The organism is Burkholderia sp. BCC1977 (assembly GCF_905339595.1).
Classification (GTDB): Bacteria; Pseudomonadota; Gammaproteobacteria; order Burkholderiales; family Burkholderiaceae; genus Burkholderia.
Window position 1 is genome coordinate 56,999 of the sequence record NZ_CAJPGQ010000021.1, and the last position, 55,795, is coordinate 112,793.

Sequence of the window (55,795 nt, forward strand, 5' to 3'; positions counted from 1 at the left end):
AACGCGCTGGACGGATCGAGGTAGCCGACCATGCCCTTGTATTCGGGCTTCAGCAGGTCGGCCCACGAGCGCGGCACCGGCTTGCCGTCGAGTGCGTCCTTGTTCACGAAGAAGCCGAGCGTGCCCGAGTGGATCGCGAACCAGTAGCCCTGCGGGTCCTTCAGGTTCGCGGGGATGTCGTTCCAGTGCGCGGGCTTGTACGGCGCGATCACGCCCTTGTCCTTCGCCTGGAACGCCGACGACACGCCGAGATAGACGACGTCGGCGACCGGGCTCTTCTGCTCGGCGATCAGCTGCGCGATCGCCTGGCCCGAGTTCTTGTTGTCGAACGGCACGCGGATGCCGGTCTTCTGCTTGATCGCCGCGATCTGCGCGGCCCAGTCGGCCCATTCGGGCGGGCAGTTGTAGCAGATCGCGGATTCGTCGGCGTGGGCAGCGGGTGCGAACGCGACGAGCGCGGCGCAGGCGACGGGCGCGGCGAGCACGCGCAGCAGCGAGGTCAGGCGAAAGGACACGGTGGGTCTCCGGGCGGGGTAGGGGTATCTCGCCGCGCCGCGCACGATGGCGCGGCGCGCGCGTTCAGGCTTGGTGCAGCTGCAGGTCGGCGGCCGGCGGGGCGACCGTCGCGCCGTCGCGAACCGTATGCGGCAGGATCAGCGACGTGCGCTCGATCGTCGCGCCGCCGATGCATTCGACGAGGCGTCGCCATGCGTGACGGCCGATGTCCTGGTTCGGTGTCGCGACGCTCGCGAGCGGCGGCGCGAGCAGTTCGCCGATTGCGATGCCGTCGAAGCCGAGCACCGACAGGTCGTCGGGAATCGAGAAGCCCGCGCGGCGCAGGCCGCGCATCACGACCATCGCGAGCAGGTCGTTGCTGCAGAACAGGGCGGTCGGGCGCGTGGCTTGCGCGGTGAGGTGCGCGAGCACCGCGTCGGGCAGCTCGGCTGCGTTGAAGTCGACTTCGACGGGCGGCAGCGTCGCGACGCCGGCCTCCTCGAGTGCCTGCGCATAGCCGAGATGGCGCTGGCGTGCGCGATCCGACGCGGCGAGCGAACCGGCCAGCATCAGCACGCGGCGATGGCCGCGTGCCGTGAGCAGACGGACGCCGTCATAGGCGGCGCTGCGGTTGTCGACCGACACCGACGGGCGGCGTTGCGTGTCGTTGTGCATCAGCACGTAGTGCGGGCCGTCGCGGTCGAGCATGTCGAGCAGCGGATGCGTGTCCGCGTCGGCGACGGTCAGGATCAGCCCTTCGACGCGCTGTTCGCGCAGCGTCTCGATCGCGTGGCGCTCGCGCGCCGCGTCGTATTCGGTCGTCATCAGGATCAGCTTGAAGCCGGCCGCGGTCGCGAGTTCGTCGATGCCCTGCAGGCAGTCGGCGAACACCGGGTTCGACAGCGTCGGCACGACGACGCCGACGAGGCGCGTGCGTTCGCCGCGCAATTGCCGGCCGAGCGGGCTCGGGCGGAACTGCAACGTGTCGATGGCGGTGCGGATCGTCGCCAGCGTGGCGGGGCTGACGGTATGCGGCGCGTTGATCGCGCGCGAGACGGTGGCGATCGAGAAGCCGGCGAGCGCGGCGACGTCCTTGATGGTCGGGGTCATGAAGTTACGCGATGTAAACGTTTTCGGCAGGAAAATTATCGAAAACGTTTGTGACTTCGCGATGACGCACGAGATGTCCGTTTCGTTGAAAGTACGAGACAAACATCAGACGTTTGGCGCCCGGCGAGCGGGGCGGACTCGATTGTATCGGCGGATGCCGAGGCGCGGGACGAATTCGATGACGGTGTCGCGTCGATGTCGATTCCCGCGGATGAATTCCGGCGCGGATGAGGTAGGCAAACACGCTGCGTCGCGATGTACCGTGCGCGAATCAGCTAACGCACGGGCAAGCAATGGTAGAATCGCGTCCGCCCTTTTGCCGGGGTGATGAAATTGGTAAACATAGCGGACTTAAACGATTGAGTGCCCGGCCGGAAACGGTCGGTGCAGAACCCTTCAAATTCGGTGAAACCCCTGACGCGCTCCGTGCGTCGAGGCAACGCCGAGCCAAGCCTCGCGGTACAACGCCAGCGAGGAAGGTGTAGAGACTAGACGGGGGGCGCCTAAGGCGCACGGGCGGCGATCACGCCCGCGCGCGATGGTGAAGGCATAGTCCAGCGCACGAACGGCATCGTTTCGACGACGCCGGCTTCGAAAGAAGCAGTGTGACGAAAATCCGCCGCCTTAATTGGCTTGCCGGTTCAAGTCCGGTCCCCGGCACCACCGATCGCTTCGACGCGATTCGACGAAGGTCTGAAAAACCCGCGAGAAATAGACGCTCGCGGGTTTTTTGTTTGGCGTGGCGCATGCGCCGGCGCTGCAACGCGCTTCACGGTACGCTTCACTGCGGCGAATATGACGCCATGTGATACTTGGCACACCCGTCGCTCAGGACGTCGTCACCCCCCTCGACGCACGTTGATTCCGCCGACGGACTTCAATGCAGTTCGCCTCCCGCAACACCACCCGCCATGACCGATTCGAACTACCACTATTACGAACCGACGCAAGGCCACGGCCTCCCGCACGATCCTTTGAACGCGATCGTGGGCCCGCGCCCGATCGGCTGGATTTCCTCCCGCGGCAGCGACGGCACGCTCAACCTCGCGCCGTACAGCTTCTTCAACGCGTTCAACTATCGTCCGCCGATCATCGGCTTTTCGAGCACGGCCGCGAAGGACAGCCTGCGCAACGTGCAGGAGACCGGCGAGTTCGTCTGGAACCTCGCGACGCGCGAGCTTGCCGACCGGATGAACCAGACTTGTGCCGCCGTGCCGTACGACGTCGACGAATTCGAACTCGGCGGCCTGACCGCGATTCCGTCGCGTCTCGTCAACGTGCCGCGCGTGGCGGAAAGCGGCGTCAACTTCGAATGCAAGGTGACCGACGTGATCCGGCTGCGCGATCACCGCGGCGTCGAGACGCCGGCCACGCTGGTACTGGGCGAGGTCGTCGCCGTGCATATCCGTCACGACCTGCTGAAGGACGGCATCTTCGACACGTTCGGCGCGGGCATCATTCTGCGCGCGGGCGGTCCGTCCGCCTACGTGCGCGTCACGCCCGACAGCCGCTTCGACATCGTGCGCCCCGACGCGTGACGCATCGCATCATCGACGCATCGCGCCATCGCGCGCCGGAACGATCCGGCGCGTGAGCACCGCAGCACGCGGACGCACACAGACCCCGCCGAAATCCAGGATTTCGCGGGGTCTTTCGCTTTGTACCCTCCGACAGGCGTGACTGGCGCGCATCGACTCCGCGCGCCCCGGCGCGTTGACGCATCGCAGCACGCGCAAGCGTCCTTCAAACCCGCAGGCAACACCGATCGCCTATCGTCGCCGCCATGGCAAATCTGCTCACCCCGAACGAGCGGGTTGGGCATCGACGTCCGGCGCGGCAAGGCATAAATTCCCAAGGTTGGCGTGCTTATCCGTGCGCCAGCCCGCGCGTGAGCCGGCAACCGGCCGCGCGTTTCTATCAGCGTGAGACACAATCGAGCGTGGAGACGACACGATGAGCCTGTCAGAGCCATTGCGTCTGCATGTGCCGGAGCCCACCGGGCGTCCGGGCTGCAAGACGGACTTTTCCTATCTGCATCTATCGCCGGCCGGCGCGGTTCGCCGCCCGCCGATCGACGTTGCGCCGGCGGACACCGCCCATCTCGCCCGCAGCCTGGTGCGCGTGCTCGACGACCACGGCGCAGCCGTCGGCCCGTGGGCACCGGACCTCGACGATGCGCGCCTGATCGCCGGGATGCGCGCGATGCTGAAGACCCGCATCTTCGACGCGCGCATGATGATCGCGCAGCGTCAGAAGAAAATCTCCTTCTACATGTTGAGCCTCGGCGAGGAGGCGATCGGCGCCGCGCATGCGATGGCGCTGCGCCACGGCGACATGTGCTTCCCGACCTACCGCCAGCAAAGCATCCTGATCGCGCGCGACGTGCCGCTCGAACGGATGATCTGCCAGCTGATGTCGAACGAGGGCGACCCGCTGAAGGGCCGCCAGCTCCCGGTCATGTACTCGGACCGCGAGGCCGGCTTCTTCTCGATTTCCGGCAACCTCGCGACGCAGTTCATCCAGGCGGTCGGCTGGGCGATGGCGTCGGCGATCAAGGGCGACACGAAGATCGCGTCCGCGTGGATCGGCGACGGCGCGACCGCGGAAGCCGACTTCCACACCGCACTGACGTTCGCGCACGTGTATCGCGCGCCGGTCGTGCTGAACGTCGTCAACAACCAGTGGGCGATCTCGACGTTCCAGGCGATCGCGGGCGGCGAGGGGACGACGTTCGCCGGGCGCGGCGTCGGCTGCGGCATTGCTTCGCTGCGCGTCGACGGCAACGACTTCCTCGCAATCTACGCAGCCTCGACCTGGGCGGCCGAACGCGCGCGCCGCAATCTCGGTCCGACGCTGATCGAGTGGGTCACCTATCGCGCGGGCGCGCACTCGACGTCGGACGATCCGACGAAATACCGGCCGGCCGACGACTGGGCCCATTTCCCGCTCGGCGATCCGATCGCCCGCTTCAAGCAGCACCTGATCGCGAAGGGCATCTGGTCGGACAGCGCGCACGACGCGCTCACGGCCGAACTGGAAGCCGAGGTGATCGCCGCGCAGAAGGAAGCGGAGAAGTTCGGGACGCTGGCCGACGACCGGATTCCGTCGCCGGCCTCGATGTTCGACGACGTGTACAAGGAGCTGCCCGCGCACCTGCGCCGTCAGCGCCAGGAACTGGGAGCGTGATCATGGCGCAACATGAAACGACGACGGCATCGGCACAGCCGATGACGATGATCCAGGCGCTGCGCTCCGCGATGGACGTGATGCTTGGCCGCGACGCCGACGTGGTCGTGTTCGGGCAGGACGTCGGCTACTTCGGCGGCGTGTTCCGCTGCACCGAGGGGCTGCAGGCCAAGTACGGCAAGTCGCGCGTGTTCGACGCGCCGATCTCGGAAGGCGGGATCGTGGGCGCCGCGGTCGGGATGGGCGCGTATGGATTGCGACCGGTCTGCGAGATCCAGTTCGCGGACTACTTCTACCCGGCGTCCGACCAGATCGTGTCGGAAGGCGCGCGGTTGCGCTATCGCTCCGCGGGCCAGTTCACCGCGCCGATGACGATCCGCATGCCGTGCGGCGGCGGCATCTACGGCGGCCAGACGCACAGCCAGAGCCCGGAGGCGATGTTCACGCAGGTCTGCGGATTGCGTACGGTGATGCCGTCGAATCCGTACGACGCGAAAGGGCTCCTGATCGCCTCGATCGAGAACGACGATCCGGTGATCTTCCTCGAGCCGAAACGCCTGTACAACGGGCCGTTCGACGGCCATCACGAGCGTCCGGTCACGTCGTGGCTCAAGCACCCGGGCAGCGAGGTGCCGGAAGGCTATTACACGGTGCCGCTCGATACGGCTGCCGTGGTGCGGCCCGGCAACGACCTGACGGTGCTGACGTACGGCACGACCGTGCATGTGTCGCTGGCTGCGGCCGAGGAGACCGGCATCGATGCGGAAGTGATCGACCTGCGCACGCTGTGGCCGGTCGATCTCGACACGATCGTCGCATCGGTGCGCAAGACCGGCCGCTGCGTGGTGGTGCACGAAGCGACGCGCACCTGCGGCTACGGCGCGGAACTGGTGTCGCTCGTCCAGGAGCATTGCTTCTACCATCTGGAAGCACCGGTCGAGCGGACGACGGGCTGGGACACGCCGTATCCGCACGCGCAGGAATGGGCGTATTTCCCCGGCCCGGCCCGGGTTGGCGAAGCGTTGCGACGCGTGATGGAGGCCTGAGATGGGGATTCATGTCATCAAGATGCCGGATATCGGCGAAGGGATTGCCGAGGTCGAGCTGGTGGCCTGGCACGTGCAGCCGGGGCAGACGATCGCCGAAGACCAGCCGCTCGCCGATGTGATGACCGACAAGGCGGCGGTGGAGATTCCGTCGCCGGTGGCGGGCAAGGTGCTGGAGCTCGGTGGCCGGATCGGCGAGATGATGGCGGTCGGCAGCGAGCTGATTCGTCTCGAAGTCGAAGGCGACGGCAACCTGAAACCGGGCGCGAAGGCACGCGATGCCGGCGCAGATGCGACGCAGCATCCGGCGGCGGCCGACGTGCCTGCGAAGTCAGTCAAAGTCACCGAAGCGGCCGACGTGGCGGAAGCCGCCGAAGCGCACGCGTCGTCGAAGGCAACGCGTCCCGCCGCCGACCGCGCGCCGGCCGGGCCGCGCCGCGCGGAACACGCGGCGGCGCCGCGCGCGGCACTGGCGCCGGGCGAGCGGCCGCTCGCGTCGCCGGCGGTGCGCCAGCGTGCCTGGGACATGGGCATCGAGTTGCGCTACGTTCGCGGCTCCGGCGAAGCCGGGCGGATCCTGCATGCGGATCTCGATGCGTTTGCACGCACGGGCGGCGGTGCGGCGCGCGGGTCGCAAGCGCATGGCTACGACGAGCGCAACGACGAAACCGAGGTGCCGGTGATTGGCCTGCGGCGTGCGATCGCGCGCAAGATGCAGGAAGCGAAGCGCCGCATTCCGCACTTCAGCTACGTCGAGGAGATCGACGTCACCGAGCTCGAATCGTTGCGCACCGAACTGAATCGACGTCACGGCGAGACACGCGGCCGGCTCACGCCGCTGCCGCTGCTGATCCGCGCACTGGTGATCGCGCTGCGCGACTTCCCGCAGATCAACGCGCGCTACGACGACGAAGCCGGTGTCGTCACGCGTTACGGCGCGGTGCACATGGGCGTCGCGACGCAGACGGACGGCGGCCTTACGGTACCGGTGCTGCGTCACGCGGAAGCGCGCGACGTGTGGTCGATCTCGGCGGAAATCGCGCGGCTTGCCGACGCGGTGCGCGCGAACCGCGCGCAGCGTGACGAGCTGACCGGCTCGACGATCACGATCTCGAGCCTCGGCGCGCTCGGCGGCATCGTGTCGACGCCGGTCATCAACCATCCCGAGGTCGGCATCGTCGGCGTGAACCGGATCGTCGAGCGGCCGATGATCCGCGACGGCGCGATCGTCGCGCGCAAGATGATGAACCTGTCGTCGTCGTTCGACCATCGTGTCGTCGACGGCGCGGACGCGGCCGAATTCATCCAGGCCGTGCGCGGGTTGCTCGAGCGCCCGGCGCTGCTGTTCGCGGAGTGAGGGCAATGAAGAACGAACACACCACGTTGCTCGTCATCGGTGGCGGTCCGGGCGGTTACGTCGCCGCGATTCGCGCGGGACAGCTCGGCATTCCGACGGTGCTCGTCGAGCGCGAGCGGCTCGGCGGCACGTGCCTGAACATCGGCTGCATTCCGTCGAAGGCGCTGATCCATGTCGCCGACGCGTTCGAGCAGGCGCGCGGGCAGGCCGGCGAGGGGATGCTCGGGATTCGCGTGCGTACGCCGGAGATCGACATCGGGAAAAGCGTCGCGTGGAAGGACGGCATCGTCGAGCGGCTCACGCGCGGCGTCGGCGCACTGCTGAAGAAGCACGGCGTGCGCGTGCTGCATGGCGACGCGTGCGTGGTCGACGGCAAGACGGTCGACGTCGTCGCCGGCGACCACACGACGCGGATCGCATGCGAGCACCTGTTGCTCGCGACGGGTTCGGAACCGGTCGCGCTGCCGTCGATGCCGTTCGGCGGGCACGTCGTGTCGTCGACCGAGGCGCTGTCGCCCGCGTCGTTGCCGAAGCGGCTGGTCGTCGTCGGCGCCGGGTACATCGGGCTCGAACTCGGGACCGTCTATCGCAAGCTCGGCGTCGACGTCGGCATTGTCGAGGCGGCGGAGCGCGTGCTGCCCGCGTACGACGCGGAACTCGCGAAGCCGGTCGCCGATTCGCTCGTGCGGCTCGGCGTCGGGCTGTGGCTGGGCCACAAGGTGCTGGGCCTCGCGAGCGACGGCGCGGTGCGCGTGCAGGCACCCGACGGCACGGAAAAGACGCTGCCGGCCGATCGCGTGCTGGTCGCGGTCGGCCGCCGGCCGCGCGTCGACGGCTTCGGGCTCGAATCGCTGCCGCTCGATCGCAACGGCCGCGCGCTGCGTATCGACGACGAATGCCGGACGTCGATGCGCAACGTATGGGCGATCGGCGACGTCGCCGGCGAGCCGATGCTCGCGCATCGCGCGATGGCGCAGGGCGAGATGGTGGCCGAGCTGATCGCGGGACGCCGCCGCAAGTTCATGCCGGCATCGATCCCGGCCGTGTGCTTCACCGATCCCGAGGTCGTCACGTCCGGCTGGTCGCCCGACGACGCGAAGGCGGCCGGTGTCGACTGCATCAGCGCGTCGTTTCCGTTCGCGGCGAACGGCCGCGCGATGACGCTGCAGGCGACCGACGGTTTCGTGCGCGTCGTCGCGCGGCGCGACACGCACCTGATCGTCGGCTGGCAGGCGGTCGGGCGCGGCGTGTCGGAACTGGCCGCGGCGTTCTCGCAGTCGCTCGAGATGGGTGCGCGGCTCGAGGACATCGGCGGCACGATCCACGCGCATCCGACGCTCGGCGAAGCGATGCAGGAGGCGGCGTTGCGCGCGCTGGGACATCCGTTGCATGTGTGAGCATGTGCCGGCAGGTGCGGCCTAACGAAGCCCCGCGGCGGCGGGGCTTTGTTGCCTGCGTCGGTTGCAGGCGTCGGTTGCGGATTGCCCGCCCCGGATTCGACATGGCGTTTCAGGCGGGAGATATCCGGACTGCGAACGATCGATCAAGGTCGGCGACGCGAAAGCCGGCGCGTGGCCGTTCGCATGGCCCGAGCGACGTTTGTTGGCCGAGGCGCGAACGACCCGTTCGGCGTTGCCTTGCGAGATGCGTCGACGGGCCCACGCCGCAGGCGGTCACGAAGGCATGCGCGCGCCAGCGGGCTGGGCCGTCACGTCGCGATAGAACGCATCGATCGCGTCCACCATCTGCGCAAGCCCCGGCTGTTCGAGCGGATAGTGGCCGGCGTTGTCGAGCATCACGACCTTGACCGGCACGTCGCGGATGCGCGCGAGGTGCTGAGCAGCGCGACCGGCAAGGACGCGGTCGCACTCGCGGGCCGCTATCTGGCGCTGACCTGTACGTTCGTCGGGATGACGTACCGTCGCGCCGGGCGACACGACGCGATCGGGTTCGACGCGTCGCCGGAACTGTCCGCGCCGCTGCAGCGCTTCTTCGTCGAGCGCGCGATGGGTGTGACCTGCCGCGTGCTGCGCGATGTGATCGGCGGCGCGTTCGAACTCGCGACGTTCGACCTGACGTACGACGCGGAACCGGGCGGCCGGCAGGTACTCGGCACGCCGCTCCGGTACGGGCAGCCGGCCAGCGCGATCACGTTCGAGCACGCACATCTCGAACGGCCGTTGCCGCAGGCCAACGCCGCGGCCGCCGCGACCGCCGCGATGTGCGAGCGCATGTGCGCGGAGCTTATCTCGCGCCGGCGCACGCGCGTCGACCTCGTGTCGTTCCTGAATGAATACCTCGCCACGCGGCCGTTCGACCGGCCGCCGCAACTGAAGGACATCGCGACGCTGCTGAACACGAGCGAGCGCACGCTGAAGCGCCGGCTGCAGGAAGCGGGCGCCAGCTTCCGCGAGATCTCGAACGCGGTGCGCAAGGCGCGCGCGCAGACGCTGATCGCCGAAGGGCGGCTGTCGACCAAGGAGATCGCGGAGGAACTGGGGTTCAGCGACATGTCGTCGTTCTCGCAGGCGTACGAGTGGTGGACCGGTGTCGCGCCGAGCGTGTCGCTGCTGGCGGGAACGGGTTCGTAGCGGGCGGGATGCGGGTTGCGGTTGACCCTCCCGCGCGAACCGTTCATCGTGTCGATTCCACGCCGATTCACCGGCCCCAACACGGAACCCCCTGTCATGAAACTGTTGCTCGTCGGCGCGACCGGACTCGTCGGGCGCCACGTCCTCGAAGCCGCGCTGGCTGACGCGCGGGTGGACCAGGTCGTCGTGCTCGCGCGCCGGCCGTTGTCGCCGCATCCAAAGATGCGCGCACCCGAGGTCGACTTCGATCACTTGCCCGAGGCGGCCGACTGGTGGCAGGCCGACGCGGTGATCTGCACGCTCGGCACCACGATGCGGGTCGCGGGCTCGCAGGCTGCGTTCCGCCGCGTCGATCACGACTATCCGCTCGCGGTCGCGCGTCTCGCGCACCGGTCCGGCACGCCGACCTACGTGCTGAATTCCGCGCTCGGCGCGGACCCGGCGTCGCGCATCTTCTACAACCGCGTGAAGGGCGAGGTCGAGCGTGGGCTCGCGGGCATCGGGTTCGCGTCGCTCACCTGCGTGCGGCCGGGCCTGATCGGCGGCAGCCGCGACGAATTCCGGCTCGGCGAACGGATGCTGGTCCTTGCGCTGGGCGTCGCCGGGCCGCTGTTGCCGCGGAAGTGGCGCGTGAATCCCGCGCCGCGCATTGCCCGCGCGCTGCTCGACGCCGCGCTCGACGCGCGCCCGGGCGTGCAGGTCATCGGATCGGAACGGCTCGTCTGAACCGTAACGGGCAACGCGCCTCCGGCGCGCCCGGCCGGCACGGATGAACGAGCGGACTGCCCGTGCGGACTATTCGCGCGCGAAACCGCCGAGCGGGCCGAACTGTTCCGCGAGCGCATCGCAGAACGCGTCCAGCGCTTCGCCGCCGTCGCTGTTGCGCGGCGTCGCGAGCTGGAATTCGACGGTGTGGCTCAGTGTGTTCGCGAGCAGCCTGCGCATCTTGCCGGCCTCGACCCATGGCGCCGCGACATGGTCGGGCAGGAAGCCGACGTGCGCGCCGGACAGGATGAAGATCACGTCGGCATCGACATTTTCGGAGAACGCGGTCGGCTGCGCGTTGCGCAGCGCCGAGCCGGCGGTGTGGGTCTTGTAGAGCCGCGCGACGTTGCTTGCGCGCGCGACGTCGTTCACCGACACGGTTTTTTTCGCGGCCAGCGGATGCCGGGCGCCGCAATGGAGCGACTGCCGTTCGACGAACAGCGGCGTGTAGTGCAGGCCGGCCTGGTGCCCGGAGAAATAGCCGATCGCGAGTTGCAGCTCGCCTTTCAGCAGCTTGCGCTCCAGCTCGTCGGGTGCGACCGCGAGCATCTCGATCAGCACGTCCGGCGCCTGCGCGCGAAAACGGCCGACGGCGGTCGCGATCGCTTCGACGACGTGCGGTGCGAGCCGCTCCGACAAGCCGATGCGCAGTTCGCCGAGCAGCGTGCCCGACACGTGCTGCGTATCGCGCGTAAAGGCGTCCATTGCCTGCAACAGGCGCCGCGTCGACTGCAGCACGCGCTCGCCCTTCGGCGTGAGCCGGAAGCCGCGCTTGCCGCGTTCGCACAGCCGGAAGCCGATGCGCGTCTCGAGCTTCGCCATCTGCGTGCTGATCGTCGACGGCGCCATCCCGAGCGTGCCTTGCGCCGCGCTGAAGCCGCCGCTCTCGACGATCGTGACGAAGAGCCGCAGCAATTGCACATCCAGGTCTCTCAAGCGGGTCAGCATGGCAATACATCGCGTTTTGTGAAGTCAGCTTATGTTAGTTCATATTTTTCGTCGGATGCGGGCGCGGCAGAATCGGGCACGAGGTCGCCAGCCGGGCGACCGGTGTCCCCATCAGACAGGAATCCGACGATGAGCCAGAACGATCTCGCGTTCACGCGCGACAGCCTTTACGGCACGCAGGCCGAGCCGACCTTCGCCGGTGCGACGAGCTTCATGCGCCGGCGCTTCAGCCGCGATCTCGCCGGCGTCGATCTCGCGATCACCGGCGTGCCGTTCGATGCGGCCGCGTCGCACCGGCCCGGCACGCGCTTCGGTCCGCGCGGGCTGCGGATCGCGTCGACCGGCATTGCGTGGGAACGTCCGTGGCCGTGGGCGTTCGATCCGTTCGACGTGCTGGCCGCGGTCGACTACGGCGATTGCGCGTTCGATCTCGGGCAGCCCGGATCGGTGCCGGACGCGATCGAACGGCATGCGGATGCGATCCTCGGGCGCGGCTGCGCGATGCTGACGCTCGGCGGCGATCACTTCATCACGTATCCGTTGCTGAAGGCGCATGCGAAGGTGCACGGGCCGCTGTCGCTCGTGCATTTCGATGCGCACACCGACACGTGGCCCGATCGCGACGCCAAGCGCATCGATCACGGCACGATGTTCTATCACGCGGCGCGGGAAGGGTGGGTCGTGCCCGAGCGGTCGGCGCAGATCGGCATCCGCACGACCAACGACGAGCCGATGGGCTTCGAGATCCAGGATGCGCGCAGCGTGCATGCGTCGACGCCTGCCGCGGTCGCCGCGCGGATTCGCGAACGCGTCGGCGATCATCCCGTCTACCTGACGTTCGACATCGACTGTCTCGATCCGGCCTACGCGCCGGGCACCGGCACGCCGGTCTCGGGCGGATTGTCGAGCCATCAGGCGCTCGAGATCCTGCGTCACCTGGACGGCATCAACCTGGTCGGGATGGACGTGGTCGAAGTGTCGCCGCCGTACGATCATGCGGAAATCACGTCGCTGGCCGGCGCGACGATCGCGCTGGAACTCGTCTGCCTGTACGCGTCGCGCCGTCGCGGCGCGCGGTGACGGCGAACGGAGCCATGCACGATGAATGAACCGGTCTACCGCCGCGCGGTTCCCGACGACGCGGCCGACTGCATCGCACTGCGCGGCAGGACGCGCGAGAACGCATTCACCGAAGCGCAGTTGCGCGAGTTGGGCATCACCGTCGCAAGCTGGCGCGACGGGATCCGCGACGGCCTGTTTCCCGGTTACGTCTGCCGCGTGAGCGGCCGCATGGCCGGCTACTGCTTCGGTGACGCCGATTCGGGCGAGATCCTGGTGCTGGCGGTGCTGCCCGAGTACGAAGGGGCGGGGATCGGCAAGCGATTGCTTCGGCACGTGATCGATGCGTTCGCGGCGAACGGCTTCACGACGCTGTTTCTCGGTTGCTCGACCGACCCGGCATCGCGCTCGTACGGCTTCTACCGGCATCTCGGGTGGACGCCGACCGGAAAGCCGGACGATGCCGGCGACGAAATCCTGACGCTTCGGATCGGGCCCGCGTAAGACTGTTTCGTCATACCCGACGACGAGCGGGACGTCGCGCGCGTGCTGACCTACGATGGAGAGATCGTGTCCATCGTCTGCCGAACCATGTGCACCCACTACCGCGCCCCCGATGAAGACCCGGGCATCAGCGAGCTGAGGATCGGCATCGGCGACCTGTTTCGCCGCGATCCCTGGGAACCGGACGTGTATCCCGATTACGCGGCGCCCATCGCGCGTGCCGACGGCGACGGTCTCGAGGTCGTCGGCGCGGTGTTCGGCTTCTGGCCGAAGTTCATGCAGCCCGAGCGTCTCGACGAGCACGGCCGCAAAAGAAAGAAGCTCGATACGGTGAATGCGCGCGTGGAAACGGTCGGCTCGTCGCGGCTCTACGGCAACGCCTGGCGCAGCGGCCAGCGCTGCCTGATTCCGGTGCGCTGGATCGTCGAGCCGTGCTACGAGACGGGCCGCAACGTGTGGCACCGGATCGGCGTCGACGGCTGGCAGCCGTGCTGCGTCGCCGGCATCTGGCGGCGTTACGAAGCGGCCGACGGCCGCGAGCGAATCGGCATGACGATGCTCACGGTCAATGCCGACGATCATCCGCTGTTCGCGCGCATGCACCGGCCCGGCGACGAGAAGCGGGGCGTCGTGATGCTGCGTCGCGACGACTACGACGCGTGGCTGCACGCGCGCGACGTCGAGGCGGCGCGGCGCATGCTGAATCTCCTTCCCGCCGGCGACATGGTCGCCGCACCCGATCAGGCGGGCCCCGCCGGCGCCTGATTGCATTTTTCATTCGCCTTTCAGGTGCGCGTCCGGCGGCTCTGCAGGTCCGACGCGAGCCGTTTTATCAGACGATTTCGAAAATTGCCGGATACCGGGTAATCACTGATATCACCCAAGTTGTATATACAAGATCATCCGCTGGCAATGTCGGCACACGTCGTGCCGGTTGCGCGCCAGCGTGCAGACCGTGCGTGCATGGCGCATGCCGGCGATCCACGGCGCACCCGACGAGCCGAAAGGGCGGCTCGGCACGTTACCTGTCTCGTCTCAACCATTTGTGATCCTCAGTATCTTGGAGATTTTCCCGTGTCAACGAATCCCAGTGGAAAAGCCGGCGGTCTGATCGAGGTACGCTCGATCGATTTCATTCCAGAAGCCGAACGCCACGGCGGGCTGCTGAGCCAGTTCACGCTGTGGCTGTCGGCGAACATGCAGATCACGGCCATCGTCACGGGGGCGCTCGCGGTCGTGCTCGGCGGCGACGTGTTCTGGTCGCTGGTCGCGCTGCTGCTCGGCCAGCTCATCGGCGGCGCGGTGATGGCGCTGCACGGCGCGCAGGGGCCGCAGCTCGGGTTGCCGCAGATGATTTCGAGCCGCGTGCAGTTCGGCGTCTATGGCGCGATGATCCCGATCGTGCTCGTGTGCCTGATGTACATCGGCTTTTCCGCCAGCGGTTCGGTGCTCGCCGGGCAGGCCGTCGCGCAACTGCTGCACGTCGACGACGCGGCCGGCATCCTGCTGTTCGCGGCCGTGATCGTCGTGCTGACGGTGTTCGGCTATCGCGCGATTCACTTCGTCGGCCGGATCGCCAGCGTGATCGGCATCGTCGCGTTCGTCTACATGTTCACGCAGTTGTTCGCGAACCACGACGTCGGCGCGCTGCTCGCGAACAAGCACTTCTCGCTCGCGAGCTTCCTGCTGTCGATGTCGCTGTCCGCGTCGTGGCAGATCGCGTTCGGCCCATACGTCGCCGACTACTCGCGCTACCTGCCGCGCTCGACGTCGTCGGTCGCCACGTTCCTCGCGGTCGGCCTCGGCTCGGTGATCGGCGCGCAGGCGGCGATGGTGTTCGGCGTGTTCGCGGCCGCGCTGGCCGGCAGCCAGTTCGCGCACCACGAGGTGTCGTATATCGTCGGCCTCGGCTCGACGGGCGCCGTGGCGGCCTTGCTGTATTTCAGCATCGCGTTCGGCAAGGTGACGGTGACCGCGCTCAACGCCTACGGCAGCTTCATGTCGATGGCGACGATCGTCAGCGGTTTCCGCGGCAAGGGCGCGGTATCGTCGCGCAGCCGTCTCGTGTACATCTTCGGGATGATCTGCGTGTCGACGCTGATCGCGCTCGCCGGCCGCCATTCGTTCCTGAAGGAGTTCACCGCGTTCATCCTGTTCCTGCTCGCGTTCTTCACGCCGTGGAGCGCGATCAACCTGGTCGACTACTACTGCTTCACGCGCTCGCGCTACGACGTGCCGGCGCTGTCCGATCCGGACGGCCGCTACGGCCGCTGGAACGTGATGGCGATCACGATCTACGTGGTCGGCATCCTGGTGCAGCTGCCGTTCATGTCGACGCACATCTACACGGGCCCGCTCGTCGACGCGCTCGGCGGCACCGACATCTCGTGGATCCTCGGCCTTATCGTTCCGGCCGTGCTGTACTACATCGGCGCGCGTGCGTCGCGACGCAGCATCCCCGAACGCCTGATCCTGCCGCTCGAACGCGGCGAGGCTCACAACTGACGCATCGCGTCGTCCGTCGGGCCGGCCTGCAGCCGGCCTGAGCGGCCCGCCGCGCCGATCCCGGCGCGATCGGCAGCCGCGCTGTCCATCATCTTCGTTATCCGCGATGCCGGCATGGCAGACCACCATGCCCGGCATCGTTCCATTCTCCTTTCATTGAATAGTATGACTAAGAAAATAAACGCACGAGGCAATCGTTCCCGGGCGCGCTCGGCGCATGCCGGTCTTCGCATGGCCGTCGCGGCCGCATGCCTGGGCGGGTCGGGCGCCGCGCTCGCGCAGGACGGCGTCACGCTGTACGGCGTGATCGACGAATTCGCGCAGTACGTGAACACCGGCAACGGCTACACCGCGGCGATCGGCTCGGGCGGCCAGTGGGGCAGCCGCTTCGGGATGAAGGGCGGCGAGGACATCGGCGGCGGCCAGAAGATCGAGTTCGCGCTCGAGAACGGCTTCAATCCGAACGACGGTTCGCTCGCGAGTTCGGGCAGCATGTTCAATCGTCAGGCGTGGGTCGGACTCGCGGGGCAGTGGGGCAAGGTACGCGCGGGCCGCCAGAATTCGCCGCTGTTCAACGACCAGGGCGGGCAGGATGCGTTCGGCGGCGTCACGCAGGCGTCCGGCATGGACAACCTGACCGTGTTCTCGTTCCGCACCAGCAATACGCTGTCGTACCGGAGCCCCGAGATCGCCGGCTTCCAGGCCGGGCTGTACTTCGGCTTCGGCGACGCGGGCGGCGTGCGCTCGGCGGGCTCGAGCCAGCAGTTCGACGTGACCTACGAGCACGGGCCGTTCGCGGCGTTCGTCGCGGGGCAGTGGCTGAAGAACACGACGGCGACCACGACCGATCGCACGCTGATGGCCGGCGCGTCGTACGCGATCGGCAAGGCGACCGTGTACGGCGGCTTCTCCGCGGTGAAGTGGGCCGATCTCGGCATCGATTCGCGCGTCTACGGGCTGTCGGTCAAGTACCAGCTCAACCCGGCGAACTACGTCGCGCTCGGCTATGCGTATCTGCACGACCAGACGTCGCAAGGCGACAACGCGGACCAGTTCGGGCTGATGTACGAATACGACCTGTCGAAGCGCACGAGCTTCTACGGCGCGCTGTCGTACCTGCGCAACCGCAACCAGGCCGGCTACACGCTCGCCGGTGCGGCGAACCCGGGCTTGCCGCTTGCGTATCCGGGCGCGAACGCGCGCGGCGTGCAGCTCGGCATCGTGCATCGCTTCTGACGGTGCAGCGGGCGCCGGTCCGCCTGGGTCGGCGCCTGCTTCCTTCCTTGTGCGCAGGCGCGCATTCGCGTGCCTACATTCCCAGCCGTTCCGCGAGCGAATGACGCTGCATGCAGCGCTCCATCGCGTCGAGGAACGCCTGCTCGGCCGCGTTCATCTTGCGGTCGCGATGCCACAGCAGGAACACGTCGACGTCGACGAGGCCGTCGTCGGGCGGCAGCCGCCACAGGCGTTGCTGCGCGATGTCGTCGCGCACGATGTGCTCGGGCAGGCAGCCGATCCCGTAACCGGCGAAGATCAGTCGCCGCACTTCCTCGAGGCTCGGCGACGACGCGACGATGCGCCCGGTGAAACCCTTCTGGTCGCGGAACACGGTGAGCGGCGACAGGCTGTCGCCGATCTGGTCGCTCGTAAACGACACGAAGTTCTCCGCGAGCAGGTCGTCCATCCGTAATTGCGTCTGCCCGAACAGCCGGTGATGGCGGCCGCAGTAGATCGCATAGCGCTGGCGCAGGAAGCAGCGCATCTCCAGCTTGTCGTGCGGCGTGCGGCACAGGCCGAGCCCGGCGGTGGCCGTCTTCTGCAGCAGTGACGACAGGATGTCCGACGAGCGCATCACTTCGATCTGCAGGTCGATGCGCGGATACGCGCGATGGAAGTCGGCGAGGAATTCGTCGTAGACGGGCGACTCGATGCGGCTCACCGTCAGCAGCCGGATCGAGCCGGTGAGGTCGGCCGTGCTGTCGTCGAGCTCCGTCTCGAGGCGCGACACGCCGCCGTAGATGTCGCTCGCGATCCGGTACACGGCTTCGCCCGCCGGCGTCGGCGCGAAGTGCGCGCCGCGCCGCTCGATCAGCTTGCGCTCGAGCGCCTCCTCGAGCCGCCGCAGCGCCTGGCTCACGGCCGGCTGCGTCACGTGCAGGCGCGCGGCCGCACGGCTTACGCTGCGCTCCTGCATGATCACCAGGTAGGTGCGCAGCAGGTTCCAGTCGAGGCGGTCGTTGAGGAAGGGGGCGAGGTCGGCGCGCATCGGGTCTCCGGGCGAGGCATCGGGGTGGTCATTAGTTGAATTTATACGCGAAATAATAACTTGAAATTTGACTAATGATATGCGGTCGCCGATAAAGGAGGGGTGCCGCACCGTGCGGCGCGAGGCCGCGACAGACGGCCGGCCATCACGATATTGCGCGTGCCGCGGCGCGCGTCAGGAGCCAGCATGACCCAGTCCCTTCCTTCCGCCCGCCAGCCGGCGCGTGCCGCGACGGCCGCGTTCATCGGCACGATGATCGAGTGGTACGACTTCTACATCTACGCGACCGCCGCCGCGCTCGTGTTCGGTGAACTCTATTTCCCGTCGCACGACCCCTTCGTCAGCACGATGGCCTCGTTCGCGACGTTCGCGGTCGGCTTCTTCGCGCGCCCGCTCGGCGGCATCGTGTTCGGCCACCTCGGCGACCGCATCGGCCGCAAGAAGGCGCTGATGACGACGCTGATGATGATGGGTGTCGCGACCGTGTGCGTCGGGCTGCTGCCCGACTACTCGAAGGTCGGCATGCTCGCGCCGGTGTTGCTGGTCGCGCTGCGCGTCGTGCAGGGGATCGCGGTCGGCGGCGAGTGGGGCGGCGCGGTGTTGATGGCGGGCGAACACGCGCCGCAGGGCCGCCGCACGTTCTTCGCGTCGTTCGCGCAGCTCGGCAGCCCGGCCGGGCTGATCCTGTCGCTGGTCGCGTTCCGCGCGGTCACGTCGATGGACAAGGCCGACTTCCTGGCGTGGGGCTGGCGCCTGCCGTTTCTCGCGAGCTCGGTGCTGCTGGTCGTCGGCATCCTGATCCGGCTCGGCGTGAACGAGTCGCCGGAGTTCGCGCGCGTGAAGGAGGCGAACCGCACCGTGAAGCTGCCGGTTGCCGAAGTGTTCCGCTCCGCGTCGGGGCTCGTGCTGCTCTGCATCGGCGCGAACACGATCGGGATCGCGGGCGTCTATTTCACCAACACCTTCATGATCGCGTACACGACGCAGTACGTCGGCGTGTCGCGCTCGCTGATCCTCGACAGCCTGTTCGCGGTCGCGATCATCCAGTTCATCACGCAGCCGATCGCCGCATGGATCGCCGAGCGCATCGGCGGCGCGCGGTTCCTGAAGATCGCCGCACTGCTGGCGATGCTGTCGCCGTACCCGATGTTCATGCTCGTGCAGGGCGGCACGTCCGCGTCGCTCGTCGCGGGCATCGCGCTCGCGGTCGTGTGCATGGCCGGCTTCTATTCGGTGATCGCCGGCTTCGTGAGCGGCGTGTTTCCCGCGCACGTGCGCTATTCGGCGATCTCGCTCGCGTACCAGGTCTGCGGCGCGATCGCGGGCGGCCTGACGCCGCTCGTCGGCACCTGGCTCGCGCATCGCTTCGCGGGCCAGTGGTGGCCGCTCGCGGTGTTCTACACGTGTCTCGCCGGCATCTCGCTGCTGTCCATCGTCGCGCTCGACGCACGCCGCGCGGCCCGGCCGGCCGCCGCCGAAGCGCTCGGCTCGCACTGAACCTCAATGAACGAATTCATCGGAGTGCACATGAAAGACCTGTTGGAAATCGACGGTGCCCGCCTGTGGCAGAGCCTGGCCGACATGGCGCGCATCGGCGCGACGCCGCGCGGCGGCGTGCGGCGCCTCGCGCTGAGCGACGACGACCGGCGCGGGCGCGAGCTGTTCGCGCAGTGGTGCCGCGACGCGGGGATGACGGTGAGCGTCGACGCGGTCGGCAACCTGTTCGCGCGGCGTGCCGGCACCGATGCGCAGGCCGCGCCGGTGCTGATCGGCAGCCATCTCGACACGCAACCCGAAGGCGGGCGCTTCGACGGCGTGTACGGCGTGCTCGCCGCACTCGAACTCGTGCGCACGCTGAACGACGCGGGCATCGCGACCGACAAGCCGCTCGAGATCGTGTCGTGGACCAACGAGGAGGGCGCGCGTTTCGCCCCGGCGATGCTCGGCTCGGCGGTGTTTACGGGCGCGCTGCCGCTCGACGACGCGCTTGCGAAGCAGGACGCCGACGGCATCACGCTCGGCGCCGCGCTGGACGCATGCGGCTGTCGTGGCACGCGCGTGCCGGGCGGCGCGGTCGACGCGTATTTCGAAGCGCATATCGAACAGGGCCCGGTGCTCGAGGCGAACGCCACGACGATCGGCATCGTCACGGGCGGGCAGGCGATCCGCTGGCTCAACGTGAGCGTGACGGGCGTGGCCGCGCATGCGGGCACGACGCCGATGCCGTATCGCAAGGACGCGTATTTCGCGAGCGCGCAGATGGCGCTCGAACTGGAACGGATCGTCGCCGGCTACGCGCCGCGCGGGCTCGCGACGATCGGGCAGGTCGGCATCCGCAACGCATCGCGCAACACGATCGCCGGCGACGTGACGTTTACCGTCGACCTGCGCCATCACGACGATGCGCAAGTCGATGCGATGGAGCGCGACCTGCGCGACGCCTGCGCGCGTGTGGCCGCCGCGCGCGGCGTGCAGGTGTCGATCGATACCTGCTGGCGCAGCCCGCCGACGCCGTTCGACCGTGCCTGCGTCGAAATGGTCGCACAGGCGGCGGACGCATTCGGCTACACGAGCGAGCGGATCGTCAGCGGCGCCGGTCACGATGCGATCCTGCTCGCGCGCCGCGTGCCGACCGCGATGGTGTTCATCCCGTGCGTCGACGGGCTGTCGCACAACGAGGCCGAGGACGCGTTGCCCGACGACGTGACGCGCGGCACGAACGTGCTGCTCCACGCGGTGCTCGCGCGTGCGGGCACCGCGACGCGCGTGGCCGGCGGGATGGCCACGGCAGTGCACGATGCATGACACGGCGAATCGACGAGGACCCACGATGAAAACCTATTTCCACCCCGAACAGTTGCTGCACCATCCGCGCACCTACCTGTCGCGCGGCAGGATGCGCGAGCCGCAGGAAGTGCCCGAGCGCGCGGCGCGGCTGGTCGCGGCGGTGCGCGCGCTCGACTTCGACGTGCGGGAGCCGGCCGACCGCGGCACCGCGCCGATCGCCGCCGTGCACGACATGAACTACCTGCGCTTTCTCGAGGAAGCGCACCGCGACTGGAAGCGGATGCCCGACGACTGGGGCGACGAAGTGATGTCGAACGTGTTCGTGCGCGACCCGAACCCGCTGCGCGGCGTGCTCGCGAAGGCCGCGCGCTATCTGGCCGACGGCAGCTGCCCGATCGGCGCGAACACGTGGCGCGCCGCGTACTGGTCCGCGCAGAGCGCGCTCGCGGCGGCAGCGGACGTCAACGACGGCGCGCGCGATGCGTACGCGCTGTGCCGGCCGCCCGGCCACCATGCGCGTCGCGATGCGGCGGGCGGTTTCTGCTACCTGAACAATGCGGCGATCGCCGCGCAGGCGCTGCGCGGCCGCCATCGCCGGGTCGCGATCCTCGATACCGACATGCATCACGGGCAGGGCGTGCAGGAGATCTTCTACGGCCGCGACGACGTGCTGTACGTATCGATCCACGGCGACCCGACCAATTTCTATCCGGTCGTCGCCGGTTACGAGGACGAGACGGGCGCGGGGGCCGGCGACGGCTACAACCTGAACCTGCCGATGCCGCACGGCGCGCCGGAGGCGGCGTTCTTCGAGCGGCTCGACGATGCGCTGCGCGCGCTCGCGCGGTTCCAGCCGGATGCGCTCGTGCTCGCGCTCGGCTTCGACATCTACAAGGACGACCCGCAATCGCAGGTGGCCGTCACGACCGACGGGTTCGGCCGGCTCGGCGGCGCGCTCGGCGCGCTCGGGTTGCCGACGGTGATCGTGCAGGAAGGCGGCTATCACCTCGAGAGCCTCGACGCGAACGCACGTGCGTTCTTCGGCGGGTTCGCCGCCGCGCGCTGATACGTCGATACGTCGATACGTCGATACGTCGATACGTCGATACGTCGATACGTCGATACGTCGGTACGTCGAAGCACCGGCGCGCGATGCGCGGCCCGTGAACGAAAACGCCCGCGTCGGAATCAGCGCGGGCGTTTTTCAATTGCGGTGCCGCGTACCGGCACCACGCGGATCGGCGGGCGCTTACGAATTCGCGGCGACCGGCGCGCGGCGGCGCTGGATCATCTGCAGCGCGACGAGCGCAAGCCCTGCCGCGGCGATCAGCCCGCCGACGAGCGGCACCGCCGCGTAGCCGAAGCCGGCCGAGATCGCCGCGCCGCCGGCTGCCGCGCCGACCGCGTTGCCGAGGTTGAACGCGCCGATGTTGACGGCCGAGGCGAGGCCCGGCGCTTCGTGTGCGGCACGCATCACGCGCATCTGCAGCGGCGGGACCACCGCGAACGTCGCGACACCCCAGACCAGCAGCGTGACCGCGGCGCCGGCATGCGTGCGGGCGAGCAGCGGGAACGCGGCCATCGTCACGATCAGCAGCACCAGGAAGCCGATCAGCGTGCCGTCGAGCGAGCGGTCGGCGAGGCGGCCGCCGGCGATGTTGCCGATCGAGAAGCCGACGCCGATCAGCACCAGCATCGCGGTGACGAAGCCGGGCGTCGCACCGGTCAGGTGTTCGAGCGTCGGGGCGACATACGTGTACAGCGTGAACATCGCGCCGGCGCCGAGCACCGTGGTCCCGAGCGCGCCGAGCACGACCGGGCGCGTCAGCACCGACAGTTCGGCACGCAGGTTCGGCATCTTGCCGGCCTCGCCCTTCGGCAGCGCGGCGAACAGGCCGGCGATCGCGATCAGGCCGAGCACCGCGGTTGCCGCGAACGACATGCGCCAGCCGATCATCTGGCCGAGCCAGGTCGCGGCCGGCACGCCGCCGACGTTCGCGATCGTGAGGCCCATGAACATCGTCGCGACCGCGCTGGCCTGCTTTTCACGCGGCACGAGGCTGGCCGCGACCACCGAGCCGAGCCCGAAGAACGCGCCGTGGTTCAGGCTCGTGACGAGTCGTGCGAGCAGCAGCGTCGTGTAGTCGGGTGCGACGGCCGACAGCAGGTTGCCGATCGTGAAGATCGACATCAGCGCGATCAGCGCCGAGCGGCGCGACCAGCGCGCGAGCAGCAGCGTCATCAGCGGCGCGCCCGCCATCACGCCGATCGCATACGCGCTGATCAGCATGCCGGCCTGCGGAATCGACACGTGCACGCCGTCGGCGATCACGGGCAACAGGCCCATCGGCGAGAACTCGGTCGTGCCGATGCCGAACGCACCGGCGGCGAGCGCCAGCAACGGCAGCGCGGCGCTGCCGCCCGGGCGGGAAGGAGAAGAAGTCGTGGTGTTCACGCGATGCGCTCCTGTAAGCATTGGGCAACGGCACCGGGCCGTTGTGGACAGGGTGAAGTGTGCCTGCGTTACTTTTGCGGAAAAAGCCGTATCCGAGCGAAATTATCTTGATTTCATGTCAATAATGCGGGGTTGGGGCAGCATGCGCATACGGTCCGCCGGGCGGGGCTTCCCGCGATTCGCCGGCCCGCCGCCGGCCGTGCGGACGATCGAACCCGGGTCCGGGAGAAAGGTTTTCGTCATCGGACCGAACGCGGCGTCCGTGCGCATGTGTGCGAGCCGGTTGCGCGTCGCGCTCGATACGCGGCCGGTTTTCGGTGCGATACGGGCGGCCTGCGGGCGCGGGCTGGCGCACGGCGTCGTCAGGCCGGTCGGGTGACGGGCCGGCACGGCCGGCTGGTGCCGGCGCGAGCGCGCCATCCTTCCCGCCAATCCTTGATCGGCACGGCTTGCCGCCAAAAAAATCCCCGGTCACAGGGGGACCGTGACCGGGGCGGAAAGGCATCCTCTCTTTGGCACGAGGGTTGGATGCGGGCGCAGTATATTTCGCGGCATGACGTTTCGAAGTGACGTTAAACGGCCTTTTTGGGTGCCAATTTAAAAATTCCGGCGTGACGGCGTCGGCCGTCATCAATTTGAAAGATGTTTCGTGCGCTCGGACGGAGGTTTTTAGTGCGCGGTGACCGCCATGTCGGCCGTCGTGCGAAGCGACCGCGCGCGGCCGAATCCGCTGCCATGCGATTAGGCGGAATCCGACGATGGCGCGCGGGTCGCGCGTGCCGGACCGGTTGATCAGTCCGCCTGTTCGGCCGTGTCGCGCACGGCCTCGAGAAACCGCGCGACGACGGGAGAAGCCGGTGTCGCCGCACCGTCGAACACGAACTCGATGTCGAAGCGGCTCGCGAGTTCGTCGAGCGCGACGAGCCGGACCGTGCGCGGGCATGTCGACGCCGCGCTTTCCGGCACGAACGCGCAGCCCATGCCGGCCGCGACGAGACCGATCAGCGTCGGGATGTCGCTGCCGACCTGGGCGATGCGCGGCGTGAAGCCGGCACGGTCACACTGCGTCATCAGGAAGCGGTGGTGCGCGGCGGAGCGCTGCGCGTCGAACCAGACGAACGGTTCGTGCGCGACGTCGGCGAGCGTGCGCGGCGCGGGGAAGCGGCCGCCGGGCGGTGCGGGCATCGCGAGCACGAAGCGGTCGCTCAGCAGCCGCACACCCGACAGATGCGGCGCCTCGTCACGGCGCCACGCCATGATGCCGCCGTCGAGCTGGCCGCGCGTCAGTGCCGCCGCCTGTTCGGCCGACAGCATCGGCGCGATCGACAGCTTCACGTCCGGACACGCGTCGCGAAACGCCTTCAGCACGTTCGCGACCACCGGCAGCGGCAGGCAGTTCGGCAGCGCGCCGAGGCGCAGTTCGCCGAGCTGGCCGGCCGCGCTGCGCAACGCGCGTTCGCGGCTGTCCTGCAACGTCGCGAGCAGGCCGGTCGCGTCCTGCAGGAAACTCGCGCCGGCCGCCGTGAGCGTGACGCCCGTCGCGCGGCGGATCAGCAGCGGCGTGCCGATCGCGTCCTCGAGCTCGCGAATCTGCCGCGACAGCGCAGGCTGGACGATGCCGGCCGCGCGGGCGCCGGCCATCACGCTGCCGGCTTGCGCGACGGCCACGAAGTAACGCAGGTGACGCAGTTCGATCCGGCGCATGCGGTGTCGGCTCCGGTTTTCGGTTTTGATTCGTCGGGTATGCCTGACAAGCATAGCAAATGCCATTAGATGGTATTGGAAAGCATGGCGGGCGTGCCGTACGATGGTCGACGTTGCCGGGCCTGTTTACAGGCCGCGTGCGTTCTCCCGTTCCCCTTGTCCCGACCGTGTCCCGCACCATGCCGCTTCATATCCAGACCCCGTATATCCGCTCGCAAATCGCGTCGCGCCGTCTCGGTACCGACATCCGGCTGAAGCTCGACGCGCTGCAGCCGTCCGGCTCGTTCAAATTGCGCGGCATCGGCGCGGTGTGCGAAGCGCGGCATGCGGCCGGTGCGCGCCGGTTCGTGTCGTCGTCGGGCGGCAATGCGGGCATCGCGGTCGCGTATTGCGGTCGCGGGCTCGGTGTGCCGGTGCTCGTCGTCGTGCCGGAAACCGCGTCGGCCCGCGCGCGCGAGCTGATCCGCGTCGAGGGCGCGGAGGTGGTCGTGCACGGCGCGAGCTGGGCCGAGGCGAACGCGTTCGCGCTGTCGGCCGTCGGCGCGCAGGACGCGTTCGTGCATCCGTTCGACGACCCCGTGCTGTGGCAGGGGCACGCGACGATGATCGACGAGATGGCGGCGACCGGCCCGAAACCCGACGCGGTCGTGCTCGCGGTCGGCGGCGGCGGGCTGCTGTGCGGCGTGCTCGAGGGGCTCGCGCGCAACGGCTGGCACGACGTGCCGGTCGTCGCGGTCGAGACGGAAGGCGCCGACAGCTACGCGCGCTCGGTCGCGCACGGCCATCCGGTCGAATTGCCGGCGATCACGAGCATCGCGACGTCGCTCGGCGCGAAGCGGCCGTGCGACACGGCGGTCGAATGGGCGAAGCGGCACGCGATCCATCCGGTCGTCGTGTCCGATGCGCAGGCGGTGGCTGCGTCGCTGCGGTTCCTGGACGAGCACCGGATCGTCGTCGAGCCGGCGTGCGGCGCCGCGCTGGCCGCGCTCGAACAACGGGTGCCGGTGCTGGCTTCGGCGTCGGACATCGCGGTGATCGTATGCGGCGGCGTGACGGCGACCGTCGAGCAGCTGCAGACGCTGAACGCGACGTTGCGGTAATGCGCTCGGGCGTGTGACGCAGCGCAGCCGGACGGTGATGCGGACGAAGACGTCACGGTGAAGTGACGGCGGGGCGGGACCGATCGCGGGCGTCTGCGGAATCGGGGTTGCGTGTCGTCTGTCGCGACGGGCTGTTCCCGATCGCCGGTTACGTCACGACGCGCACGCGCAACCGGTTTCCGGGAGTCCGGCCGGCTCGTCGGAGGATGACGGGGAGGGGCGCACGTGGCGCGACGGGCGCGACGGGCGCACGGCGCGGGGAGAAGGTCGCGCGGTCAGTTCGCGGACGGCGCGCTGGCACCGGTCGGTGCGGACGAGGCGACGGGGTCGGCAGCAGCGGGTGCGGACGTCTTGCCTGCCGGCGTCGGCGCAGCGTTCGAGGGCGTCGGCGCGGATGCCGCCGGCGCAGGCACGGCCGATGCCGGCGTGGCAGCGGCAGACGCCGATGTGGCCGGGGTCGAAGCGGAAGCGGGGGCCGAGGCTGATGCGGGCGTCGAAGCCGAAGCGGGCGCCGAGGTCGCAGCAGGTGCCGAAGCCTGCGCCGAACCCGAACCCGGCACCGAACCCGAAGCCGGCACCGAAGCCGGCACCGAAGCAGCCGGCACCGAACCCACCCCAGCCCCCGACACGCCAGCCCGCATCGCCCTTGGCGCGACCACGGCCGATGCCGCGGCCGGCACCGCCGGCACGACCGACGTGCCCGAAGCCGGCGCGACGCCCGGCACCGACAGCGGTACCGGCGCGGCCGGCGGCGTCGGGACGACCGGCGTCGTCATCTTCATCGGCTCGCCCTGCGGCGTCGGCGCCGGTTCGGGCAGCGGCGCGACGGGCTCCTTCTCGGCCGCCTTCACGGTCGCGCGATCGCGGCGGGCCGGATCGATCTTCAGGAAATGCTCGACGAGATTGAAGAAGCGCTCGTAGAACACGCCGGCGGGAATCGTCTCGCTCGCGGTCTTCACGAGCGCGTCGTCGCTCGACCCGATCGGCAGCGACAGCGAACCGAACACGCTGAGCCCGACGCTCGCCGACGTATTCGACTTCTTCAGCGTGTAGCGGTCCTGCACCGCGTTCACGTAGGCGATGCTCGACGAGCCGTCGGCATTCGCGTCCGCGCACACGACGTGGAACTCGATCACGACGTGCATGTCGTTGCTCGGCTGGAAATTCTTGCTGCCGTCGACCGCGTCATTGCGCGACGACGACACGACATAGCCCTGGCTCAGCAGCGCGCGACGCGCGGCCTCGCAGGACGCGTCGGATTTCGAGTGGAACGTGTGCGCATACGGGCTGCTCGTCGCGTCGAACTGTTCCTGCTGGTAGATCGGCTTGGGCGGCGACGAGCACGCCGCCAGCACGGTCGCGGCCGCGAGCGCGCACGAAACGGAAAACAGGCGAAATCGGTTGTGCATGGCGTCTTTCAAAGGGCTCGGCGAGATGCCGCGCGGGGCTGCGGGCGCAACGCACGCAGCGGCGGGGCCGGTGCGATGCGCGTGGCAATCTCGTATGGCCGGGGCGTCATTATAGTTTCGTTTGATGTCGCGCTCGCTTCAGCCGGCCGGCGCCGGCCGCGCGGCGGCGAGCAGTTGCGACGCCAGCGGATGGTGTTCGCCGCGCCGCGAGCGGATCGCATGGATCTCCTCGGTCACGTCGCCCGCCCGGCCGAGCCGGCGCAGACCGCGCAGCAACGATGCGTCGTTCGCGCCGAGTTCGCTGAGCGGAAACACGCCGAGGCCGCGCGCCGCGAACACGGCCATCAGCGCGCTGTCCTCGAATTCCCCGGCCACGCGCGGCACGATCCGTTCCCGTTCCAGCCACAGGTCCAGACGCGCGCGCAGCGCCGAATGGGCGGTCGGCAGCAGCACCGGCAGCTCGGCGAGGCACTGCGGAAAGCGCTGGCGCGCGGCCGGCGTGACGAGCGCCGCGGGCCCGTACCAGTCGACCGGCGACGCGACGAGCCGCTCGCTCGTCACGCGCAGGTTCGACCCCGACGGCGCGCCCTGGCCCGCCAGCACGAGGTCGAGGTGATGCAGGGCCAGTTCCGCGAGCAGCGCGTCGTGCTCGCCCTCGTGGCACAGCAGCCGCAGCGTGGGCGTATCGAGCACCGGCGCGAGGATCGCATGCGCGGCGAGCTTCGAGATCCCGTCCGCGAGGCCGACTGCGAGCCGCACGGTCGGCTGGCTGGCCGCGGCGCGCACTTCGTCGGGAATCAGCCGGCCCATCTCGAAGATGACTTCGGCGCGCGCATACGCGGCCTGGCCGGCATCGGTCATCGCGACGCCGCGCCCGGCCGGGCGCAGCAGTTGGTGGCCGAGCGACTTTTCCAGTTCGCGAACCTGCGCGCTGATCGTCTGCACGGCCATGTCGAGCCGCTCCGCGGCGCGCGCGAAACCGCCTTCCTTCACCACGACCCAGAAATAGTACAGATGTCGAAAATTCAGCATCGGATCAATATTTCGTAAAAACCGAACCAAAGATCAGATTCTCTCTGATTTTTTCGAAGTCGTGGGGCGCCTATCATCGGGCTTTCCACATTCGAATCGGCCCTTTTCATGGACTACCTGCTGACGCTTGCCGCCGACCCCGCCGTCTGGGCCGCGCTCCTGACGCTCGTCGTGATGGAAGTCGTGCTCGGCATCGACAACCTGATCTTCATCTCGATCCTCAGCAACAAGCTGCCCGAAGCGCAGCGCGCCCGCACGCAGCGCCTCGGCATCGCGCTCGCGCTCGTGATGCGTCTCGGGTTGCTCGGCAGCGTCGCGTGGATCGCGAGCCTGACCGAACCCGTGTTCACGCTGTTCGACCACGCGTTCTCGTGGCGCGACATGATCCTGCTGTCGGGCGGCCTGTTCCTCGTGTGGAAGGCGACCACCGAGATCCATCACCACGTGTCGCATGACGGCGACGGCGCGGGCGGGTCCGGCGGCGCGGCCGGCCTGACGGTGTGGGCCGCCATCGGCCAGATCGTGATGCTCGACATCGTGTTCTCGATCGACAGCATCGTGACCGCGATCGGCATGACCGAGCACATTCCGATCATGTTCGTCGCGGTGATCGTCGCGGTGTCCGTGATGCTGTTCGCCGCGCAGCCGCTCGCACGCTTCATCGACCGCAACCCGACCGTCGTGATGCTCGCGCTGTCGTTCCTCGTCGTGATCGGCATGACGCTGATCGCGGAAGGCTTCGGGTCGCACGTGCCGAAGGGCTATATCTACGCGGCGATGGCGTTCTCGGCATTCGTCGAGGGCATGAACATGCTGGCGCGGCGCGCGAAGACGAAGCGCGCGGCGCGAGGCGAAGGCCACTGAGTGAGCGGGCGGGCCGGGGCCCGCCCTTGATTCGGAATTCTCAACGAAAGGAGAAGCGCGATGAAATGTCCGGTCTGCAAGACACCCGACCTGCTGATGGCCGAGCGCCAGTCGATCGAGATCGACTACTGTCCGACGTGCCGCGGCGTGTGGCTCGATCGCGGTGAACTCGACAAGCTGATCGCACGCGAAACGGGCGATGCGCCGGCGCGTCGCGACGAGGTGCCGGTGCGGCACGATGCGCAGGCGCCGCGCGGGCGTGACGATGGCTGGGGGCGCGACGGCCGCTCGCACGACGAGCGTCACAGGCACGACGGCCAGCGTCGCAAGAAATCGGTGTTCGACCTGTTCGATTTCGATTGAACGTCGAACCTCGAATGCGATGGCGCGCGTACCACGCCGCGCGTCGAAAAAAGCCCCGCCGGGCGTCATGCCCGGCGGGGCTTTGTCATGCGCGTCGCGTGATGAACACGCGCCGGCGTTACGCGTTGCCGGCCGTCACGTCGATGCGGCGCGGGCGCGTTTCCTCGCGGCGTGGAATCGTCAGCGTGAGCACGCCGTCGCGCAGGCTCGCATCGATCCGCGACGTATCGAGATCGGGGCTCAGCACGAACGTGCGCACGAAGCGCGGCGCGCGGACTTCGGCATGACGCACGCGCAGGTCGGCCGGCGTGTCGATGCGCGTGTCGGCCTCGATCGTCAGCGTGTTGTCGTGCACCTTCACGTCGAGGTTCTCGCGCGGCACGCCGGGCAGGTCGGCGCGCAGCGTGACGCGCTGCCGGTCTTCGACGATGTCGACGGCCGGCGTGATCGCGGGCCGGCGCGCGGCTTCGGCGGCGGCGGACTGAGCGGCACCGGTCTGGCGTTCGGTCAGGGTCTGGCTCGTATTCATGTCGTTATCCTGAAGGTTATTGAACGGTGATCGCACGCGGCTTCGATGCCTCGCGCCGGCCGACGCGAATCAGCAGGCAGCCGTTTTCATAGCGGGCGCTGACGTTGTCGGCGTCCGCGTTCTGCGGCAGCTCGACGACCCGGCGGAACGCGCCGTGAAAGCGCTCCTGCGCATAGGTGCGCACGTCGTCGCCGGCCTCGTGCGGCAGGGGCTTGCGCTCGCCGCTGATGGTCAGCAGATCCTTGTCGATCGAGACGTCGAAGTCGGCCGCGGCCATGCCGGGGGCGAACGCGACGATCTCGATCGCGTCGTCGGTCGCGCCGACGTTCAGCGCGGGGAACGCGCTCGGCCGCACCGCGCGGATGCCGGTGGGGAGCTCGCCGAACAGGTTCGCCATCTGCCGCTGCACGCGGGCGAATTCGTCGAACAGGTCGTTGCCGAAATGAATACCGCTCATGAAGGTCCTCCGGAACATGAAACGCGAAAGACGCGACGACGCGACGCCGATGGCGCGTGCGACGCACGGTTTTCCGCTGAGTCGAAACGGGGGCAGTGCGCGTGACCGGCACTGCCTGGCAACGGGTAATTAGAGGCGCCGCAGCGGTTTTCAAGAGGGAAACTGCAACCTGCGTCAACGCGTCGTGACGGGAATCGATGCGACAATCGTCGCGCTATCCACAGACCACGGAGACGGTACGGACATGGACATTCAACGCATCGCGATCGTCGGGGCCGGCGTGATCGGCGCGAGCTGGGCGGCTTTCTATCTGTCGAAGGGCTTCGACGTCGTCGCGACCGATCCTGCACCGCAGGCCGACGCGCGGTTGCGCGACGCGCTCGCGGCATTCCTCGGCGAGCGGGCCGCCGAACTTTCCGCGCGGCTGTCGTTCGACGCGGATCTCGTGCGTGCGCTCGACGGCGTCGATTTCGTGCAGGAAAACGGCCCCGAGCGGCTCGACCTGAAGCGCGCGCTGTACCGTCGGATGGACGATGTGCTGCCCGCGCGCGTGCCGATCGCATCGAGCTCGTCGGGCCTGAAGATGTCCGAGATCCAGACCGCGTGCGACAAGCATCCGGAACGCTGCCTGATCGCGCATCCGTTCAACCCGCCGCACCTGATTCCGCTCGTCGAGCTGGTCGGCGGCGACGCGACCGACCCGGGCGTGATCGCGCGCGTGAAGGATTTCTACGACGCGCTTGGCAAGCAGACGATCGTGCTGAACAAGGAAATGACCGGCCACGTCGCGAACCGGCTCGCGGCCGCGCTGTTTCGCGAGGTGTATCACCTCGTCGGCGAAGGCGTGGTGAGCGTCGCCGATGCGGACAAGGCGGTCGCGTGGGGCCCGGGCTTGCGCTGGGGGCTGATGGGGCAGTGCCTGACCTATCACCTCGGCGGCGGCGCGGGCGGGATCGCGCATTTCCTCGAACACCTGTCGGGCCCGATCACGACGTGGTGGGACGACCTCGGCACGCCGTCGTTCGATCCGGCCGTCGATCGCAAGCTGAACGACGAACTGCGCGCGATCCAGGGCGAGCGTTCGATGCAGGAACTGGCGGCCGAGCGCGACCGGCTGCTCGTCGAGCTGATCGACGCGCGGCGCCGCAGCTTCCTGCCCTGAGCGCGTCGTCGCGCCGCGTGTCGGCCGGGCCCGTGAAGGCTATTGCTGCACGGCCGTTTGCGGCGCTTGCGGCGTCTGCGCGAGCCACGCGGGCTGTGCGGCCTGCACCAGTTCGCGATTGCGCGCGCGCGTCGCGGCATTCGGCGGATAGTTGCCGTCGTTGGTCGGCAGTTCGCCGTCGAGGTAGGCCTGTTTCAACTGGGCGACGACTTCCGCGCGCGTCAGGCCCTGCGCGGGGGCGCCGGCATCGGTTTGCGCAAAGGCGGGGGACAGCAGCGCGGCTGCCGCGGTCGCGACGGCGAATCGCAAGACGTTCATGGTGTGCTCCGATCAAGGGGACGGGACAGCGGACGCGCGGCACACTGCCGTGCATTCCGATGGCGCCCATTGTCGCGAGCGGGTACTGCGCGGACGCTGACGCGTTCCGGGCAAGACTGTCAGTTGCGCGCTGACGCCGCGGTGCGGCGGCGTCGGCGTGACGGCCAAGGCTATCGTCGTTACAGCTCGGCCGCCGCCGCGATCAACGTCGCTTCGAGCGCGAGCGTCGAGCGCGACGCGGCCGCCGGCCGGTCGATCACGTATTCGAGCTCGCCGAGCTCGGGCAGCCCCGCGTCGAGCCGCGCGAGTCCGGCCGGAATCACGTAGCCGGCGAACGCGCTGACGCCGAGCCCGGCGCTCGCGGCCGCGCGCAGCACCGCGATGCTGCTGCTCACGACGGCGATCCGGTAAGGGCGCCCGACCGCCTCGAGCGATTCGAGCACGCGGCGGCGCGACACGCTCGGCTCTGGATGCATCGCCAGCGGCAGCACGGCCTCGTGGCCGGTGATCCGCGAATCGGGGCCGGTGCACCAGTACAGCGGTTCGCTGCGGATCACGCGGCCGCGCCGGCTGCCCGCGACGCGCTTCGCGAACACCAGATCGTGACGGCCTTCGTCGAGCGCATCGAACAGGTCGCCCGACAGCCCGGTCGAGATCGCGAGCTCGACTTCCGGATTGCGCTGCACGAAGCTCGCGAGCGCGGCGGTCAGGTGCGCGGACGCGAAATCCTCCGACATCGCGAGCCGCACCTTGCCCGACAGCGGCGGGCCGCATACCGACGTGACGGCCTCGTCCATCAGTTCGAGGATGCGCACCGCATAGCGGAACAGCGCGTCGCCGTGCTGCGACAGGTGCACGTTGCGCGTGTCGCGCTCGAACAGCGGCCGGTCGAGCAGCTCCTCGAGGCGGCGGATGTGCTGGCTCACGGTCGACTGCGACAGGCTCACGCGCTCGGACGCGGCGGTGAAACTGCCCGACTGGGCGACGGCGACGAAGCTGCGCAGCAGCTCGGGCGGTAATGGACGCATTGCTAAATCCACTGAATCGGTTTCGACAACTTCATAAATGGCCGGATGGAGCGGCGCTAGTATCGGATCACGCCCCGGTGCGGCCCATGCAAACGGGGCGCACCGGACGCGTAGCCCGTGTCGCGCCGCCGGCTGCCTCGGTCAGTCTAAGCCATCCGGCGTCCGGCCCGAAACCGCATCATCCCATCGACCGCCCGAGAACGCGCTCGCACGACGAGCCGCCGGGCCGCGGCGCCCCGCCGCGGGAGACCGATCGTCCGCGCCCGGGACCGCCGTGCGGGCCTGGCTCCCGCACGCGTCAGGCGCCCGTCACGAAGAGACTGGAGACGACTCATGATCATCTACGGAACCGCGCTGCTGGCGTTCTGCCATCTGGCCGGACTGTTCCTCGGCGACCTGCTGGGCGCCGCGATCGGCGTGAAGACCAACGTCGGCGGCGTCGGCATCGCGATGCTGCTGCTGATCTGCCTGCGCCTGTGGCTGCACCGGCGCGGCTGGCTGCCGAAGGAGACCGAGGCGGGCGTCGGTTTCTGGGGCGCGATGTACATCCCGGTCGTCGTCGCGATGGCCGCGAACCAGAACGTCGTCGCCGCGCTGAAGGGCGGGCCGGTCGCGCTGCTGGCCGCCATCGGCGCGGTCGCGATCTGCGCCTGCTGCATCGCGGTACTCGTGCGCACGGGGCGCGACGACACGGCCTTCGCGGGCGTGCCGCAATTCGAAGAACAGTGACGGAGGCCGCCATGCTGCAGATGCTCGAAAAAACCGTCGCCCACAACGGGCTCGTCGCGTCGTTCGCGCTGGTCGGCCTGATCATGTGGCTGTCGTCGATCGCGTCGCGCAAGCTCACCTTCGGCCGCGTGCACGGCTCCGCGATCGCGATCGTGATCGGTCTTGCGCTCGCGTATGCCGGCGGCGCGTTCACCGGCGGCGAGAAGGGGCTGGCCGACGTTCGGCTGTTCGCGGGCGTCGGCCTGATGGGCGGCGCGATGCTGCGCGATTTCGCGATCGTCGCGACCGCGTTCGAAGTGCAGCCGACCGAGGCGCGCAAGGCCGGCCTCGTCGGCGTCGTGTCGCTGCTGCTCGGCACGGTGTTGCCGTTCATCGTCGGCGCGTGCATCGCGCGCGCGTTCGGCTATACCGATGCGGTCAGCATGACGACCATCGGCGCGGGCGCCGTCACCTACATCGTCGGGCCCGTCACGGGCGCGGCGATCGGCGCGAGTTCCGACGTGATCGCGCTCAGCATCGCGACGGGGCTCGTGAAGGCGATCATCGTGATGGTCGGCACGCCGGTCGCGGCCAACTTCATGGGCCTGAAGACGCCGCGCTCCGCGATGATCTTCGGCGGCCTGGCCGGCACCGTCAGCGGCGTGAGCGCGGGCCTTGCCGCGACCGATCGCCGGCTCGTGCCGTACGGCGCGCTGGTCGCGACGTTCCATACCGGCGTCGGCTGCCTGCTCGGGCCGTCGGTGCTGTTCTTCACGACGCGCGCGCTGGTCGGCGCATAGCCGTCGCGTGCGATTCCGGCGGCACACGCGTGCAGCCGGCATGCGCGGGCCCCGGCGGGCCGCATCCATCGCGGCGTCCTCTGAGTCGCATTCGTCAACATCATCAATCGGCGGCGGCGCCAGGCTTAGAATGCCGCTGAACCATCGAAGCGGGAGAACTGTTCATGACGGGATGGAATCACGCGCGGCAGGCGCGCGATGCACGCCTCGCGGCCGGCGCGGCCTTCGCGCGCGGCAAGCGGGTCGATGCGCGCGACACCGTCGCGTTGCTCGAAGCGGTGCTGCGGCCCGGCGACCGCGTGTGCCTCGAAGGCGACAACCAGAAGCAGGCCGACCTGCTCGCGACGGCGCTCGCCGACGTCGACAGCGCGAAGATCCACGACCTGCACATGGTGCAGTCGGGCGTCGTGCTGCCCGAGCATCTCGACGTGTTCGAGCGCGGGATCGCGAAGCGTCTCGACTTCGCGTATTCCGGCCCGCAGTCGCAGCGCATCGCGAAGCTGCTGTTCGGCGGCAAGATCGCGCTCGGCGCGGTGCACACCTATCTCGAGCTGTTCGCGCGCTACTTCATCGACCTCACGCCGCAGGTCGCGCTGATCGCGGCGGTCAGCGCCGATGCCGACGGCAACCTGTACACCGGCCCGAACACGGAAGACACGCCGACCGTCGTCGAGGCCACCGCGTTCAAGGACGGCATCGTGATCGCGCAGGTCGACCGCATCGTCGACAAGGTGCCGCGCGTCGACATTCCGGGCGACCGCGTGCATTTCGTCGTCGAGGCCGGCCGGCCGTTCTACGTCGAGCCGCTGTTCACGCGCGACCCGGCCGCGATCACCGAGACCCAGATCCTGACCGCGATGCTCGCGATCAAGGGCCTCTACGAACCGTACGGGATCAAGCGCCTGAACCACGGGATCGGCTTCAACACGGCCGCGATCGAGCTGCTGCTGCCGACCTACGGCGCGAAGCTCGGGCTGAAGGGCAAGGTCTGCACGCACTGGGCGCTCAATCCGCACCCGACGCTGATTCCCGCGATCGAATCGGGCTGGGTCGAGCAGATCCACTGCTTCGGTTCCGAAGTCGGGATGGACGACTACATCCGCGCGCGTTCCGACGTGTGGTTCACGGGCCCCGACGGGTCGCTGCGCTCGAACCGCGCGTTCTGCCAGACCGCCGGCCTCTATGCATGCGACATGTTCATCGGCTCGACGCTGCAGATCGACCTGTCCGGCCATTCGTCGACGGTCACGGCCGAGCGGATCGCCGGTTTCGGCGGCGCGCCGAACATGGGCAGCGACGCGCGCGGCCGGCGTCACCCGAGCGAGCCGTGGCTGAAGGCCGGCGCGGAAGCCGACCCCGACACGCCGGCGGCGCTCAGGCGCGGCCGCAAGCTGGTCGTGCAGATCGGCGAGACGTTCGGCGACAAGAACGTGCCGATGTTCGTCGAGAAGCTCGACGCGCTGAAGCTCGCGGACAAGCTGCAGCTCGACCTCGCGCCGATCATGGTCTACGGCGACGACGTCACGCACATCGTCACCGAGGAAGGGATCGCGAACCTGCTGATGTGCCGCGACAAGGACGAACGCGAGCACGCGATTCGCGGCGTGGCCGGCTATACGGACGTCGGCCGCGGCCGCGACCGGAAGATGGTCGAGCGGCTGCGCGAGCGCGGCGTAATTCGCCGCCCGGAGGATCTCGGCATCGATCCGCTCGACGCCGACCGCCGCTGGCTTGCCGCGCGCTCGATCAAGGACCTCGTGCACTGGTCGGGCGGGCTCTATGCGCCGCCGGCCCGGTTCCGCAACTGGTGAGGAAGAGGGCATGGAACAGTTGAACTATCGCTTCACCGCGCGTGCGCGCGCGCAGGGCGAACTGGTCACGGCGCTCGTCGGCGTGGTCGCGTCCGGCAATCTCGAGGTGCTCGTCGAGCGCGTGCTGCCGGGCAATGAATGCGAGATCGACATCCGCACCGCGGCGGTCGGTTTCGGCGCGGTGTGGCAGGCCGTCGTGTCGGACTTCGTCGAACGGCGTGCGCCGGGCGGGCTGAAGCTGTCGATCAACGACGGCGGCGCGCGGCCCGACATGGTGTCGCTGCGGCTCGCACAGGCCGTGCGCGCGATCGAGGGGGAAGCGTGATGACCGACGTGATCCACGACGCACCCGCGTTCGTCGCGAACGGCGCGAGCTGGTACGAAGCGTCGGCGCGCCAGCGCGTCGACGGGCTGCTCGACGCGGGCAGCTTCACGGAATTCCTCGGGCCGGGCGAGCGCGTGACGAGCCCGCACCTGCCGCTGTTCGACCTGCCGCAGCAGTTCGACGACGGGATGGTGGTCGGCCACGGCCGGCTCGACGGCAAGCCGGTGTTCGTCGCCGCGCAGGAAGGCCGCTTCATGGGCGGCGCGTTCGGCGAAGTGCACGGCGCGAAGCTCACGGGGCTGTTGCGTGCGGCGCGCGAACTCGGCACGCCGGTGCTGATCCTGTTCGATACGGGCGGCGTGCGGCTGCAGGAAGCGAATGCGGGCGAGCTCGCGATCGCCGAGATCATGCGTGCGCTCGTCGAGGCGCGTGCGGCCGGCGTGCCGGTGATCGGGCTGATCGGCGGGCGCGCGGGCTGCTACGGCGGCGGCGGGCTGCTCGCCGCGTGCTGCTCCGCGCTCGCGGTGTCCGAGCAGGGGCGCATCAGCGTGTCGGGGCCCGAGGTGATCGAGACCAATCGCGGCGTCGAGGAATTCGATGCGAAGGACCGCGCGCTGATCTGGCGCACGATGGGCGGCAAGCACCGCCGGCTGATCGGCGGCGCGGATCGCTATGTGGCCGATACGCCCGACGCGTTCCGCGCGGCCGCGCTCGAACTGCTCGGCCGTGCGCCGAAGTTCGATGCGGCGATGCTGCGCGCGGAGCAGGCGCGTCTCGAGGCGCGGGTCGGACGGTTCGGCGCCTGCAAGGATGCGCTCGACGTGTGGCGTGCGCTCGGCGCGAGCGAGCCGGAAGCGATTCCCGGCATGCCCGACGACGCATTCGCGACGCTCGCCGACCAGTTACAGGACCAGAAATGAAACGACCCCCACGCTCACTTCGTTCGCTGTCGACCGGCGTTGGCGCTTCAGCGCTTGCTCCGGTCCCATGCATGGTTCCCCCCGAGGGGGCGCCTGCCGTTCGCGGCCGTTTTTGCAAAGCCGGCCGGCCGCGCGGTCGCGCAGCGATGCTCCGCGAATGTCCCGCTACGCCCCTTGGGGCGGCCCGGCAGGAGGCAGCATGACGCTCGATGAAGTGCTGAACGCGCTGTTTCCCAACGGTCATTCGATCGAGCGAACCGGCGGCCTGCTGACGGGCCACGCTGATCCGACCGGCACGCGCGTCGACGTGATCGGCGTCGCGGACCGGCTGCCGTTCGGCATCGACGAAGCCTTGACGCTCGCGTCGCACGTGCTCGACACGATCGAGCGCGGCGGCGACACGCCGATTCTCGTGCTCGTCGACAGCGACAGCCAGCGGATGAGCAAGCGCGACGAACTGCTCGGCCTGAACGAGGGGCTGTCGCATCTCGCGAAATGCCTGATGCACGCGGAGCTTGCCGGGCACCGGACCATCGGCCTGCTGTACGGCCATACGGCCGCGGGCGCGTTCATCGCGACCGCGCTCGCGACGCGCACGCTGCTCGCGCTGCCGGGTGCCGAGCCCGAGGTGATGGACCTGCCGTCGATGGCGCGCGTGACGAAGCTGCCGATCGACGTGCTGAAGGAGATGGCGCGCGCGACGCCGGTGTTCGCGCCGGGGCTCGACAACCTCGTGAAGATGGGCGCCGTCGACGCCGTGCTCGATCCGGCCCGCGCGCTCGACGCGCAGGTCGGCGAATGGCTCGGCCGGCCGGTCGATCGCACCGACGCTCGTGCGGCGCGCGGCCGGCCGGTCGCGGCCGACGTCGCGCGGCGCGTCGAGGCACTCGCGCGTGCCGCACGCTGACACGCCGCTGCGCCGCCACACGCTCGTCACGCTGACGGCGGCCGGGTGGCGCGCGGCCTGCGCGCGCGATCCCGCGCTGGCGGCCGAGCCGCTCGTGCAGGCGTGGGTTGCGCACCGCTGGCCGCTGATCGTGCGCCGCGCGTCGCCCGACGAGGCCGAGGCGGGGCGCGTGCCGCTCGGCTTGCCGCTGCCGCCTTCCGCGGGCAAGCGGCGCATCGCACTGAACGTCGCCGCCGACGCGCTCGCGTCGGTCGGTCCGCTGCCCACGCTCGGTGAGGTGCTCGCGGTCGCCCCCGACGCATGGCACGCGACGCTGCGCGAGCTGGATGCGCTCGGTGCGCGCTGCGGCGTGCAGGGCCGCGTGTTCGGCAGCCTCGCGTGGCAGGCGCTGACGGGCGAGCGCTACCTGAGCGCGTCCTCCGATCTCGACGTCGTGTTTCCGCTGCCGGACGCCGCATCGCTCGCCGTGCTGCTCGACGGCCTGGCGGCGCTCGACGCGCGCGCGCCGATGCGCATCGACGGCGAACTGCTGCGCGACGACGGCGCGGGCGTGAACTGGCGCGAACTGCATGCGCGGCTGCCTGAAGTCGCGGTCAAGACGGCGATTGCCGTCGAATTGATGTCTGCCGATGCATTCACCGGAGACACGCGATGAGTGCCTGGGCCGCCTGCCGCGCGACGGCGCCGTCCGACGCCGAGCGCCTTGGCGAACTCGCCGAGCGCAGCCTCGTGCTGGAAATCGAGACCTATCCGAAGCCGGGCCTCGTCAGTCACGTCGACACCGGCAGCCATGCGGACATGGACGCCGTGACGTTCGCGCGCAGCGCGGCCGTGCTGCGGCCGTACTTCGCGGAACTCGCCGACGCCGGCGCGCGCGACGCGGACATGGCCGTGCTGCGCAAGATCGGGCTGCGCGCGGAACACGCGATGCTCGCAGCCACCGGCGGCGTCAACACGCATCGCGGCGCGATCTTCGGGCTCGGGCTGCTGTGCGCGGCGGCCGGCCGCCGCACGGTGCCCGGCACCGCGGCACGTACGATGACGCTCGGCGCGTTCGTCGCGCGGCGGTGGGGCACCGACATCCTCGGCGGCCCGCGGCTGCCCGACAGTCACGGCGAGCGCGCGAGCCGCCGCTACGGCGTCGGCGGCGCGCGTCGCGAGGCGGCCGACGGGTTCGCGACCGTGTACGGCGTCGGGCTGCCGGCGCTGCGCCGTGCGCGGCGCTGCGTGCCGGACGACCCGGAGGCCGCGCGCGTCGACGCCTGCTTCGCGCTGATCGCCGCGCTCGACGATACGAATCTGCTGCACCGGGGCGGGCAGGGCGGTCTCGATTTCGCGCGGGCCACGGCACGCGCATTCGTCGCCCGCGGCGGCATTCGTGCCCGCGACTGGCGGCTGCGCGCGGTCGCCGCGCACCGTGCGTTCGTCGCCCGTCGGCTGAGCCCGGGCGGTGCGGCCGACCTGCTGGCGATGAGCGTGTTCGTCGATGCGCTCGAGGTGGACGAAGCGGACGAAGCCGACGAACCGGACGAGGAGGGACGATGACGCTGGCGATCCTGTGTTCGGGGCAAGGCGCACAGCGTGCGGACATGTTCGAGCTGACCGGCGCGGTGCCGCACGCCGATGCGCTGTTCGCGCACGCCGGACGGCTCCTCGGCGACGATCCGCGCGACTGGGTGCGCAATGCCGAACCGGACGCGCTGCGCGAGAACCGCGCCGCGCAGATCCTCTGCACGGTGCAGGCGCTCGCGGCGACCGCGTTGCTCGAGGCGGTGTGGCCGCGGCGTCGTTGTGTCGCGGGATACAGTGTCGGCGAAGTCGCGTCGTGGAGCGTCGCGGGGATGATCGATCCGCACGACGCGCTGGACCTGGCCGATGCACGTGCGCGCGCGATGGATGCCGCGAGCGGCGGCGATGAACGGATGGTGTTCGTGCGCGGGCTGACGCGTGCGCGGCTCGCGCAACTCTGCGACGGCCGCGACGTGGCGATCGCGATCGCCAATCCCGGCGATGCGTTCGTGCTGGCCGGGCGGCAGGCCGACGTCGCCGCGGTGGCCGACGATGCGGCACGCGACGGTGCGCTGCGCGTCGCGCCCGTGTGCGTGCGGATCGCGTCGCACACGCGCCGGCTCGCGTCGGCGGTGCCCGCGTTTCGCGCGGCGCTGGCCGCCGTGCACGTGCGCCGGCCGTTGCCCGGTACGCGACTGTTCTCGGGGATCGACGGCGCGTCGGTGCTCGATGTCGACGCGGGGCTCGACAAGCTCGCGCGCCAGATCGCGGAGCCGGTCGAGTGGGCGGCCTGCCTGGCCGCGTGCGTCGAGGCCGGCGCGACCGCGTTTCTCGAACTCGGCCCGGGCCGCGCGCTGGCCGAGATGGCGGGCGGCGCGTATCCGGCGCTGCCGGCGCGCAGCGTCGCGGATTTCCGTTCCGTCGACGGTATCGCGAGCTGGCTCGCGCGCGTCGCGGCCGGCTGACCGGCGGCGCGCAAGCGGCCGGATCACACGCGTCGGAACCGCTTCAGATCCGGTTCAAACCCGGCTCAAACCGCGCCTTCCGGCCGGTCGTTGCGCGTCGGGTGTTGCGCCGGCGCAGCAGCGCTGCAGCAGGCGCTTGTCACGCGTATTGGCGTCGCTACAATTGCGCCCGCCATGAGACCAGCCGCCTTCCTCGTCGCCGCGCTTTGCTGCGCGGCTGCCGCCCACGCCAGCCCGATTCCGTCCGATGCCGCATCGGTCGGCACGTACTTTTCGTATGACAATGCGGCGGCCGACGCGACCGTCGACCTGATCGGTCAGGCGCAGCGCCGCGTGCTGCTGGCCGGCTACGCGTATGTGCCGCCCGCGGTCGCGGCGGCGCTGCGTGCGGCGCGCTCGCGCGGGATCGAAGTGCGGGTCGTGCTGGTGCGTTCGTCGCGTGCGGGCAAGTACAGTGGCGCGGGCTATCTGAAATCGGCAGGGATCGACGTCGCGATCGATTCGCGGCACGGCGATCCCGCGCCGCGCTTCGTGATCGTCGACGACAGCGTCGCGCTGACGACGCTGTCCGACGGCGCGGCCGCGCACGCGGAAACGGTGAACGTGTTCCACCGTGCACCGGAACTCGCGCAGTCGTACGCGCAGTCGTTCTGGCGACTGTACCGGCAGGCCGGCGGGCTCTGACCGCTGAACGGCGGCCCGCCCGGGCGAACTCCCCCATCCTTTGCGCTGCCGCCATCCGCATGCCGCGCACGCCGGTTTGACCCCGCTTGCATCGGCGCGCCCGATGAACCATGCTCGTTGGACAGGCGCCGGCGACGGGTGTCGCGCATCCGGCGCAACGGCAGGGAGCCGATCGTGACCGAGTGTTTTGCTGATCGCACCGACGCGGGTCGCCAGCTTGCGCACGCGCTGCACGACTATGCGGGGCGTCGCGACGTCGTCGTGCTCGCGCTGCCGCGCGGCGGCGTACCGGTCGCATTCCCGATCGCGCAGGCGCTGTGCGCGCCGCTCGACGTGCTGGTCGTGCGCAAGCTCGGCATGCCGTCCGATCCCGAATTCGCGATCGGCGCGATCGCGACCGGCGGGGCGATCCACCTGCAGCACTCGGCGATCCGCTCGATGGGGGTGTCCGATGCCCAACTGGCCGACGTGATCGTGCGCGAGACCGCGGAACTGCAGCGCCGCGACATGCTGTACCGCGGCGTGCGGCCGCCGCTGCCGGTCGACGGCCGCATCGCGATCGTCGTCGACGACGGCGTCGCGACCGGTGCGTCGATGCGCGTCGCACTGCAGGCGCTGCGCGAGCGCCATCCCGCACGCATCGTGGCCGCCGCACCCGTCGCGCCGGCCGGCGCCCGGCATGCGTTCGACGATCTGGCCGACGCGTTCGTGACGGTGTTGCAGCCGCTGTCGTTCTTCGGGATCAGCCAGTTCTACGCGCGTTTCGACCAGACCGGGGACGACGAGGTGCGTGCGCTGCTCGATGCGGCCCGCGCGCCGGACGACGACATCACGTCCGCCTGATCCGGCGCCGGCGCGATCCTGGGCGATCGGCCTCGGCCTGCGCGAACACGCGCTGCAGCGCCGGATGAACGTCGCCGTGCCAGTGCGCGCCCGTGAACAGCCCGTAGTGATCGCAATCGTCGATATCGAGACGCTGACGCTCGCCGGCCGCGAGGCTGCGGCACATCTCGAGTGCCGCGTGCGTCTGGCCGGCGCCGGTGACCGCGTCGCGAGCGCCTTCGACCGTCAGCAGCGCGACGCCGCGCAGCGCGGCCGGCTCGACGCGCTGGCCGCCGACGTCCCACGTGCCGTTCGCGAGGCACATTCGCTGGAACACGATATCGACGGTATCCAGGAAGTATTCGGCCGGCATGTCGAGCAGCGCCGTGTATTCGCGCAGCGCACGCCGCGCGTCCGCCAGCGCCGTCAGGTCGAAGTGCGACGCGGCGTGCGCGTAGTCCTCGATCAGCGTCAGGAAGCGTTGCGGATACAGCAGCGCGATCTCGCCTTGCTGAAGATAGGTCGGGAACACGTGCCGGCCACGGCCGGGGAAGCAGGGCGGCACGATGTCGATCAGGTGGCGGCGGCACCACGCGAGCGAACGCGACGCGGCCGTGGTGCCGAGCGTGGTCGGGTTGACACGCGCGTCGAGCGGCCCGCCGATCAGCGTGACGCTCGCGGGTGGTGCGAGGCCGCGCGCGGCGCGCAGCGCGAGTGCGCCGAGCGCGGGAACGGTGGCCTGGCACACGGCGACGACGTGCAGCGGCCGCTCGTCGCGGGCGAGCGCGTCGACGAAGCCGTCGAGCGTCGCCACGTACTCGTCGAGCCCGAAGCGGCCCGCCGCCTGCGGGACGTCGCGCGCATTGACCCAGTCGGTCACGCAGACGTCGCCGTCCGCGAGGAGCGCCTCGACGGTCTCCCGCATCATCACGGCCGCGTGCCCCGCGAGCGGCGCGCACAGCAGGACCGTGCGCCGCGCCTCGTCGCGAGAGAAGCGCCGCAACTGGCAGAACGGCGTGCGCGCGACGATCCGCTCGTCGACGGCCGGGCGCCGGATCTCGAAGGACGGCGGTCCCGCGGCCGGCCCGAAGAGCGGCTCGAACAGGTCGTCGTAGCACGACGACGCGGCGTGCGGCAGCGTCGCGGCGGGCCATACGTCGAACGCGTGACGTGTCGCCGCGCGCCAGGCGCGCATCCATTCCCGCTGCTGCTCGACGACGGCATACCACATGGCAAACCTTGGGGCGGAAGAGGCGTGAATCTGCATTATGGTCACTCTGGCCGCGCAGCGGGTGTCGGATACGTGACCGGGTGACGCGCATCAAGCACGCGCGGCGCTAGGCGGCGACGCACGGCGCTGCTACAGTCGTCGGTCCCATTCCCTCACGCGGAGCGTTTGCGATGAAGTTGATCGGCATGCTGGATTCCCCGTTCGTGCGCCGTGCAGCCATTTCGGCGAAGCTGCTCGACCTGCCGTTCGAACACGAGTCGATCTCGGTGTTCCGTCAGTTCGACCAGTTCCGGACCTTCAACCCGGTCGTGAAGGCGCCGACGCTCGTGACCGACGACGGTGCGACGCTGATCGATTCGTCGCTGATCGTCGACTACCTCGATCATCGCGTCGCGCCGGAGCGGCGCCTGCTGCCCGACGCCGCCGATGCGCGGCTGCGCGCGCTGGTGCCGGTCGGTTTCGCGCTGGCGGCGGCCGAGAAGACGGTGCAGGTCGTGTACGAACAGGCGCTGCGGCCGGCCGACAAGCAGCACGCGCCGTGGCTCGAGCGCGTGCTGAGCCAGCTCGAGGCCGCGTATGGCGAACTCGAGCCGCTCGTCGCGGCCGCGAACGGCTGGCTCGGCGGCGCGCGCCTGCTGCAGTCCGACGTGACTGTCGCCGTCGCATGGCGTTTCACGCAGTTCATGGCCGCCGATTACCCGGCGCTCGCGCGGATCGATCCGGCCCGTTATCCGGCGCTCGCCGCGCATTCGGCGCGCGCCGAAGCGCTGCCGGCGTTTGTCGAGACACCGCTCGACTGAAGCCGGCGCCGGCGGCATCGGCAGGCCGGGGGCGGGGCGGCGCGACCGGTCAGGCCCCGCCGGTGCCGGCATCCAGCGCGCATCGGTCCGGCCGGCGGTAAGCGGATGCCCGGCCGGCCGTTTTCATCCGGCGCGGCATCCGGAAAACCCCCTCGCGTCGATCCGTTCGCGTTCCCAAGCCGCCGCTCGCCACCCGCTCGGGCCCGCCCGGCAAGGCGCAGCCGATTGTTCTCCGCCGCTGACAAGTGACTTCGCATTCGTGCTGTTTATCCGGATGCGGCCGATCCCTAGAATCCACTCCATCGAATATGCATTGCCTGATGGAGCCGATGATGAGAGCCCTGATCGAATCGAGCCTGTACCACCCGTCCGTCGTGTTGCCGCTTGCCGCGCTGACGCAATTGATGGTCGAGCGCGATTTCAATCTCGGCCAGGTCGGCCTGATCGTCGCCGCGCGTGGCGCGCAGGCTGCGGTGTCGCGTTCGCGCGCGCTGATCTTCTGCCGCCACTGCGAAGCGCATGCATAAAAAAAACGCCCGGCCGGCGCAAGCCGGTCGGGCGGATCGGATCGATCGGGCCCCGGCTTTTGCCGGGGCTTTTTCATGGACGACGCTCAGGCGCGCGCGGTCGACACGACGCCGTAGATTTCCGCGTCGTCTTCCTCGCGCAGCTGGCGCACCAGCTGGTGTGCCTCGCGGCGCGACGCGACGGCCGGCGGCGAGCCCTTGAGCGGCTGGCGCGCGGTTTCGGCGAGCGCGACGACCGACACGATGCCGATCACGGCCGCGCCCATCATGTAGTACGCGGGCATCATCAGGTTGTGGGTCACGTCGACGAGCCACGCGGTGACGAGCGGCGTCGTGCCGCCGAACAGCGACACCGACACGTTGAAGCCGATCGCGAGCGCGCCGTAGCGGATCTCGGTCGGGAACAGCGCCGGCAGCGCCGACGGCATCACGCCGGTGAAGCACGACAGCAGCACGCCGAGGATCAGGAGGCCGCTGAACACCGACGCGGTGGTGCCCGCATGGATCAGCATCATCGACGGGATCGACAGCACCAGCAGGCCGACGCAGCCGGCCAGCATCACGGGCTTGCGGCCGATCCGGTCCGACAGGCGGCCGGCGGCCAGCGTCAGCGGCATCATCAGCACCATCACGATCAGCACCAGCACGAGGCTGTGCGATTCGTCGAAGTGCAGCGTCGACGACATGAAGCTCGGCAGGTACGACAGCACCATGTAGTCGGTCACGTTGAAGATCAGGACGAGGCCGACGCAGAGCAGCAGCGCGCGCCAGTTGCGCATCAGCGTTTCGCGGAAGCGCGCCTTCGGCACGGCCTTGTCCTGCGCTTCGCGCTCTTCAGCCTGGCGCTTGAACGCCGGCGTTTCCTCGAGCTTCATCCGGATGTACAGGCCGATCAGGCCGAGCGGGCCCGCGATCAGGAACGGCACGCGCCAGCCCCACGACAGCAGCGCTTCCTGCGACAGCGACGCGGTGAGCAGCGCGACCACGCCGGCGCCCATCACATAGCCGATCAGCGTGCCGAACTCGAGGAAGCTGCCCATGAAGCCGCGCCGCTTGTCGGTCGAGAACTCGGCGATGAAGGTGGCGGCGCCGCCGTATTCGCCGCCGGTCGAGAAGCCTTGCACGAGACGGGCGACGAGCAGCAGCACGGGCGCCATGATGCCGATGGACGCGTAGCTGGGGATCAGGCCGATCGCGAAGGTGCCGACGGCCATCATGATCATGGTGGCGGCGAGCACGCGCTGGCGGCCGATGCGGTCGCCGAGCGGGCCGAACACCATGCCGCCGAGCGGGCGCACGAGGAACGCGGCGGCGAACGTGCCGAAGGTCGCGAGCAACTGCGCGGACGGGCTGCTGGACGGGAAGAACACCTTGCCGAGCGTGACGGCGATATAGCTGTAGACGCCGAAGTCGAACCATTCCATCGCATTGCCGATGGCCATCGCGCTGACGGCGCGCTTGAGCAGGCTCTGGTCGACGACGGTAATGTCGTCCGCGGCGAGCGGGGCCTCGCCGGACGACGGGGAGGAAGAAGCAGCGGTCGGGCTGACGTGTGTTGCGGTCAAGGTCATGCACTCCTTTGACTGCGCCGGAACGGGCGGGCCGTCCGACACGGTTTGCCGGCGAGCGCGATGTCGTGTGCTGCGCGTCGGGGCAAGCCTTTAAGCACTTACTGCACATGGGGCGGTAAAGAGCCGTAAGGGACTGCTTCGACGCGGGCCCGATGGGCCGTCGCGACGGTGCGCTCATGAAGAATGGGCCGCGTGATGCGAGCGGCAGATGCCGGCGCGGACGGAGTCCGGCGTTCCGGCAAGCGCCCCGGAGGGGCAATGAAACGAGAAAAGCGGGCCTGTCGGGCGGGCTTTCCTGTGGATGCAATTTCGGTCGAAGCACCGGCCCGCAACGCGCGGACGGACTTCTTGCGAAATCGAATAGACAGAGATTGAATGTTGAAACAGGCGACATGATAGCACGATGACAGACGATCGTGCAAATTGCCCGGAATCCCCCGTCTGGCGGCGGTTCCGGCGGGGCCGGCTCCGGTATGATCGGCGGCGCGCGGCGGGGTCGCGCGGCCCGCTGGATCGGGGCCGAATCTGCGAGGAACCGGATGACCGAACTGATCAGGATTGCGGCGCTGTTCGCCGTCACTGCACTGGCCGAGATCGTCGGCTGCTACCTGCCTTGGCTCGTGCTGAAGGGCGGGCGGCCCGTGTGGCTGCTGGTGCCGGCCGCGCTGTCGCTCGCGTTGTTCGCGTGGCTGCTGACGCTGCACCCGAGCGCGGCGGGGCGCACGTATGCGGCGTACGGCGGCGTGTATATCGCTGTCGCGCTGATCTGGCTGCGGGCGGTCGACGGCATCGCGCTGACCCGTTGGGATGTGGCGGGCGCGCTGCTCGCGCTCGGCGGGATGGCCATCATCGCGCTGCAGCCGCGCGTTTAAGCGCGGCTGCAGGCGCGATTCGGGCGCGACCCGGGCAAAGCCGCGTCAGGCAGCTTCAGCGGCGTCCGCGTCGGCGGACTTGCGCCACACGCAGGTGCCCTTGACCGACTTGTCGAGTTCGTCGAGCTGGGTCTGGTGAGCGGTGAGCTCGTCGTCGCTCGCCGCGAGCACCGGCAGGTCGAGCGACGCGAGCGCCACGCGCTGGCCGTTCGCCGCGCCGCCGTCGGCGCCTGCGTCGTCGAGCATGTCGATCACGAGGCTGTCCTGGCCGCGCGTCATCGCGAGATAGACCTCGGCGAGCAGCTCCGAGTCGAGCAGTGCGCCGTGCAGCGTGCGGTGCGCGTTGCTGATGCCGAACCGGTCGCACAGCGCGTCGAGCGAGTTGCGCTTGCCGGGGAACATCTGCTTGGCCTGCACGAGCGTGTCGATCACGCCGCCGCAATGCTCGGTGAACGGCGGCAGGTCGAGCCGCGCGAATTCGGCGTCGAGGAACCCGAGGTCGAACGGCGCGTTGTGGATGATCAGCTCGGCGTCCTTCACGAAGTCGCGGATCTGGTCGGCGACTTCCGCGAACTTCGGCTTGTCGCTCAGGAATTCGGTCGTGAGGCCGTGCACGGCCAGTGCGCCCGGATCGCTGTCGCGCTCGGGGTTCACGTAGATGTGCAGGTTGTTGCCGGTGAGCCGCCGGTTGAGCAGCTCGACGCAGCCGATTTCGATCAGGCGGTCGCCCGTGCGGGGGTTCAGGCCGGTGGTTTCGGTATCGAGAATGATCTGGCGCATGTCGGATAAATCGGGAAAGACAGTAGGGCGGCCTGCGTTCAGGCTGCGATTCAGGCCGCGAGCGATTCGACGCCGCGATTCGCGAGCGCGTCCGCGCGTTCGTTTTCGGGATGACCCGCGTGGCCCTTCACCCAGCGCCACTCGACCTCGTGCTGCGCGACGAGCGCGTCGAGCCGCTTCCACAGGTCGGCGTTCTTCACCGGGGTTTTCGATGCGGTGATCCAGCCCTTCTTCTTCCAGCCGTGGATCCACTCGCTGATGCCTTTCTGCACGTATTGCGAGTCGGTATGGACGATCACGCGGCACGGCCGCTTCAGCGCCTCGAGCGCGGCGATCACGCCCATCAGTTCCATGCGGTTGTTGGTCGTGTTGGGCTCGCCGCCGAACAGCTCCTTTTCGCGGTCGCCGTAGCGCAGCAGTGCGCCCCAGCCGCCGGGGCCGGGGTTGCCCTTGCAGGCGCCGTCGGTATAGATGTCGATGGTGTCGGTGGTCATGAGTGTTCTTGATGGGTGGTCGGGGTGGCCGCCGGCGTCAGGCCCGGCGCGAGCACGGGCTTCTTCATCTTGATCGGGCCGATGAGGCGCATGCCGCGCACGCGCTTGACGGCCGTGACCATGTAGACGGCGCCGAAGATCGGCCACCAGCGGTCGCCGGCGGCTTCCATGAAGCCGTAGCGGGAAAGCCATTTGTCGGTGACGAGCGGCGGCCGGTAGCAGCCGAAGCGGCCGCGCTCGAGATCGAAGCCGAGCAGCTTGATCCAGTCCTTGAGCCGGATGAACGCGATCTGGTCGCGCGCGGCCGGCACGAACGGGCGGTTCGCCATGCGCCCGAACGACTGCCGCATGCCCCACAGGCTCAGCGAATTGAAGCCGGTGATCACGAGCTGGCCTTCCGGCATCAGCACGCGTTCGGCCTCGCGCAGCAGGCGGTGAGGGTCGGACGTGAATTCGAGCGTGTGCGGCATCACGATCAGGTCGACGCTCTGCGACTCGAACGGCAGGTCGAGCAGGTCGCACCACGTCGTGCTGCGATCGGACGGCGCATGTTCGGGCGCCGGCGCCTCGCGTGCCCACGGATACTGGTAGGGCGCGCTCGCGCCGCTCGCCGGATCGAGCACGAGGCCGCGATACGGCATGCGGTTCTCACGCAGCGCATCGAGCTGCGGCAGGCCGAGCTGCAGCGCGTGAAACCCGAAGACGTCGGACACGATCCGGTCAAGCTGCGCCTGCTCCCAGTCCAGCACGTAGCGGCCGGGCGGCGAGTCGGTCCAGGCGGGCCAGTCTATAATTTGACGATCGGACATAACGATGATTGCGTGCCCATGAACGAGCTGGAATACGTGCCGGTGCCGGCATTCGAAGACAACTATATCTGGCTCGTCTCGGACGGCCGCGATGCGATCGCCGTCGATCCGGGTGAAGCCGCGCCGGTACGCCGTGTTCTTGCGGAACGCGGATGGCGCTTGACCGCTATTTTACTCACGCACCATCACGCCGACCACGTCGGCGGTGTCGAGGCGCTGCGCAATAGCCAACCGGACGATGCGCCGCTGACCGTTTACGGCCCCGCGGCCGAAGCGATCGGGGTGGTCACGCGGCCGCTTTCCGGCGGTGATCGCGTGACGCTCGACGCACCGGCGCTCGCCTTCGACGTGCTCGACGTGCCGGGTCATACGCGCGGCCACATCGCCTATTTCCAGGCGGCCGGGCAGGGCGCCGCCACCCCTCACGTGTTCTGCGGCGACACGCTGTTCTCGTGCGGCTGCGGTCGCCTGTTCGAAGGCACGCCCGCGCAGATGCTCGCGTCGCTCGACGCGCTCGCGGCGCTGCCCGGCGACACCCGCGTGCATTGCGCACACGAATACACGCTGTCGAACATCCGCTTCGCGCTCGCATGCGAACCGGGCAATGCGGCGCTGGCCGCCTGGCGTGACGACGCGCAGGCGCTGCGCGCGCGCGGGGTGCCGACGCTGCCCACCACGATCGCGCACGAACGTGCCGTCAACCCGTTCATGCGGGCGGACAGCGCGGCCATCCAGGCGACGCTCGAGGCCGAACTGCACGAAACGGTGCCGGATCGTCTGGCGGCATTCACGCTGATGCGCGAGTGGAAAAACCGGTTCCGATGACGATTTCCGGAGGACTCCAAACCTCAGGTGGTGTCTGTAAAAATTGCTCCAAATGTAGGATTTCGCTGAGTTTTCGGTGTTTTTATTGACGTGAAGCACGCACTTCCGTAGTATCGCCAGCAATTTCCAGCCGTCGGAAGCCGAGATTTTCATGCGACTTATATTGAGTGCGATGGTGGTCCTGCTGCTCGCCGCTTGTGCGAGCCAGGCTCCTGTCGCCAACAACGCCGCCGATTCGCAGGCGACGTCCAACTACCTCCGTAAATCAGCCACCGCCAAAGAAACTGTCGACGTCGACAAGCAATCGGTCGGCGACCTGACCAGTGCGGACTCCGATCTCTGGGGTCGCATCCGTCGCGGTTTCCAGATGCCGGACCTGCAGAGCGACCTCGTCGACATGCAGACGACCTGGTACACGCAACGCCCCGATTACGTGCAGCGCATGACCGAGCGCTCGCAGAAGTACCTGTATCACATCGTCGAGGAACTCGAGGCGCGCCACATGCCGACCGAGCTCGCGCTGCTGCCGTTCATCGAATCCGCGTACAACCCGCAGGCGCTGTCGGTCGCGAAGGCGGCCGGCATGTGGCAGTTCATGCCGGGCACGGGCCGCACGTACAACCTGAAGCGCAACATGTGGCAGGACGAGCGCCGCGACGTGCTCGCGTCGACGAGCGCCGCGCTCGACTACCTGTCGCGCCTGCATGACATGTTCGGCGACTGGTATCTGGCGCTGGCCGCGTACAACTGGGGCGAGGGCAACGTGCAGCGCGCGATCGCGCGCAACCAGGCGGCCGGCCTGCCGACCGACTACCAGAGCCTGCGGATGCCGAACGAGACGCGCAACTACGTGCCGAAGCTGCAGGCGGTGAAAAACATCATCGCGAATCCGCAGCAGTTCGGCCTGGCGCTGCCGGAGATTCCGAACCACCCGTATTTCGTGACGGTCACGACGTCGCGCGACATCGACGTGGTGGTGGCCGCGAAGCTCGCGAACCTGTCGCTCGACGAGTTCCGCTCGCTGAACCCGTCGTTCTCGAAGCCGGTGATCCTCGGCGCGACCGAGCCGCAGATCCTGCTGCCGTTCGACAACGCGGCGGCGTTCGAGAAGAACCTGAAGGCGTACAACGGCCAGTTGTCGACGTGGACCACCTATACGGTCAGCGAGCGTGCGCGCCCGGCCGCGATCGCCGAGAAGATCGGCGTGGACGCCGATACGCTGATGTCGGTCAACAAGATTCCGGCCGGCATGCGCCTGAAGCCGGGCTCGACGATCGTCGTGCCGCGCGGCGATGACGACGACGAGGACATCAGCGCGGACGTCGCGGAAAACGGCGTGCTTGCGATGGAGCCTGATGTGCCCGACACGCGCAAGATGCTGATCCGCGTGCGCCGCAAGCAGTCGATGGCGGCAATCGCCGGGCGCTACGGCGTGTCGGTCGCGCAGCTGAAGGCATGGAACCGCACGCATCGCGATCTCGCGATGCCGGGCCAGGCGCTCGTGCTGCACGTGCCGGTCGGCCGTGCGGTGCCGGCCGAGCCGGGGCCGGAGCGGATCGCGACGTCGGCCGCCGGCGCGCATATCGAGCGCGCGAGCCTGTCCGTCGGCGGCAAGTCGCGCGGCGCGAAGCACGGTGCCGCGAAGCCGGCGGCCCGCGCGGCGAAGGCTGCGCCCGCCAAGGCGGCGCCGAAGGCCGCCGCGCACAAGGGCAAGAAGAAGTAACGCGGTCGCGATCGCGTCGCGGTGCCCGACCGGGCCGCGCGATTGCGTTATCATCCGACGAAACGTGTAGCAACGCCGTCACCGAGGTGACGGCGTTTTCATTTGTGCGCGGCAACGGGGCCGCTGCTTCGCGGGGGCCGGAGTCACAAGGAGGGGCGATGTCGTCGGTGCAGGTGAGGGTGCTCGCGCTGTTTGCGGTCGGGTATTTCGTGTCGTATGTGTTCCGCGGCGTCAATCTCGGCTTTGCGCCGTTCGTCACGCACGAGCTCGGACTGTCGGCCGCCGATCTCGGGCTGCTCACCAGTCTCTATTTCCTGGGCTTCGCCGGCGCGCAGATTCCGGCCGGCGTGCTGCTCGACCATTTCGGCCCGCGCCGCGTGGCGGCCGGGATGCTGCTGTTCGCGGCGGCCGGCGCCGCCGTGTTCGGCGTCGCGCACGACCTCGGCACGATGATGGCCGGCCGGCTCCTGATCGGCGTCGGTGTATCGGTGTGTCTCGGCGCGGCGTTCAAGGCGCTCGCGCAGCATTTTCCGGTCGGCCGGCTGCCGCTCGTCAACGGTCTCGTGATGGCCGTCGGCGGCCTGGGCGGCGTCGCGGTCGGCTCGCCGCTGACCTGGCTGCTCGGCGTGACGAACTGGCGCATGATCTGCGGCGGCCTCGCGGTATTGACGATCGTCGTCGCGGCCGCGATCGGCTTCAGTGCGCCGGAGGCCGAGCGGCCGCGCCACCAGGGCGGGCTCGTCAGCCAGTTCAAGGGTACGTGGCACATCCTGGGCAGCCGCGCGTTCTGGAAGATCTCGTCGTTCTCGATCGTCACGCAGGGCGTGTTCTACGCGATGCAGTCGCTGTGGGTCGGCCCGTACCTGCGCGACGTCGCGGGGTTCGATGCGCCGCACGCCGCGCGGCTCGTGTCGGTGCTCGGCTTCGCGATGATGGCCGGCTGCGTCGGCTTCGGCGCGGCGGCGCGCGTGCTCGAGCGCCGCGGGGTGTCCGTCCAGGCGTTCTGCGGCGTCGGCATGGCGCTGTTCGTCGCCACGCAAGCTGCCATCGTCGCGCGCGTGCCGCTGCCGCCGGCCGTGCTGTGGGCGGCCTATGGAATGTTCGGCGGCGTCGGGATCCTGACCTATGCGGTGCTGGCCGGTCACTTCCCGGCCCATCTGATCGGCCGCGCGAATACGACGCTGACGCTGGTGATCTTCGTGCTGATCTTTGCGTTCCAGATCGGCATCGGTGCGGTCCTTTCGTACTGGCCGGCCGTGGACGGTCATTACCCGGCCGCCGCGCACGTCACCGCGTGGAGCGTGCTGCTCGCGCTGCAGCTCGCGAGCGCGGTCTGGTCCGTATGGCCCGCGCGCAGTGCTGGCAAGCACGTTGATCCGGCGGTACGCTGACGGGTAGGGCGGCTGAAAAACGGGGCCGCAGCAAGGAATGCCGCGTGCGACGGCACGGCATCACGCGTGCGGCATGCGCGATCGGACGGCCATATCGATTGAAGATAAGGCCATTTTCGGGCTATAATTTGAAAGTTTGTGCTGATCAACCTCGCACCCTAGCGCCTACCTCACTCATCCCGTTCATCCGCCGCACGCCGCCTGTCGGGCGATGCCGCGAAGCCTCGTGCGCCACGCGCCGGGTTCGCGTCTCGACAACGCAGGTCGCGTCCAGCTAGCGACTCCGCGCGCCTACGCAGCGCGGCGCTCGCGCGGCAGGGTAAACAGGTCGGCAGCAGGGTGTTCCCCAAGGAGCCTCCCGTGTTGCCGTCTTTTTCTCCCGCCTTGCTTGCACTCGCCGACGGCACGGTCTTTCGTGGTTATTCGATCGGGGCCGAAGGCCACACGATCGGTGAAGTCGTGTTCAACACCGCGATTACCGGCTATCAGGAAATCCTGACTGATCCGAGCTACGCGCGTCAGATCGTCACGCTCACCTACCCGCATATCGGCAACGTCGGCGTCAACGCCGAAGACGTCGAAGCCACGAAAGTCCATGCCGCCGGCCTGATCATCCGTGATCTGCCGACGCTCGCATCGAACTTCCGCATGGACCGCACGCTCGGCGATTACCTGCGCGACGAAGGCGTCGTCGCGATCGCCGGCATCGATACCCGCAAGCTGACCCGTATCCTGCGCGACAAGGGCGCGCAGAACGGCTGCATTCTGGCCGGTTCGGACGACGAGGCGAAGGCGATCGAGCTCGCGCGCTCGTTCCCGGGCCTCGCGGGCATGGATCTCGCGAAGGTCGTGTCGACCACGAAGCCGTTCGAGTGGAAGCAGACCGAATGGCGCCTCGGCAGCGGCTACGGCATGCAGGAAGCGCCGAAGTACCGCGTCGTCGCGTATGACTTCGGCGTCAAGTACAACATCCTGCGCATGCTCGCGGAGCGCGGCTGCCACGTGACGGTGCTGCCGGCCGAGGCGAGCGCCGCCGACGCGCTCGCGCTGAATCCGGACGGCATCTTCCTGTCGAACGGCCCCGGCGATCCGGAGCCGTGCGACTACGCGATCGCGGCGACCAAGGAATTCATCGAGCGCGGCGTGCCGACCTTCGGCATCTGCCTCGGCCACCAGATCATGGGCCTCGCGGTCGGTGCGAAAACGCTGAAGATGAAGACGGGCCACCACGGCGCGAACCACCCGGTGAAGGATCTCGGCGACGGTCGCGTGGTGATCACGTCGCAGAACCACGGCTTCGCGGTCGATGCGGATTCGCTGCCGGCCAACGCGCGCGTGACGCACGTGTCGCTGTTCGACGGCACGCTGCAGGGCTTCGAGCTGACCGACAAGCCGGCGTTCTGCTTCCAGGGCCACCCGGAAGCGTCGCCCGGCCCGCACGACATCGGCTATCTGTTCGACCGTTTCACCGCACTGATGGACGCGGCGAAGCAGCGCAACGCCTGACGCAACCGAAGAACGGGAGATTCGCATCATGTTCGGCCACGCACTCGGCATCACGGATATCTGGACCTACGTGTTCGGCGTGATCTTCATCATCCTGCTGCCGGGGCCGAACTCGATGTACGTGCTGTCGCTCGCGGCGCAGCGCGGCGTGAAGGCCGGCTATCGCGCGGCCTGCGGTGTGTTCCTCGGCGACACGGTGCTGATGGTGCTGTCCGCCGCGGGCGTCGCGTCGCTGCTGAAGGCGAACCCGCTGCTGTTCTCCGTCGTCAAGTACGGCGGCGCCGCGTACCTGCTGTACATCGGTACCGGGATGCTGCGCAGCGCGTGGCGCAAGCTGCGCGCGCGCGCCGATGCGCCGGCCGACGCGCCCCGTGCGGTCGACGGCGAACGGCCGTTCCGCAAGGCGCTGATCGTGAGCCTCCTGAATCCGAAGGCGATCCTGTTCTTCATCTCGTTCTTCATCCAGTTCGTCGACCCGGCATTCCCGCATCCCGCGCTGTCGTTCGTCGTGCTCGGGGCGATCGCGCAAGGCGCGAGCTTCCTGTACCTGAGCACGCTGATCTTCGCGGGTGCACGGCTCGCCGAGCATTTTCGCCGCCGCCGCAAGCTCGCGGCGGGTGCGGCGAGCAGCGTGGGCGGCCTGTTCATCGGTTTCTCGGTGAAGCTGGCGCTCGCCACCATGAGCTGAGCGCGGCCTGCCGACTGACGACAACGCCGCGACAAAGATTACTTACTGAATTCACAAGCCATGCCAAAACGCACAGACATCAAAAGC

The 55,795-nt window shown here is 69.0% G+C and carries 57 protein-coding genes (2 of these 57 cut by a window edge); 39 read left to right on the plus strand and 18 right to left on the minus strand.

Features of this window, described 5'->3' with window-relative positions:
• Together U5771_RS18665 and U5771_RS18670 are read right to left on the minus strand one after the other, a co-directional pair.
• Positions 1-515 carry the 5' portion of an ABC transporter substrate-binding protein gene (locus U5771_RS18665; protein WP_124487543.1) on the minus strand. The gene continues 514 nt to the left of window position 1, outside the view, so only the first 515 of its 1,029 coding nucleotides appear in the window; it begins with the start codon at positions 513-515; its stop codon lies beyond the left edge, outside the window.
• A gap of 64 nt (positions 516-579) precedes the next feature.
• Positions 580-1,605, minus strand: coding sequence for a substrate-binding domain-containing protein (locus tag U5771_RS18670; protein ID WP_322025336.1), 1,026 nt, complete (start codon positions 1,603-1,605; stop codon positions 580-582).
• Between the two features lie 911 nt (positions 1,606-2,516).
• On the opposite strand from U5771_RS18670, the gene U5771_RS18675 reads away from it, so the two are divergent.
• From U5771_RS18675 to lpdA, 5 genes are all read left to right on the plus strand, one after another.
• On the plus strand, positions 2,517-3,143 hold the full coding sequence (locus U5771_RS18675; RefSeq protein ID WP_322025337.1) for a flavin reductase family protein: 627 nt from the start codon (positions 2,517-2,519) through the stop codon (positions 3,141-3,143).
• 415 nt (positions 3,144-3,558) lie between these two features.
• Positions 3,559-4,791, plus strand: a complete 1,233-nt coding sequence (locus tag U5771_RS18680; RefSeq protein WP_322025338.1) for a 3-methyl-2-oxobutanoate dehydrogenase (2-methylpropanoyl-transferring) subunit alpha — start codon at positions 3,559-3,561, stop codon at positions 4,789-4,791.
• 2 nt (positions 4,792-4,793) lie between these two features.
• Complete coding sequence (locus U5771_RS18685) at positions 4,794-5,837, plus strand: alpha-ketoacid dehydrogenase subunit beta (RefSeq protein WP_322025339.1); 1,044 nt, start codon at positions 4,794-4,796, stop codon at positions 5,835-5,837.
• A gap of 1 nt (position 5,838) precedes the next feature.
• Positions 5,839-7,194, plus strand: a complete 1,356-nt coding sequence (locus U5771_RS18690; RefSeq protein ID WP_322025340.1) for a dihydrolipoamide acetyltransferase family protein — start codon at positions 5,839-5,841, stop codon at positions 7,192-7,194.
• 5 nt (positions 7,195-7,199) lie between these two features.
• Positions 7,200-8,591, plus strand: a complete 1,392-nt coding sequence (gene lpdA, locus U5771_RS18695; protein ID WP_322025341.1) for a dihydrolipoyl dehydrogenase — start codon at positions 7,200-7,202, stop codon at positions 8,589-8,591.
• Between the two features lie 276 nt (positions 8,592-8,867).
• Here the strand turns inward: lpdA and U5771_RS18700 are convergent, their stop codons facing one another.
• Positions 8,868-9,008, minus strand: a complete 141-nt coding sequence (locus U5771_RS18700; protein ID WP_322025342.1) for a hypothetical protein — start codon at positions 9,006-9,008, stop codon at positions 8,868-8,870.
• A gap of 18 nt (positions 9,009-9,026) precedes the next feature.
• On the opposite strand from U5771_RS18700, the gene U5771_RS18705 reads away from it, so the two are divergent.
• The gene (locus tag U5771_RS18705; RefSeq protein WP_322025343.1) at positions 9,027-9,785 is read left to right on the plus strand and encodes an AraC family transcriptional regulator; all 759 of its coding nucleotides are present in this window, start codon (positions 9,027-9,029) and stop codon (positions 9,783-9,785) included.
• Positions 9,786-9,881: 96 nt separating this feature from the next.
• A complete protein-coding gene (locus U5771_RS18710) occupies positions 9,882-10,511 on the plus strand; it encodes an NAD-dependent epimerase/dehydratase family protein (RefSeq protein ID WP_322025344.1) in 630 nt (209 codons plus the stop codon).
• A gap of 69 nt (positions 10,512-10,580) precedes the next feature.
• Here the strand turns inward: U5771_RS18710 and U5771_RS18715 are convergent, their stop codons facing one another.
• The gene (locus U5771_RS18715) at positions 10,581-11,498 is read right to left on the minus strand and encodes a LysR family transcriptional regulator (protein WP_322025345.1); all 918 of its coding nucleotides are present in this window, start codon (positions 11,496-11,498) and stop codon (positions 10,581-10,583) included.
• 129 nt (positions 11,499-11,627) lie between these two features.
• Here U5771_RS18715 and speB point away from each other — a divergent pair, with 129 nt between their 5' ends.
• The 5 genes from speB (at position 11,628) to U5771_RS18740 (ending at position 16,802) form a co-directional block, all read left to right on the plus strand.
• On the plus strand, positions 11,628-12,578 hold the full coding sequence (speB, locus tag U5771_RS18720) for an agmatinase (protein WP_322025346.1): 951 nt from the start codon (positions 11,628-11,630) through the stop codon (positions 12,576-12,578).
• A gap of 21 nt (positions 12,579-12,599) precedes the next feature.
• The gene (locus U5771_RS18725) at positions 12,600-13,061 is read left to right on the plus strand and encodes a GNAT family N-acetyltransferase (RefSeq protein ID WP_322025347.1); all 462 of its coding nucleotides are present in this window, start codon (positions 12,600-12,602) and stop codon (positions 13,059-13,061) included.
• 87 nt (positions 13,062-13,148) lie between these two features.
• Positions 13,149-13,826, plus strand: coding sequence for an SOS response-associated peptidase family protein (locus U5771_RS18730; RefSeq protein WP_322025394.1), 678 nt, complete (start codon positions 13,149-13,151; stop codon positions 13,824-13,826).
• 309 nt (positions 13,827-14,135) lie between these two features.
• Entirely contained in the window at positions 14,136-15,566 is a 1,431-nt protein-coding gene (locus U5771_RS18735; protein WP_322025348.1) for a cytosine permease, read from the plus strand.
• A 165-nt stretch (positions 15,567-15,731) separates the two neighbouring features.
• On the plus strand, positions 15,732-16,802 hold the full coding sequence (locus U5771_RS18740) for a porin (protein WP_322025349.1): 1,071 nt from the start codon (positions 15,732-15,734) through the stop codon (positions 16,800-16,802).
• A 73-nt stretch (positions 16,803-16,875) separates the two neighbouring features.
• Here U5771_RS18740 and U5771_RS18745 read toward each other — a convergent pair whose 3' ends face one another.
• Entirely contained in the window at positions 16,876-17,832 is a 957-nt protein-coding gene (locus U5771_RS18745; protein WP_124487628.1) for a LysR family transcriptional regulator, read from the minus strand.
• A gap of 186 nt (positions 17,833-18,018) precedes the next feature.
• Between U5771_RS18745 and U5771_RS18750 the strand changes: the two genes are divergently transcribed.
• From U5771_RS18750 to U5771_RS18760, 3 genes are read left to right on the plus strand one after another with little or no spacing between them, the layout of a single operon-like run.
• Entirely contained in the window at positions 18,019-19,329 is a 1,311-nt protein-coding gene (locus tag U5771_RS18750) for an MFS transporter (protein ID WP_322025350.1), read from the plus strand.
• 30 nt (positions 19,330-19,359) lie between these two features.
• Positions 19,360-20,637, plus strand: a complete 1,278-nt coding sequence (locus U5771_RS18755; RefSeq protein WP_322025351.1) for a Zn-dependent hydrolase — start codon at positions 19,360-19,362, stop codon at positions 20,635-20,637.
• 25 nt (positions 20,638-20,662) lie between these two features.
• Positions 20,663-21,685 (plus strand): histone deacetylase family protein, encoded by a 1,023-nt coding sequence (locus U5771_RS18760; RefSeq protein WP_322025352.1) that lies wholly within the window; start codon positions 20,663-20,665, stop codon positions 21,683-21,685.
• 183 nt (positions 21,686-21,868) lie between these two features.
• On the opposite strand, the gene U5771_RS18765 is transcribed toward U5771_RS18760, so the two are convergent.
• Positions 21,869-23,074: an MFS transporter gene (locus tag U5771_RS18765; protein ID WP_322025353.1), complete on the minus strand. Its 1,206-nt coding sequence runs from the start codon at positions 23,072-23,074 to the stop codon at positions 21,869-21,871.
• A gap of 792 nt (positions 23,075-23,866) precedes the next feature.
• Positions 23,867-24,778 (minus strand): LysR family transcriptional regulator, encoded by a 912-nt coding sequence (locus tag U5771_RS18770; RefSeq protein ID WP_322025354.1) that lies wholly within the window; start codon positions 24,776-24,778, stop codon positions 23,867-23,869.
• Positions 24,779-24,957: 179 nt separating this feature from the next.
• Here U5771_RS18770 and U5771_RS18775 point away from each other — a divergent pair, with 179 nt between their 5' ends.
• Positions 24,958-25,878 carry a pyridoxal-phosphate dependent enzyme gene (locus U5771_RS18775; RefSeq protein ID WP_322025355.1) on the plus strand — a complete coding sequence of 307 codons (921 nt, stop codon included), beginning with the start codon at positions 24,958-24,960 and terminating at the stop codon, positions 25,876-25,878.
• A gap of 275 nt (positions 25,879-26,153) precedes the next feature.
• Here U5771_RS18775 and U5771_RS18780 read toward each other — a convergent pair whose 3' ends face one another.
• Complete coding sequence (locus U5771_RS18780) at positions 26,154-27,287, minus strand: DUF2242 domain-containing protein (protein WP_322025356.1); 1,134 nt, start codon at positions 27,285-27,287, stop codon at positions 26,154-26,156.
• Positions 27,288-27,425: 138 nt separating this feature from the next.
• On the minus strand, positions 27,426-28,319 hold the full coding sequence (locus U5771_RS18785; protein ID WP_322025357.1) for a LysR family transcriptional regulator: 894 nt from the start codon (positions 28,317-28,319) through the stop codon (positions 27,426-27,428).
• Between the two features lie 108 nt (positions 28,320-28,427).
• Here U5771_RS18785 and U5771_RS18790 point away from each other — a divergent pair, with 108 nt between their 5' ends.
• Positions 28,428-29,183 (plus strand): TerC family protein, encoded by a 756-nt coding sequence (locus tag U5771_RS18790; RefSeq protein ID WP_322025358.1) that lies wholly within the window; start codon positions 28,428-28,430, stop codon positions 29,181-29,183.
• A gap of 60 nt (positions 29,184-29,243) precedes the next feature.
• Positions 29,244-29,546 (plus strand): zf-TFIIB domain-containing protein, encoded by a 303-nt coding sequence (locus U5771_RS18795; RefSeq protein ID WP_322025359.1) that lies wholly within the window; start codon positions 29,244-29,246, stop codon positions 29,544-29,546.
• Between the two features lie 118 nt (positions 29,547-29,664).
• On the opposite strand, the gene U5771_RS18800 is transcribed toward U5771_RS18795, so the two are convergent.
• Together U5771_RS18800 and U5771_RS18805 are read right to left on the minus strand one after the other, a co-directional pair.
• Positions 29,665-30,075 (minus strand): Hsp20/alpha crystallin family protein, encoded by a 411-nt coding sequence (locus tag U5771_RS18800; protein ID WP_322025360.1) that lies wholly within the window; start codon positions 30,073-30,075, stop codon positions 29,665-29,667.
• A 16-nt stretch (positions 30,076-30,091) separates the two neighbouring features.
• A complete protein-coding gene (locus tag U5771_RS18805; RefSeq protein WP_322025361.1) occupies positions 30,092-30,532 on the minus strand; it encodes an Hsp20/alpha crystallin family protein in 441 nt (146 codons plus the stop codon).
• A 244-nt stretch (positions 30,533-30,776) separates the two neighbouring features.
• Between U5771_RS18805 and U5771_RS18810 the strand changes: the two genes are divergently transcribed.
• Positions 30,777-31,694 (plus strand): 3-hydroxyacyl-CoA dehydrogenase NAD-binding domain-containing protein, encoded by a 918-nt coding sequence (locus U5771_RS18810; protein ID WP_322025362.1) that lies wholly within the window; start codon positions 30,777-30,779, stop codon positions 31,692-31,694.
• Between the two features lie 39 nt (positions 31,695-31,733).
• Here the strand turns inward: U5771_RS18810 and U5771_RS18815 are convergent, their stop codons facing one another.
• Positions 31,734-32,012: a DUF4148 domain-containing protein gene (locus U5771_RS18815; RefSeq protein WP_322025363.1), complete on the minus strand. Its 279-nt coding sequence runs from the start codon at positions 32,010-32,012 to the stop codon at positions 31,734-31,736.
• Positions 32,013-32,191: 179 nt separating this feature from the next.
• Positions 32,192-33,040, minus strand: coding sequence for a LysR substrate-binding domain-containing protein (locus tag U5771_RS18820; protein ID WP_039322076.1), 849 nt, complete (start codon positions 33,038-33,040; stop codon positions 32,192-32,194).
• 333 nt (positions 33,041-33,373) lie between these two features.
• On the opposite strand from U5771_RS18820, the gene madL reads away from it, so the two are divergent.
• The 11 genes from madL (at position 33,374) to U5771_RS18875 (ending at position 42,512) form a co-directional block, all read left to right on the plus strand.
• Positions 33,374-33,769 carry a malonate transporter subunit MadL gene (madL, locus tag U5771_RS18825; RefSeq protein ID WP_044844919.1) on the plus strand — a complete coding sequence of 132 codons (396 nt, stop codon included), beginning with the start codon at positions 33,374-33,376 and terminating at the stop codon, positions 33,767-33,769.
• A gap of 11 nt (positions 33,770-33,780) precedes the next feature.
• Positions 33,781-34,548, plus strand: a complete 768-nt coding sequence (gene madM / locus U5771_RS18830; protein WP_322025364.1) for a malonate transporter subunit MadM — start codon at positions 33,781-33,783, stop codon at positions 34,546-34,548.
• Positions 34,549-34,712: 164 nt separating this feature from the next.
• Positions 34,713-36,359, plus strand: a complete 1,647-nt coding sequence (gene mdcA / locus U5771_RS18835) for a malonate decarboxylase subunit alpha (protein WP_322025365.1) — start codon at positions 34,713-34,715, stop codon at positions 36,357-36,359.
• A 10-nt stretch (positions 36,360-36,369) separates the two neighbouring features.
• Positions 36,370-36,684, plus strand: coding sequence for a malonate decarboxylase acyl carrier protein (gene mdcC, locus U5771_RS18840; protein ID WP_322025366.1), 315 nt, complete (start codon positions 36,370-36,372; stop codon positions 36,682-36,684).
• Positions 36,681-37,604, plus strand: coding sequence for a biotin-independent malonate decarboxylase subunit beta (locus U5771_RS18845; protein ID WP_322025367.1), 924 nt, complete (start codon positions 36,681-36,683; stop codon positions 37,602-37,604). Before mdcC ends, U5771_RS18845 begins: the two co-directional genes overlap by 4 nt.
• 199 nt (positions 37,605-37,803) lie before the next feature.
• Positions 37,804-38,511 carry a biotin-independent malonate decarboxylase subunit gamma gene (gene mdcE, locus U5771_RS18850; protein WP_322025368.1) on the plus strand — a complete coding sequence of 236 codons (708 nt, stop codon included), beginning with the start codon at positions 37,804-37,806 and terminating at the stop codon, positions 38,509-38,511.
• Positions 38,498-39,166: a malonate decarboxylase holo-[acyl-carrier-protein] synthase gene (gene mdcG / locus U5771_RS18855; protein ID WP_322025369.1), complete on the plus strand. Its 669-nt coding sequence runs from the start codon at positions 38,498-38,500 to the stop codon at positions 39,164-39,166. Before mdcE ends, mdcG begins: the two co-directional genes overlap by 14 nt.
• Complete coding sequence (gene mdcB, locus U5771_RS18860; RefSeq protein ID WP_322025370.1) at positions 39,163-40,056, plus strand: triphosphoribosyl-dephospho-CoA synthase MdcB; 894 nt, start codon at positions 39,163-39,165, stop codon at positions 40,054-40,056. The genes mdcG and mdcB overlap by 4 nt, the downstream gene beginning before the upstream one ends.
• Positions 40,053-40,985, plus strand: a complete 933-nt coding sequence (gene mdcH / locus U5771_RS18865) for a malonate decarboxylase subunit epsilon (RefSeq protein ID WP_322025371.1) — start codon at positions 40,053-40,055, stop codon at positions 40,983-40,985. Before mdcB ends, mdcH begins: the two co-directional genes overlap by 4 nt.
• Before the next feature lie 162 nt (positions 40,986-41,147).
• Positions 41,148-41,669, plus strand: coding sequence for a phospholipase D-like domain-containing protein (locus U5771_RS18870; protein WP_322025395.1), 522 nt, complete (start codon positions 41,148-41,150; stop codon positions 41,667-41,669).
• Positions 41,670-41,843: 174 nt separating this feature from the next.
• Entirely contained in the window at positions 41,844-42,512 is a 669-nt protein-coding gene (locus tag U5771_RS18875) for a phosphoribosyltransferase (protein WP_322025372.1), read from the plus strand.
• On the opposite strand, the gene phaZ is transcribed toward U5771_RS18875, so the two are convergent.
• Entirely contained in the window at positions 42,499-43,722 is a 1,224-nt protein-coding gene (gene phaZ / locus U5771_RS18880) for a polyhydroxyalkanoate depolymerase (protein ID WP_322025373.1), read from the minus strand. The genes U5771_RS18875 and phaZ overlap by 14 nt on opposite strands.
• Positions 43,723-43,892: 170 nt before the next feature.
• Here phaZ and U5771_RS18885 point away from each other — a divergent pair, with 170 nt between their 5' ends.
• Positions 43,893-44,522, plus strand: a complete 630-nt coding sequence (locus U5771_RS18885; protein ID WP_322025374.1) for a glutathione S-transferase — start codon at positions 43,893-43,895, stop codon at positions 44,520-44,522.
• Positions 44,523-44,851: 329 nt separating this feature from the next.
• Positions 44,852-45,049, plus strand: coding sequence for a hypothetical protein (locus tag U5771_RS18890; protein WP_044844954.1), 198 nt, complete (start codon positions 44,852-44,854; stop codon positions 45,047-45,049).
• An 86-nt stretch (positions 45,050-45,135) separates the two neighbouring features.
• Here the strand turns inward: U5771_RS18890 and proP are convergent, their stop codons facing one another.
• On the minus strand, positions 45,136-46,620 hold the full coding sequence (proP, locus tag U5771_RS18895; RefSeq protein ID WP_322025375.1) for a glycine betaine/L-proline transporter ProP: 1,485 nt from the start codon (positions 46,618-46,620) through the stop codon (positions 45,136-45,138).
• A gap of 539 nt (positions 46,621-47,159) precedes the next feature.
• Between proP and U5771_RS18900 the strand changes: the two genes are divergently transcribed.
• Positions 47,160-47,492, plus strand: coding sequence for a YnfA family protein (locus tag U5771_RS18900; protein ID WP_322025376.1), 333 nt, complete (start codon positions 47,160-47,162; stop codon positions 47,490-47,492).
• A 45-nt stretch (positions 47,493-47,537) separates the two neighbouring features.
• Here U5771_RS18900 and dnaQ read toward each other — a convergent pair whose 3' ends face one another.
• The 3 genes from dnaQ to U5771_RS18915 are packed head-to-tail and all read right to left on the minus strand — an operon-like array spanning position 47,538 to position 49,575.
• Positions 47,538-48,272, minus strand: a complete 735-nt coding sequence (gene dnaQ / locus U5771_RS18905) for a DNA polymerase III subunit epsilon (RefSeq protein ID WP_322025377.1) — start codon at positions 48,270-48,272, stop codon at positions 47,538-47,540.
• Positions 48,273-48,322: 50 nt separating this feature from the next.
• Positions 48,323-48,766, minus strand: a complete 444-nt coding sequence (rnhA, locus tag U5771_RS18910; RefSeq protein WP_124601428.1) for a ribonuclease HI — start codon at positions 48,764-48,766, stop codon at positions 48,323-48,325.
• Complete coding sequence (locus tag U5771_RS18915; protein ID WP_322025378.1) at positions 48,763-49,575, minus strand: class I SAM-dependent methyltransferase; 813 nt, start codon at positions 49,573-49,575, stop codon at positions 48,763-48,765. Before U5771_RS18915 ends, rnhA begins: the two co-directional genes overlap by 4 nt.
• A gap of 18 nt (positions 49,576-49,593) precedes the next feature.
• On the opposite strand from U5771_RS18915, the gene gloB reads away from it, so the two are divergent.
• The 6 genes from gloB to carB form a co-directional block, all read left to right on the plus strand.
• Complete coding sequence (gene gloB / locus U5771_RS18920; protein ID WP_322025379.1) at positions 49,594-50,400, plus strand: hydroxyacylglutathione hydrolase; 807 nt, start codon at positions 49,594-49,596, stop codon at positions 50,398-50,400.
• A gap of 151 nt (positions 50,401-50,551) precedes the next feature.
• Positions 50,552-52,123, plus strand: coding sequence for a transglycosylase SLT domain-containing protein (locus U5771_RS18925; protein WP_322025380.1), 1,572 nt, complete (start codon positions 50,552-50,554; stop codon positions 52,121-52,123).
• A gap of 158 nt (positions 52,124-52,281) precedes the next feature.
• On the plus strand, positions 52,282-53,514 hold the full coding sequence (locus tag U5771_RS18930) for an MFS transporter (RefSeq protein WP_322025381.1): 1,233 nt from the start codon (positions 52,282-52,284) through the stop codon (positions 53,512-53,514).
• Between the two features lie 360 nt (positions 53,515-53,874).
• Positions 53,875-55,020, plus strand: coding sequence for a glutamine-hydrolyzing carbamoyl-phosphate synthase small subunit (gene carA, locus U5771_RS18935; protein ID WP_322025382.1), 1,146 nt, complete (start codon positions 53,875-53,877; stop codon positions 55,018-55,020).
• A gap of 28 nt (positions 55,021-55,048) precedes the next feature.
• Complete coding sequence (gene leuE / locus U5771_RS18940; RefSeq protein ID WP_322025383.1) at positions 55,049-55,708, plus strand: leucine efflux protein LeuE; 660 nt, start codon at positions 55,049-55,051, stop codon at positions 55,706-55,708.
• 60 nt (positions 55,709-55,768) lie between these two features.
• Positions 55,769-55,795 carry the 5' portion of a carbamoyl-phosphate synthase large subunit gene (gene carB, locus U5771_RS18945; RefSeq protein ID WP_322025384.1) on the plus strand. Its footprint extends 3,228 nt past the window's final position, so the window shows 27 of its 3,255 coding nt (coding positions 1-27); it begins with the start codon at positions 55,769-55,771; its stop codon lies beyond the right edge, outside the window.

Excerpts from the sequence above, each read along its gene's own strand:
- mdcB (WP_322025370.1), top strand. The coding sequence starts at position 39,163 with ATGAGTGCCTGGGCCGCCTGCCGCGCGACGGCGCCGTCCGACGCCGAG.
- U5771_RS18685 (WP_322025339.1), top strand. The coding sequence starts at position 4,794 with ATGGCGCAACATGAAACGACGACGGCATCGGCACAGCCGATGACGATG.
- phaZ (WP_322025373.1), bottom strand. The coding sequence starts at position 43,722 with ATGTGGTATGCCGTCGTCGAGCAGCAGCGGGAATGGATGCGCGCCTGG.
- U5771_RS18820 (WP_039322076.1), bottom strand. The coding sequence starts at position 33,040 with ATGCGTCCATTACCGCCCGAGCTGCTGCGCAGCTTCGTCGCCGTCGCC.
- gloB (WP_322025379.1), top strand. The coding sequence starts at position 49,594 with ATGAACGAGCTGGAATACGTGCCGGTGCCGGCATTCGAAGACAACTAT.
- proP (WP_322025375.1), bottom strand. The coding sequence starts at position 46,620 with ATGACCTTGACCGCAACACACGTCAGCCCGACCGCTGCTTCTTCCTCC.
- lpdA (WP_322025341.1), top strand. The coding sequence starts at position 7,200 with ATGAAGAACGAACACACCACGTTGCTCGTCATCGGTGGCGGTCCGGGC.
- U5771_RS18725 (WP_322025347.1), top strand. The coding sequence starts at position 12,600 with ATGAATGAACCGGTCTACCGCCGCGCGGTTCCCGACGACGCGGCCGAC.
- U5771_RS18795 (WP_322025359.1), top strand. The coding sequence starts at position 29,244 with ATGAAATGTCCGGTCTGCAAGACACCCGACCTGCTGATGGCCGAGCGC.
- rnhA (WP_124601428.1), bottom strand. The coding sequence starts at position 48,766 with ATGACCACCGACACCATCGACATCTATACCGACGGCGCCTGCAAGGGC.
- U5771_RS18915 (WP_322025378.1), bottom strand. The coding sequence starts at position 49,575 with ATGTCCGATCGTCAAATTATAGACTGGCCCGCCTGGACCGACTCGCCG.
- U5771_RS18800 (WP_322025360.1), bottom strand. The coding sequence starts at position 30,075 with ATGAATACGAGCCAGACCCTGACCGAACGCCAGACCGGTGCCGCTCAG.
- U5771_RS18715 (WP_322025345.1), bottom strand. The coding sequence starts at position 11,498 with ATGCTGACCCGCTTGAGAGACCTGGATGTGCAATTGCTGCGGCTCTTC.
- U5771_RS18810 (WP_322025362.1), top strand. The coding sequence starts at position 30,777 with ATGGACATTCAACGCATCGCGATCGTCGGGGCCGGCGTGATCGGCGCG.
- U5771_RS18805 (WP_322025361.1), bottom strand. The coding sequence starts at position 30,532 with ATGAGCGGTATTCATTTCGGCAACGACCTGTTCGACGAATTCGCCCGC.
- U5771_RS18675 (WP_322025337.1), top strand. The coding sequence starts at position 2,517 with ATGACCGATTCGAACTACCACTATTACGAACCGACGCAAGGCCACGGC.
- U5771_RS18925 (WP_322025380.1), top strand. The coding sequence starts at position 50,552 with ATGCGACTTATATTGAGTGCGATGGTGGTCCTGCTGCTCGCCGCTTGT.
- U5771_RS18750 (WP_322025350.1), top strand. The coding sequence starts at position 18,019 with ATGACCCAGTCCCTTCCTTCCGCCCGCCAGCCGGCGCGTGCCGCGACG.
- U5771_RS18745 (WP_124487628.1), bottom strand. The coding sequence starts at position 17,832 with ATGCGCGCCGACCTCGCCCCCTTCCTCAACGACCGCCTCGACTGGAAC.
- U5771_RS18930 (WP_322025381.1), top strand. The coding sequence starts at position 52,282 with ATGTCGTCGGTGCAGGTGAGGGTGCTCGCGCTGTTTGCGGTCGGGTAT.
- mdcH (WP_322025371.1), top strand. The coding sequence starts at position 40,053 with ATGACGCTGGCGATCCTGTGTTCGGGGCAAGGCGCACAGCGTGCGGAC.
- U5771_RS18730 (WP_322025394.1), top strand. The coding sequence starts at position 13,149 with ATGTGCACCCACTACCGCGCCCCCGATGAAGACCCGGGCATCAGCGAG.
- U5771_RS18780 (WP_322025356.1), bottom strand. The coding sequence starts at position 27,287 with ATGCACAACCGATTTCGCCTGTTTTCCGTTTCGTGCGCGCTCGCGGCC.
- U5771_RS18680 (WP_322025338.1), top strand. The coding sequence starts at position 3,559 with ATGAGCCTGTCAGAGCCATTGCGTCTGCATGTGCCGGAGCCCACCGGG.
- U5771_RS18710 (WP_322025344.1), top strand. The coding sequence starts at position 9,882 with ATGAAACTGTTGCTCGTCGGCGCGACCGGACTCGTCGGGCGCCACGTC.
- madM (WP_322025364.1), top strand. The coding sequence starts at position 33,781 with ATGCTGCAGATGCTCGAAAAAACCGTCGCCCACAACGGGCTCGTCGCG.
- U5771_RS18740 (WP_322025349.1), top strand. The coding sequence starts at position 15,732 with ATGACTAAGAAAATAAACGCACGAGGCAATCGTTCCCGGGCGCGCTCG.
- mdcA (WP_322025365.1), top strand. The coding sequence starts at position 34,713 with ATGACGGGATGGAATCACGCGCGGCAGGCGCGCGATGCACGCCTCGCG.
- madL (WP_044844919.1), top strand. The coding sequence starts at position 33,374 with ATGATCATCTACGGAACCGCGCTGCTGGCGTTCTGCCATCTGGCCGGA.
- dnaQ (WP_322025377.1), bottom strand. The coding sequence starts at position 48,272 with ATGCGCCAGATCATTCTCGATACCGAAACCACCGGCCTGAACCCCCGC.
- U5771_RS18775 (WP_322025355.1), top strand. The coding sequence starts at position 24,958 with ATGCCGCTTCATATCCAGACCCCGTATATCCGCTCGCAAATCGCGTCG.
- U5771_RS18815 (WP_322025363.1), bottom strand. The coding sequence starts at position 32,012 with ATGAACGTCTTGCGATTCGCCGTCGCGACCGCGGCAGCCGCGCTGCTG.
- mdcE (WP_322025368.1), top strand. The coding sequence starts at position 37,804 with ATGACGCTCGATGAAGTGCTGAACGCGCTGTTTCCCAACGGTCATTCG.
- speB (WP_322025346.1), top strand. The coding sequence starts at position 11,628 with ATGAGCCAGAACGATCTCGCGTTCACGCGCGACAGCCTTTACGGCACG.
- U5771_RS18755 (WP_322025351.1), top strand. The coding sequence starts at position 19,360 with ATGAAAGACCTGTTGGAAATCGACGGTGCCCGCCTGTGGCAGAGCCTG.
- U5771_RS18785 (WP_322025357.1), bottom strand. The coding sequence starts at position 28,319 with ATGCTGAATTTTCGACATCTGTACTATTTCTGGGTCGTGGTGAAGGAA.
- leuE (WP_322025383.1), top strand. The coding sequence starts at position 55,049 with ATGTTCGGCCACGCACTCGGCATCACGGATATCTGGACCTACGTGTTC.
- U5771_RS18790 (WP_322025358.1), top strand. The coding sequence starts at position 28,428 with ATGGACTACCTGCTGACGCTTGCCGCCGACCCCGCCGTCTGGGCCGCG.
- U5771_RS18885 (WP_322025374.1), top strand. The coding sequence starts at position 43,893 with ATGAAGTTGATCGGCATGCTGGATTCCCCGTTCGTGCGCCGTGCAGCC.
- mdcC (WP_322025366.1), top strand. The coding sequence starts at position 36,370 with ATGGAACAGTTGAACTATCGCTTCACCGCGCGTGCGCGCGCGCAGGGC.
- U5771_RS18890 (WP_044844954.1), top strand. The coding sequence starts at position 44,852 with ATGATGAGAGCCCTGATCGAATCGAGCCTGTACCACCCGTCCGTCGTG.
- U5771_RS18900 (WP_322025376.1), top strand. The coding sequence starts at position 47,160 with ATGACCGAACTGATCAGGATTGCGGCGCTGTTCGCCGTCACTGCACTG.
- U5771_RS18690 (WP_322025340.1), top strand. The coding sequence starts at position 5,839 with ATGGGGATTCATGTCATCAAGATGCCGGATATCGGCGAAGGGATTGCC.
- U5771_RS18770 (WP_322025354.1), bottom strand. The coding sequence starts at position 24,778 with ATGCGCCGGATCGAACTGCGTCACCTGCGTTACTTCGTGGCCGTCGCG.
- U5771_RS18760 (WP_322025352.1), top strand. The coding sequence starts at position 20,663 with ATGAAAACCTATTTCCACCCCGAACAGTTGCTGCACCATCCGCGCACC.
- U5771_RS18670 (WP_322025336.1), bottom strand. The coding sequence starts at position 1,605 with ATGACCCCGACCATCAAGGACGTCGCCGCGCTCGCCGGCTTCTCGATC.